Annotated in this window: 53 protein-coding genes (1 of these 53 running past the window's edge); 16 read left to right on the plus strand and 37 right to left on the minus strand. The window is 69.3% G+C overall.

Annotation, left to right across the window (positions count from 1 at the left end):
- The 4 genes from FFS72_RS15970 to FFS72_RS15985 form a co-directional block, all read right to left on the minus strand.
- The coding region (locus tag FFS72_RS15970) for a YifB family Mg chelatase-like AAA ATPase (protein WP_137874870.1) at positions 1-868 on the minus strand (868 nt) is incomplete at its 3' end.
- Positions 868-1,224, minus strand: coding sequence for a YraN family protein (locus FFS72_RS15975; protein WP_137874871.1), 357 nt, complete (start codon positions 1,222-1,224; stop codon positions 868-870). The genes FFS72_RS15970 and FFS72_RS15975, both read right to left, overlap by 1 nt.
- 112 nt (positions 1,225-1,336) lie before the next feature.
- Entirely contained in the window at positions 1,337-3,805 is a 2,469-nt protein-coding gene (locus FFS72_RS15980) for an ABC transporter permease (RefSeq protein ID WP_137874872.1), read from the minus strand.
- Positions 3,806-3,807: 2 nt separating this feature from the next.
- Entirely contained in the window at positions 3,808-4,572 is a 765-nt protein-coding gene (locus FFS72_RS15985) for an ABC transporter ATP-binding protein (RefSeq protein ID WP_137874873.1), read from the minus strand.
- Between the two features lie 111 nt (positions 4,573-4,683).
- On the opposite strand from FFS72_RS15985, the gene FFS72_RS15990 reads away from it, so the two are divergent.
- Genes FFS72_RS15990 through FFS72_RS16005 form a run of 4 tightly spaced genes read left to right on the plus strand, consistent with a single transcriptional unit; the run spans position 4,684 to position 7,867 of the window.
- A complete protein-coding gene (locus FFS72_RS15990) occupies positions 4,684-5,931 on the plus strand; it encodes a sensor histidine kinase (protein ID WP_137874874.1) in 1,248 nt (415 codons plus the stop codon).
- Positions 5,922-6,560 (plus strand): response regulator transcription factor, encoded by a 639-nt coding sequence (locus FFS72_RS15995; protein WP_137874875.1) that lies wholly within the window; start codon positions 5,922-5,924, stop codon positions 6,558-6,560. The genes FFS72_RS15990 and FFS72_RS15995 overlap by 10 nt, the downstream gene beginning before the upstream one ends.
- Before the next feature lie 48 nt (positions 6,561-6,608).
- Positions 6,609-7,358: a DUF2786 domain-containing protein gene (locus FFS72_RS16000; RefSeq protein WP_137874876.1), complete on the plus strand. Its 750-nt coding sequence runs from the start codon at positions 6,609-6,611 to the stop codon at positions 7,356-7,358.
- Positions 7,355-7,867 carry a TIGR04338 family metallohydrolase gene (locus FFS72_RS16005; RefSeq protein WP_137874877.1) on the plus strand — a complete coding sequence of 171 codons (513 nt, stop codon included), beginning with the start codon at positions 7,355-7,357 and terminating at the stop codon, positions 7,865-7,867. Before FFS72_RS16000 ends, FFS72_RS16005 begins: the two co-directional genes overlap by 4 nt.
- A gap of 197 nt (positions 7,868-8,064) precedes the next feature.
- On the opposite strand, the gene FFS72_RS16010 is transcribed toward FFS72_RS16005, so the two are convergent.
- From FFS72_RS16010 to FFS72_RS16040, 7 genes are all read right to left on the minus strand, one after another.
- Positions 8,065-8,388, minus strand: a complete 324-nt coding sequence (locus FFS72_RS16010) for a DUF2469 domain-containing protein (protein WP_007536792.1) — start codon at positions 8,386-8,388, stop codon at positions 8,065-8,067.
- Positions 8,389-8,452: 64 nt separating this feature from the next.
- Positions 8,453-9,145 carry a ribonuclease HII gene (locus FFS72_RS16015; protein ID WP_137874878.1) on the minus strand — a complete coding sequence of 231 codons (693 nt, stop codon included), beginning with the start codon at positions 9,143-9,145 and terminating at the stop codon, positions 8,453-8,455.
- 48 nt (positions 9,146-9,193) lie between these two features.
- Positions 9,194-9,979, minus strand: coding sequence for a signal peptidase I (gene lepB, locus FFS72_RS16020; protein WP_137874879.1), 786 nt, complete (start codon positions 9,977-9,979; stop codon positions 9,194-9,196).
- A gap of 107 nt (positions 9,980-10,086) precedes the next feature.
- Positions 10,087-10,428, minus strand: coding sequence for a 50S ribosomal protein L19 (gene rplS, locus FFS72_RS16025; RefSeq protein ID WP_050067125.1), 342 nt, complete (start codon positions 10,426-10,428; stop codon positions 10,087-10,089).
- A gap of 153 nt (positions 10,429-10,581) precedes the next feature.
- Positions 10,582-11,415 (minus strand): hypothetical protein, encoded by an 834-nt coding sequence (locus FFS72_RS16030; RefSeq protein ID WP_137874880.1) that lies wholly within the window; start codon positions 11,413-11,415, stop codon positions 10,582-10,584.
- Positions 11,415-12,338, minus strand: coding sequence for a formylglycine-generating enzyme family protein (locus FFS72_RS16035; protein WP_137874949.1), 924 nt, complete (start codon positions 12,336-12,338; stop codon positions 11,415-11,417). Before FFS72_RS16035 ends, FFS72_RS16030 begins: the two co-directional genes overlap by 1 nt.
- An 86-nt stretch (positions 12,339-12,424) precedes the next feature.
- Positions 12,425-14,794, minus strand: a complete 2,370-nt coding sequence (locus tag FFS72_RS16040) for a Tex family protein (protein WP_137874881.1) — start codon at positions 14,792-14,794, stop codon at positions 12,425-12,427.
- A 35-nt stretch (positions 14,795-14,829) separates the two neighbouring features.
- On the opposite strand from FFS72_RS16040, the gene FFS72_RS16045 reads away from it, so the two are divergent.
- Positions 14,830-15,915 carry a serine hydrolase gene (locus tag FFS72_RS16045; protein ID WP_249353359.1) on the plus strand — a complete coding sequence of 362 codons (1,086 nt, stop codon included), beginning with the start codon at positions 14,830-14,832 and terminating at the stop codon, positions 15,913-15,915.
- Positions 15,916-15,922: 7 nt separating this feature from the next.
- Here the strand turns inward: FFS72_RS16045 and trmD are convergent, their stop codons facing one another.
- Genes trmD through rpsP form a run of 4 tightly spaced genes read right to left on the minus strand, consistent with a single transcriptional unit; the run spans position 15,923 to position 17,853 of the window.
- Entirely contained in the window at positions 15,923-16,612 is a 690-nt protein-coding gene (gene trmD / locus FFS72_RS16050) for a tRNA (guanosine(37)-N1)-methyltransferase TrmD (RefSeq protein ID WP_137874882.1), read from the minus strand.
- Between the two features lie 2 nt (positions 16,613-16,614).
- Positions 16,615-17,142, minus strand: a complete 528-nt coding sequence (gene rimM, locus FFS72_RS16055; RefSeq protein WP_137874883.1) for a ribosome maturation factor RimM — start codon at positions 17,140-17,142, stop codon at positions 16,615-16,617.
- A gap of 4 nt (positions 17,143-17,146) precedes the next feature.
- Positions 17,147-17,389, minus strand: a complete 243-nt coding sequence (locus FFS72_RS16060; protein ID WP_050067119.1) for an RNA-binding protein — start codon at positions 17,387-17,389, stop codon at positions 17,147-17,149.
- A complete protein-coding gene (gene rpsP, locus FFS72_RS16065) occupies positions 17,386-17,853 on the minus strand; it encodes a 30S ribosomal protein S16 (protein ID WP_137874884.1) in 468 nt (155 codons plus the stop codon). The genes FFS72_RS16060 and rpsP overlap by 4 nt, the downstream gene beginning before the upstream one ends.
- Before the next feature lie 374 nt (positions 17,854-18,227).
- On the opposite strand from rpsP, the gene FFS72_RS16070 reads away from it, so the two are divergent.
- The 3 genes from FFS72_RS16070 to FFS72_RS16080 all read left to right on the plus strand — a co-directional run bounded on the left by FFS72_RS16070 (position 18,228) and on the right by FFS72_RS16080 (position 20,427).
- The gene (locus tag FFS72_RS16070) at positions 18,228-18,821 is read left to right on the plus strand and encodes a DUF5336 domain-containing protein (RefSeq protein ID WP_137874885.1); all 594 of its coding nucleotides are present in this window, start codon (positions 18,228-18,230) and stop codon (positions 18,819-18,821) included.
- Complete coding sequence (locus FFS72_RS16075; protein ID WP_137874886.1) at positions 18,818-19,603, plus strand: NADase-type glycan-binding domain-containing protein; 786 nt, start codon at positions 18,818-18,820, stop codon at positions 19,601-19,603. The genes FFS72_RS16070 and FFS72_RS16075 overlap by 4 nt, the downstream gene beginning before the upstream one ends.
- 68 nt (positions 19,604-19,671) lie before the next feature.
- Complete coding sequence (locus tag FFS72_RS16080) at positions 19,672-20,427, plus strand: DUF5995 family protein (protein WP_137874887.1); 756 nt, start codon at positions 19,672-19,674, stop codon at positions 20,425-20,427.
- Positions 20,428-20,443: 16 nt separating this feature from the next.
- Here FFS72_RS16080 and FFS72_RS16085 read toward each other — a convergent pair whose 3' ends face one another.
- The 7 genes from FFS72_RS16085 to FFS72_RS16115 form a co-directional block, all read right to left on the minus strand.
- On the minus strand, positions 20,444-21,538 hold the full coding sequence (locus tag FFS72_RS16085) for an amidohydrolase family protein (RefSeq protein WP_137874888.1): 1,095 nt from the start codon (positions 21,536-21,538) through the stop codon (positions 20,444-20,446).
- A gap of 3 nt (positions 21,539-21,541) precedes the next feature.
- The gene (gene ffh / locus FFS72_RS16090) at positions 21,542-23,128 is read right to left on the minus strand and encodes a signal recognition particle protein (RefSeq protein ID WP_137874889.1); all 1,587 of its coding nucleotides are present in this window, start codon (positions 23,126-23,128) and stop codon (positions 21,542-21,544) included.
- A 138-nt stretch (positions 23,129-23,266) separates the two neighbouring features.
- A complete protein-coding gene (locus FFS72_RS16095; protein WP_137874890.1) occupies positions 23,267-25,801 on the minus strand; it encodes a [protein-PII] uridylyltransferase in 2,535 nt (844 codons plus the stop codon).
- Positions 25,791-26,129, minus strand: coding sequence for a P-II family nitrogen regulator (locus FFS72_RS16100; RefSeq protein ID WP_137874951.1), 339 nt, complete (start codon positions 26,127-26,129; stop codon positions 25,791-25,793). The genes FFS72_RS16095 and FFS72_RS16100 overlap by 11 nt, the downstream gene beginning before the upstream one ends.
- A gap of 5 nt (positions 26,130-26,134) precedes the next feature.
- Positions 26,135-27,508 (minus strand): ammonium transporter, encoded by a 1,374-nt coding sequence (locus FFS72_RS16105; RefSeq protein WP_171018712.1) that lies wholly within the window; start codon positions 27,506-27,508, stop codon positions 26,135-26,137.
- A gap of 209 nt (positions 27,509-27,717) precedes the next feature.
- A complete protein-coding gene (gene ftsY, locus FFS72_RS16110; protein ID WP_137874891.1) occupies positions 27,718-29,172 on the minus strand; it encodes a signal recognition particle-docking protein FtsY in 1,455 nt (484 codons plus the stop codon).
- A gap of 52 nt (positions 29,173-29,224) precedes the next feature.
- Positions 29,225-29,860, minus strand: a complete 636-nt coding sequence (locus FFS72_RS16115; RefSeq protein WP_137874892.1) for a TetR/AcrR family transcriptional regulator — start codon at positions 29,858-29,860, stop codon at positions 29,225-29,227.
- A gap of 189 nt (positions 29,861-30,049) precedes the next feature.
- On the opposite strand from FFS72_RS16115, the gene FFS72_RS16120 reads away from it, so the two are divergent.
- Genes FFS72_RS16120 through FFS72_RS16145 form a run of 6 tightly spaced genes read left to right on the plus strand, consistent with a single transcriptional unit; the run spans position 30,050 to position 37,919 of the window.
- Complete coding sequence (locus FFS72_RS16120) at positions 30,050-31,417, plus strand: flavin-containing monooxygenase (RefSeq protein ID WP_137874893.1); 1,368 nt, start codon at positions 30,050-30,052, stop codon at positions 31,415-31,417.
- 12 nt (positions 31,418-31,429) lie between these two features.
- A complete protein-coding gene (locus FFS72_RS16125; RefSeq protein ID WP_137874894.1) occupies positions 31,430-32,569 on the plus strand; it encodes a serine hydrolase domain-containing protein in 1,140 nt (379 codons plus the stop codon).
- Positions 32,569-33,609, plus strand: coding sequence for an NAD(P)-dependent alcohol dehydrogenase (locus FFS72_RS16130; RefSeq protein ID WP_137874895.1), 1,041 nt, complete (start codon positions 32,569-32,571; stop codon positions 33,607-33,609). The genes FFS72_RS16125 and FFS72_RS16130 overlap by 1 nt, the downstream gene beginning before the upstream one ends.
- A 27-nt stretch (positions 33,610-33,636) precedes the next feature.
- Entirely contained in the window at positions 33,637-35,295 is a 1,659-nt protein-coding gene (gene casG / locus FFS72_RS16135) for a steroid-24-oyl-CoA synthetase (RefSeq protein WP_137874896.1), read from the plus strand.
- A gap of 47 nt (positions 35,296-35,342) precedes the next feature.
- Positions 35,343-37,091: an N-acyl-D-amino-acid deacylase family protein gene (locus FFS72_RS16140; RefSeq protein ID WP_137874897.1), complete on the plus strand. Its 1,749-nt coding sequence runs from the start codon at positions 35,343-35,345 to the stop codon at positions 37,089-37,091.
- 51 nt (positions 37,092-37,142) lie between these two features.
- Complete coding sequence (locus FFS72_RS16145) at positions 37,143-37,919, plus strand: SDR family NAD(P)-dependent oxidoreductase (RefSeq protein ID WP_137874898.1); 777 nt, start codon at positions 37,143-37,145, stop codon at positions 37,917-37,919.
- Between the two features lie 92 nt (positions 37,920-38,011).
- Here the strand turns inward: FFS72_RS16145 and smc are convergent, their stop codons facing one another.
- Both smc and FFS72_RS16155 read right to left on the minus strand, forming a co-directional pair.
- Complete coding sequence (gene smc / locus FFS72_RS16150) at positions 38,012-41,626, minus strand: chromosome segregation protein SMC (protein ID WP_137874899.1); 3,615 nt, start codon at positions 41,624-41,626, stop codon at positions 38,012-38,014.
- 53 nt (positions 41,627-41,679) lie between these two features.
- Positions 41,680-42,459 (minus strand): VOC family protein, encoded by a 780-nt coding sequence (locus FFS72_RS16155; protein ID WP_137874900.1) that lies wholly within the window; start codon positions 42,457-42,459, stop codon positions 41,680-41,682.
- A 131-nt stretch (positions 42,460-42,590) separates the two neighbouring features.
- Here FFS72_RS16155 and FFS72_RS16160 point away from each other — a divergent pair, with 131 nt between their 5' ends.
- Positions 42,591-44,174 (plus strand): APC family permease, encoded by a 1,584-nt coding sequence (locus FFS72_RS16160; RefSeq protein WP_137874901.1) that lies wholly within the window; start codon positions 42,591-42,593, stop codon positions 44,172-44,174.
- A gap of 10 nt (positions 44,175-44,184) precedes the next feature.
- On the opposite strand, the gene FFS72_RS16165 is transcribed toward FFS72_RS16160, so the two are convergent.
- The 13 genes from FFS72_RS16165 to FFS72_RS16225 form a co-directional block, all read right to left on the minus strand.
- Complete coding sequence (locus FFS72_RS16165; RefSeq protein ID WP_137874902.1) at positions 44,185-44,640, minus strand: DUF350 domain-containing protein; 456 nt, start codon at positions 44,638-44,640, stop codon at positions 44,185-44,187.
- 39 nt (positions 44,641-44,679) lie between these two features.
- The gene (locus FFS72_RS16170; RefSeq protein WP_137874903.1) at positions 44,680-45,846 is read right to left on the minus strand and encodes a glutathionylspermidine synthase family protein; all 1,167 of its coding nucleotides are present in this window, start codon (positions 45,844-45,846) and stop codon (positions 44,680-44,682) included.
- Position 45,847: 1 nt separating this feature from the next.
- Positions 45,848-46,348 (minus strand): hypothetical protein, encoded by a 501-nt coding sequence (locus FFS72_RS16175; RefSeq protein ID WP_171018715.1) that lies wholly within the window; start codon positions 46,346-46,348, stop codon positions 45,848-45,850.
- A 199-nt stretch (positions 46,349-46,547) separates the two neighbouring features.
- Positions 46,548-46,826 (minus strand): acylphosphatase, encoded by a 279-nt coding sequence (locus FFS72_RS16180; RefSeq protein ID WP_137874904.1) that lies wholly within the window; start codon positions 46,824-46,826, stop codon positions 46,548-46,550.
- A gap of 8 nt (positions 46,827-46,834) precedes the next feature.
- On the minus strand, positions 46,835-48,049 hold the full coding sequence (locus FFS72_RS16185) for an SMP-30/gluconolactonase/LRE family protein (RefSeq protein ID WP_249353360.1): 1,215 nt from the start codon (positions 48,047-48,049) through the stop codon (positions 46,835-46,837).
- A 13-nt stretch (positions 48,050-48,062) separates the two neighbouring features.
- Positions 48,063-48,506 (minus strand): OsmC family protein, encoded by a 444-nt coding sequence (locus FFS72_RS16190; protein ID WP_137874906.1) that lies wholly within the window; start codon positions 48,504-48,506, stop codon positions 48,063-48,065.
- 48 nt (positions 48,507-48,554) lie between these two features.
- Positions 48,555-49,235, minus strand: a complete 681-nt coding sequence (locus FFS72_RS16195; RefSeq protein ID WP_137874907.1) for a response regulator — start codon at positions 49,233-49,235, stop codon at positions 48,555-48,557.
- A complete protein-coding gene (locus FFS72_RS16200) occupies positions 49,232-51,784 on the minus strand; it encodes a sensor histidine kinase (RefSeq protein ID WP_137874954.1) in 2,553 nt (850 codons plus the stop codon). The genes FFS72_RS16195 and FFS72_RS16200 overlap by 4 nt, the downstream gene beginning before the upstream one ends.
- Before the next feature lie 97 nt (positions 51,785-51,881).
- Positions 51,882-52,526 carry a potassium-transporting ATPase subunit C gene (locus FFS72_RS16205; protein WP_137874908.1) on the minus strand — a complete coding sequence of 215 codons (645 nt, stop codon included), beginning with the start codon at positions 52,524-52,526 and terminating at the stop codon, positions 51,882-51,884.
- 7 nt (positions 52,527-52,533) lie between these two features.
- Positions 52,534-54,645 carry a potassium-transporting ATPase subunit KdpB gene (kdpB, locus tag FFS72_RS16210; protein ID WP_137874909.1) on the minus strand — a complete coding sequence of 704 codons (2,112 nt, stop codon included), beginning with the start codon at positions 54,643-54,645 and terminating at the stop codon, positions 52,534-52,536.
- Positions 54,642-56,336, minus strand: coding sequence for a potassium-transporting ATPase subunit KdpA (gene kdpA / locus FFS72_RS16215; protein ID WP_137874910.1), 1,695 nt, complete (start codon positions 56,334-56,336; stop codon positions 54,642-54,644). Before kdpA ends, kdpB begins: the two co-directional genes overlap by 4 nt.
- 3 nt (positions 56,337-56,339) lie before the next feature.
- Positions 56,340-56,438 (minus strand): K(+)-transporting ATPase subunit F, encoded by a 99-nt coding sequence (kdpF, locus tag FFS72_RS16220; protein ID WP_137874911.1) that lies wholly within the window; start codon positions 56,436-56,438, stop codon positions 56,340-56,342.
- Between the two features lie 197 nt (positions 56,439-56,635).
- Positions 56,636-57,325, minus strand: a complete 690-nt coding sequence (locus tag FFS72_RS16225; RefSeq protein ID WP_137874912.1) for a pyridoxamine 5'-phosphate oxidase family protein — start codon at positions 57,323-57,325, stop codon at positions 56,636-56,638.
- A gap of 77 nt (positions 57,326-57,402) precedes the next feature.
- Here FFS72_RS16225 and pdxR point away from each other — a divergent pair, with 77 nt between their 5' ends.
- Positions 57,403-57,671: the 5' end (the start) of a MocR-like pyridoxine biosynthesis transcription factor PdxR gene (gene pdxR, locus FFS72_RS16230; protein WP_137874913.1), read on the plus strand. The gene runs 1,204 nt beyond the window's last position; only the first 269 of its 1,473 coding nucleotides appear in the window; it begins with the start codon at positions 57,403-57,405; the stop codon falls past the right edge of the window.

Here is a 57,671-nt window from a genome sequence, read left to right on the forward strand (position 1 = left end):
GACGCGCCATCCCCGACCCACCCCCGACGAGCGCGCTGATCGAACAGGTGTGGTGTGGCGCGACGAACGGCGGCTCAGTGATCAGCGGCTGATCGGCGGTCAGCAACCCGGCGACCGAATGGATCGCCGTCACCTCCAGGGACTCCTCTTCACCGAGCGCAGGCAGGATCCCCGGAAGCCGTTGCGCCAGCATCGTCTTCCCGATCCCCGGCGGCCCCGTCAACATCAGGTGATGGGCCCCGGCCGCCGCGACCTCCAACGCCAGCCGCGCCTCGTCCTGGCCGGCGACTTCACTCAGGTCCGGCACCGCGCGCACGCCGTCCCGATCCACCACGGCCGGACGGGACAGCACGAGTTCCCCACGCAGCCACTCGACCACCTCACGCAGGTCCCGCGCACCGAGCACGTCCATGCCCTCGACGAGGCCCGCCTCCGCGAGAGCGACGTGCGGCACCACCACCGTCGTCCACCCCGCATGCTTCGCGGCGAGCACGGCAGGCAGGATGCCCCGCACGGTCCGCAACCGGCCGTCGAGCGCCAACTCCCCCAGCAGCACGCTCTTGTCCAGGTCGCCGACCGGAACGACACCCGCCGCCGCCAACACCGCACACGACAACGCCAAGTCGTAGGCACTGCCACCCTTCGGCAGCGTCGCAGGTGACAACGCCAGCGTGATCCGCGAATCCGGCCACTTCTCACCGGTGTTCGTCACCGCCGCCCGCACCCGGTCCCGCGACTCCTTGAGCGCACTGTCCGGCAACCCGACCAGATGCACCCCCGGCAACCCGCGACCCAGATCGGCCTCGATCTCGACGAGTTCCCCCTCGACACCCCGCACCGCGACCGAGTACGCACGCCCCAGCGCCATCAGAACACCGCCTCGAGATGCGTCAACTCCGGCTCGCAACCCGGCGCCAGCACCACCGACACCACGTCGAACCGCACCCGCGGCCACCGACGCTCCTGCTCGCGCAGCCACAATGCCGCCAACCGGCGGATCCGGACCTGCTTCGCGTGCGTCACCGCCTCGGCCGGGGTGCCGTAACCGCGACCGCTGCGGGTCTTCACCTCCACGAACACCACCGCATCGCCCACCTGGGCGATCACGTCCACCTCCCCGTACCGGCACCGCCAATTGCGCGCCAGCACCACCAGACCCCGTGCCACCAGATGCTCGACGGCCAAGTCCTCGCCGAGCGCCCCCAACTCCAGATTTCGCGCCATGCCCCGACCCTGCACCCCGCCGGCACCCGAAGCAGCGGAGTCACCAGGGTTTTCGCCGGCCCTGTGGATGGAATCCGGGGCTGTGGACAACCCGAGCTGCCTGCGCCCCTCGTCAGGTCCGCCGGACGGCGATCCGCGTGGGGATCGCGATGGCCAACGCGCCCAGCACGACCGTCGCGCCAATGATTCCGCCGTACACGGCCGGGGAGATCGTCGGGATCGGCTGCCCCGAGATCCCGATGCTCACACCCACCAGCGGTGGCAGCGCGACGAGGGTGCCGACCACCGCGGCGATCACGACGACGATCACCGATTCGGCGCGCATCATCGCCCGCACCTGCCGCCGACTCGACCCGACGAGCCGCAGCAAGGTGAACTCGCGGCCACGCTCGACGGTCGACATCACGAGGGTGTTCACCACGGCCACGGCGAGGTAACCGAGGAGGACGGCGAGTGCGATCAGGCTGGTCCACGACTGCGCATTCCGTTCCTGCTCGCCGGCAGCGCCGAGTGCGGCGCGGTCGACCGCCTCGAACCCGGCCGCGGTCAGCGCCTGCCCGACCTCGCCCTGCCTGCCGGGTTCGGTGCGGACCAGGATCGAGTCGTCGAGCCCGCTGGAGGTGTGCTCCGAGACGACTGCGTTCGCCATGGTGACGTCGCCGAAACCGAGCCCGCGACCGTAGGTGGCGACGACCGCCGCGGCGACGGGGGTGCCGTCGCCGAGATGCAGGTCGACGGTGTCGCCGACGCGAGCCCCGATCGTCTGCGCGGCATCGGTGCTCAGTGCCACGGTGTCCGGCGCGGCGAGCCCGTCGAGGCTGCCGTCGACCACCTTCAGGTCCAGGGTGTCCGCGGTCGCGCCGGGGTCGACTCCCTGCAGTGCGTACCGCTCGATGACCGACTCCTCCCCCACTCCGTGCGGGATCAACGCCTGGCTCCGGGCCACCGGGTTCGCGGCCGACACTCCGGGCATCGCGGCGACGGCGGCGCCGACGTCGGATGAGAGTCCGGAACCGCGTGCGGTGACGACGAAGTCGGCGGTGACGCCTTCCCTCGTCTGATGGTTCGCCTCCGCCGCGACTGTCGTCTGGGCGAACACCTGCACGCACCCGAGCCCGATCGCGAGCGCCAGTGGGATGATCGCGGACGCGAGCCGACGCGCATTGCAGCCGGCGTTGGCGGCGGCGAGGACCAGCGCGGGCCGGCCCGACCGGCGCAGCGGTCCCCCGACGAGCGACACCGCGGCCGCGACCAGCCGCGGCCCCAGCAGCCCGACCGCGATCATCAGCAGCACCGCCGAACTCGCCGCGCCCGCAACAGCCGCCGCGCCGTGCACGACGACGGGCGTCATCGACGTACCCAGCCCGAGCGCGCCGAGGACCAGTCCGGTGATCAGCCGACCACGACCGATGGTGGCCGGGGTGGCCGACGCCTCTCGCAGTGCGTCGACCGGGTCGATCCGTGCGGGTCGACGGGCGGCGACCGCCGCGGCGACCCGCGCGGTCAGCACGCTCAGTACGACGGCCACGACGGCGGGAAGCGGGCTGTACGCCAGGGCGAAGTCGGTGGGCAGCATCCCGACGGCGGCGAACCGGGACCGCAGCAGCCCGGCCAGCAGGTAGCCGGGCACCGTACCCACCACGGCGGCGACCGTGCCGACCAGCAGTACCTCGTGACCCACGAGCCTGTGGATCTGCCCGGAAGTGGCGCCGATTCCGCGCAGCAGAGCGAATTCGCGCCGACGTCCGGCGATCGTCAGTGACAGGGTGGTGGCCACGACGAACATCGCGATCAGCACCGCGGTGCCCGCGAAGGAGGATCCGATCATGACGAGTTCGCCTCGCGCGGCTCCGGAGTCGAGGAACTCGACGTCACCTCGGGCGGCACCGGTGTGGACCTCGAGTTCGGGCGCGGCCCGGCGGATCTCGTCCACCAGGACCCGAACGGACGTGCCGTCGGCCGCATCGATCGCGATTGCGTCCACCCTGTCCGGGCGCGGTGACAACTCCGCGGCACGCGAGTCGGTGACGAAGACGTGCGCCGCGCGGTCCGGGGTGTCGCCGTCCCGCGCGGAGGCGACGCCGACGACCGTGTACTCAGCGCCGATGCCGCCGTGCGCCAGCGGGATCCGGTCACCGAGCCGGGCCGGCTGTCGGTCGTCGACGACCACCTCGTCGGCGCTCGCGGGCGCCCGGCCCTGCCGGATCTCGTACGGGGTGATCGCTCCAGCGGACCAGCCGTGCGCCTGCACCGGCCGCCCCGCCCACGACAGCGGAACGGTCGTGTCGGCCACCGCCCGGCCGACCCCCGGCAGCGCCGCGAGTTCCCCGACCACGTCGGCGGGCAGCGTGGCCCGCTCGGGCAGCGCCGGGTCGACGTCCTCCGGGACGGCCAGGCGCTGCTGCGCGCCGACGACGACGTCCGCACCGGCGTAGCGCTGCGGCGCCAGCCCGCCACGGATGCCCGACTCGATCAGCACCCCGAGTCCGGTGACGAGCATCGCGGCGCACAGGACCGCGACGAACATGCCGACGAAGCCGCCGCGGTGCTCGCGGACACCGGCCCGGGCGAGTGCCCTCATCGTCACCACTCCCCGAGGTGGGTCATGTGGTCGGCGACCTGCTGCGGCGTCGGCCGGTCCACGTGACCGACGAAGACTCCGTCCGCGAGGAACACCACCCGGTCGGCGTGCGCTGCGGCGACGGGATCGTGGGTGACCATGACCACGGTCTGGTCGAGATCCGTGGCGGTCCGCCGCAGCAGGTCGAGTACCTGGCGCCCGGTCCGCGAATCGAGGGCTCCGGTCGGCTCGTCGGCGAACACCGCGTCGGGACGTGTGACGACGGCGCGGGCGATGGCCACCCGCTGCTGCTGACCACCGGACATCTCCGCGGGCCTGCGCCCACGGAGGTCGGTGAGGCCGACCGCGTCCACCACGAAATCCAGCCAGGCGGGATCGACGGACTCGCCCGCCAGCAGCAACGGCAGGGTGATGTTCTGCAGGGCCGTCAGCGCGGGCAGCAGGTTGTAGGCCTGGAACACGAAGCCGACGTGGTCGCGGCGGAACCTGGTGAGCGCCTTCGGCTTCAACCGCGAGATGTCGGTACCGCCGAGCCACACCGATCCGCTCGTCGGGCGATCGAGGCCGGCCGCGCAGTGCAGGAAGGTGCTCTTCCCGGAGCCGGACGGCCCCATCACCGCGGTGAACGAGCCCCGCGTCAGGTGCAGGTCCACTCCACGTAAGGCGGTGACGGCCGCCGCGCCGGAGCCGTACGTCTTGGTCACCGAGTCGAGCCGGAGTGCGGTACCGGACGGGACCCGAACTTCGGTCACTGTTGATGTCTGCATGGTTCCCAACGCTATTGACGCCGATGCGTGATTCCGATCCACCGAGGTACCCGATCGATGGTGTAGCTGGCTGTACCGACCGACCCGGTCCGATACGGCATGCTGGGATCCATGTCGACGACCGGGATCCTGCGCAGGTGGTGGCGGGCGACCCGTTTCCTGGCCGTCGAAGGGGCGGCCGGATTCGTCTCTCTGGCGCTGCTGCCCGTCGGCGTGCTGCTCGTCGTGTTCGTCGTGATCGGTCCGGGATGGCTGATCGCACCCCGTGCGGTGCGGATGCTGCGATGGTGGGCGGGTCTGGCGAGGACCCGCACCGGCCGGTTCCTCGGCGAGTCGGTGTCCCAGAGCTATCCGGTGATCCCGGCGGACCCGACGTTCACCGCCACGCGGCGGCTGCTGACCGCGCCGTCGACTCGGCGGGACGCCTGGTGGGTGCTGCTGCACGCGCTCCTCGCACCCATCGCGGGTGTCCTTGCGGTGGGTCTGCCACTCGCGGTGGTGAATTCCCTACTGGTCCCGGCCTATTGGTCCGCGATGCCGGCCGGCGAACCGGTGAGCAACCCGTTCCCGGTGACGTCCTGGTGGACCGCCGCGGCGATGCCGGTGGTCGCCGCGCTCTACGCGGGGCTGGCACTGTGGCTGGTCCCGGTGATGGCTCGCGGCGTGGCCGGGCTCACCCGCAGGCTCCTGGCGCCGGCACGGGAAGCGGAGTTGGCGGCGCGGGTGAGCGCGCTGACCGAGAGCCGCGCCGCCGCGCTCGACGCCCACGCCGCCGAACTGCGGCGCATCGAGCGGGATCTGCACGACGGCGCCCAGAACCGGCTCGTCGGCGTGGTGATGATGCTCGGGCTCGCCGAACGTTCCCTGACCACGAACCCCGATCAGGCGCTGCCGCAGCTGGCGCGGGCGCAGGAGGCCGCCGCCGACGCCCTCGCGAACCTGCGGACCGTGGTGCACGACATCTATCCGCCGATCCTCGACGAGCTGGGCCTGGACGGCTCCCTGTCGGCGCTGGCCGGACGGTGCGCGGTGCCGTGCGTGCTCGACGCCGACGGGCTCGCACGGGTCCCGGCCGCGGTGGAGTCCGCGGCGTACTTCGTGGTCGCAGAGGCACTGACCAACGTGGTCAAACACAGCGGCGCGGCACGAGTCGCAGTCACGGTACGCACCGCGGCTGCGGGCGCCGGACAGGTCCTCACGATCGAGGTCGTCGACGACGGCGGCGGCGGCGCGCGGGAACGGGACGGCGGCGGACTCGCCGGCATCCGGCGCCGGGCCCGGGCCTTCGAAGGAACAGTGAACCTGAACAGCCCGGTCGGTGGACCGACGACGTTGAGAGTGGAGTTGCCGTGCGGATAGCGATCGCCGAGGACGATGCACTGCTGCGCGAGGGACTGGCCCTGCTGCTGCGCAGCGAAGGGTTCGACGTCGTTGCCGCGGTGGACAATCCCGACTCCTTCCTCGAGACCCTCGACTCGGTGGACGCGGCGGTGCTCGACGTCCGGATGCCGCCGACGTTCACCAACGAGGGACTGCAGGCGGCGGCCGAGGCGCGGCGGCGCCGACCGGGATTCCCGGTACTGGTGCTCTCCGCGTACGTGGAGGACCGGTACGCCAGCGGACTGCTCGCCGACGGCGCGAACGGCCTCGGCTACCTCCTCAAGGAACGTGTCGGCCGGGTGGCCGAGTTCACCGACGCGCTGCGACGGGTCGCCGCGGGCGGGACGGTGATGGACCCCGAGGTGATCTCGCAGCTGATGAGTCGGCGCCGCGCCGACGACCCGATCCGGTCCCTCACGCCGCGCGAGTCCGAGGTCCTGGGTCTGATGGCCGAGGGCTTGGACAACGCGTCGATCGCCGCGCGGCTGGTGGTCAGTGACACCGCGGTGAGCAAGCACATCGGCAACATCTTCGCCAAGCTGGGGCTGTCGGCGTCGGACGCGGGTCACCGGCGGGTGCTCGCGGTGCTCGCCTACCTCCGCGCCTGACGACAAGCGAGCCGGGGCCCGTCGGTGGGAGCCGCTACCCTGGGCCGGGTGAGTTCGGAGAAGATGCTGGTCCGGATCGGTGGGCTGCTCCGTCAGGCCGAGTCGACGGACAACCCGCACGAGGCCGAGGCGTTCATGGAGGCCGCGCAGCGCCTCGCCACCGTCACCGCGATCGATCTCGCGGTGGCCCGCGCCCACACCGCGACGCGGGAACGCCGTCAGACACCGGTGCAGCGGGCCATCGCGATCGGCGAACCCGGCCGCAAGGGGCTGCGCACGTACGTGCAGTTGTTCGTCGCGATCGCCGCCGCCAACGACGTGAAATGCGATGTCGCGAGCAATTCGACCCGCGTGTTCGCGTACGGGTTCGACTCGGACCTCGACACCTGCGAGGCCCTGTACTCGTCGCTGCTGATGCAGATGGTGCGGGCCTCGGACGCCTATCTACGCTCCGGCGCGCATCGTCCGGTCGCTGGGGTCACCGCTCGACTGAACTTCCAGCTGGCGTTCGCTGCGCGGATCGGGCAGCGGCTCGCGGAGACGAAACGCGACGTCGAGGCCACCGCGGTCGGCGCCGATCCGGATGAGGCAACCGGCACGGCACTCGTGTTGCGCGACAAGCAGATCGAGCTCCGCGACTTCTACTCGCAGACGTCGCAGGCGCGGGGTACGTGGCGGGGCCCGCAGTCGGGTGTCGCACGGTCCGACAAGGCCCGGCGGGCAGGCGACCGAGCGGGACGCGACGCCCGGATCGGGCAGTCCCCCGAGTTGCCCGGGGCCAGGAAGCGGCTCGCGTGACGGTCCGCGACACCCAGCGGTCCCTGGTGTACGACGCGGAAGCACTGGTGCGACGCATCTTCGACCGCGCCGACGCCGGAACCGGCCGCCAGGTCGAACTGTTCGGCTCGCGGCTCACGCTGCCGGTCGAACGCCGATTCGCCTCGGTCCACTCGGTGCAGAACTACTGCGACCGCGTCCTCGCCCTGAACTGGGTGCGGGCCCGCTGGCCTCGCTCCGCGACACCGATCACCGTCCGCGACCGTGCCGGAACCACCGCGGCGCACTACGAACCCGACACCGCCACCCTCGCCGTCCCGACGTCGGGCGCAGGTACCCGCTGGGCGCTGCGCGAACTGGTGATCCTGCACGAACTCGCGCACCACCTCGAACCGGACGGATCCGACGTGGCCCCACACGGACCGGAGTTCGTGGACCGCTACCTCGCACTCGTCGAGGGAGTCGTCGGCGACGAGGCGGCGTTCCTGCTGCGCACGACCTTCGTCGACGGCGGCGTCCGGCTCGCCTAGGGCGTGTCTCCCAGTCCCACTCGGATGCACCTGGCGAAATGATCGTCGTCCTGCAAGGCCCAGGAGTCGCGCAGCGGGCTCCGCCCTGTGCGGAGGAGAAGCCGATACCGCTGTTGTATCGGTGCCGACGACAACGCAGCAGGGCGGCGATCAGGCGGTAGGGGCGCCGAAACGGGGATTGGGAGACATGCCCTGGATCAGCCCCCGAACGGGCCGTTCTCGGGCAGACGCAGATCGGACTTCTCGAGTTCCTCGATGTTCACGTCCTTGAACGTGATCACCCGGACGTGCTTGACGAACCGCGCGGGCCGGTACATGTCCCACACCCACGCGTCGGCCATGCGCACCTCGAAGTAGATCTCCCCGTCCGCGTTGTGCGGGACCAGTTCGACGGAGTTCGCGAGGTAGAAGCGGCGCTCGGTTTCCACGACGTACGCGAACTGGCCGACGATGTCCTTGTACTCACGGTAGAGCGAGAGCTCCATCTCCGTTTCGTACTTCTCGAGATCTTCGGCACTCATCGGTTGGGTCGTCCTCCTGCGTATCGCCTGCCCGGGAAACCCGGTGTCGGGTGTCGACGTCCCATCATCCCGCACCGACCGCCGCGGTGTACATCGCACCCGCCGCACCACCCATCGCGGACCGTACGTTCGCGTACGACATGCGGTGTTCGTGGCTCGGACCGAGCAGCCCGAGGGCCTCGGTGTGCGCTGCGGTGCTGTAGCCCTTGTGGCCGGCGAACCCGTATCCGGGGATGGCATCGTCCATCGCGACCATCGTCCGGTCGCGGGAGACCTTCGCCAGCACACTCGCCGCGGCGATACACGCCGCGGACGCGTCTCCGCCGATCACCGGCAGCGACGGCGCGGCGAGACCCGGCACCCGGAACCCGTCCGTCAGAACGTAACCCGGCGACAGGTGCAGCCCCGCCACCGCCCGTCGCATGCCCTCGATGTTCGCGACGTGCACGCCGAGCGAGTCGACCTCGGCTGCGGGGATCTCGATGATGCACCAGGCTGCCGCAAGCCGCTGAATCACCGGGAACAGTTCCTCGCGCGTCCGCTCGGTCAGCTTCTTCGAGTCGTCCAGACCTTCGAGCGCTCGATGCGGCTTCGGCCCGAGCACGCACGCGGCGACGACCAGTGGGCCCGCGCACGCACCGCGACCCGCCTCGTCGACTCCGGCGACGGGACCGAGTCCCGTGCGGATGAGGGCGGATTCCATCGTCCGCAGACCGGAGGATCTGCGGATCACGGTGCGGGGCGGCCACCTGGTCACGTCGGTCGATTCACTTCGCTTGCGTCACTTCTCCAGTATTGCGGCCGGTCAGTTGGACTGCGGATTGGGCGAGTCGATCATCCCCCACCGCGACGGCGGCAACACGATGGCGACGGCCTTGCCGATCACATTGTCGATCGGCACCGTTCCACCCAACTCGTCGGCGACGTGATACCGCGAATCGGCCGAATTGCTCCGATTGTCACCCATCACCCACAGATTGCCTTCGGGAACGGTGTACGGGCCGAAGCAGCGGCCCGACCGGACGGGGGTGTCGCACGTCTGGCGCCCGGGGACGAACGGGAAGTCGGTCACCACGTACGGCTCGTCGAGAGGCTTGCCGTCCACCAGAACCCGCCCCTGGTCGTCACAGCACTCGACGGTCTGGCCGCCCGTCGCGATGACCCGCTTGACGAGATCGTTCTCGTCCGGCGGCACCAGGCCGACCAGAGAACCGACCTCCTGGATCCCGCGGACCACGACATTCGACGACCGGGTCGAGGTCCACTGGGCGTTCCACGAATCCGGGCCCTTGAACACGACCACGTCACCCGGTTCCGGATCACCGAAGTGGTAGCCGATCTTCTCCACCAGGATCCGGTCGCCCGTGCAACCCGCGCATCCGTGCAGTGTCGGCTCCATCGACTCCGACGGGATCAGATACACCCGAGCGATGAACGTCTGCAGCACGAAGCTCAACAGCAGCGCCACACCGATCAGAATGGGGAGCTCCCGCCAGAAGGAGCGGGACTTCTTCTTCGGCCTCTCCGACGTACTGTCGGGGCCGTTCGCGCCATAGTTGGGCGCCGTCGATTCCTGCGGGGTATCTGCCACCGAAACAGGTTAGCCCGGCCCAGAAATTCTGGGCCGGGCTAATCCGACTTACGCGAAAGCTCAGTGCGACACGAGCTGAAAGCTCAGCGCACGGGTGAGCCGAAAGCTCAGCGCTTTTCCTTGATCTTCGCGGCCTTGCCACGGAGGTCGCGCAGGTAGTACAGCTTGGCGCGACGCACGTCACCGCGGGTCAGCACCTCGAGCTGGGCGATGTTGGGGCTGTGCACCGGGAAGGTGCGCTCGACGCCGACGCCGAAGGACACCTTGCGGACCGTGAAGGTCTCGCGGATGCCGCCGCCCTGACGCCGGATCACGACGCCCTTGAAGACCTGCACGCGCTCCTTGGAGCCCTCGATGACCTTGACGTGCACGTTGACGGTGTCGCCGGGGCGGAAGTCCGGGATGTCGTTACGGAGAGACTGGGCGTCCAGGAAGTCCAGTGTGTTCATTGATTCATCCTTGCGTTTCTTCGCATGAGCAGAGGACCCGAGCGGCACCGTTCTCACGGCACTCGGCTGGTTCGTACTCCGATTAAGGGGTGCGCCTGTGCAGGCAACCCCACAATTGTGCCAGACAGCAGGTACGACGGGAAATCGGACGGGTCACCCGTGGTGGGTCGGCGCGGGCGCGGGCCGCACGGTGCGTTCCAGTTCGGCCTCGGTCGCCGTCACCGCGTGCTCGACGCTGGGCTTGCCCGCGACGAGGTCCTGGACGTAGATCTTCGCCCTGATCAGCGGCCTTCGATAGCGCTTCTCCCGTTCCACCGCACGGGCCATCCTCTTCGGCTTGTCCTGGTAGCGCCAGCGCGCCCAGGGTGCCCCGGGCCTGCTCAACCGGATGGCCCCGACGAGGAGCATCGGCGAGATGAACAGGCCGAACAGAGCAGTCCAGACCTTCCCCTTCGCGATCACCACGCCGGCGATCGCGAGACTGATCAGAGCCGACACGACCAGCGCCAGCCGCACCCACGGGTTCGGGTTGTCCCGGAAGTCGGAGGGATTGACGATCGAATCCGGCCGTGCGCCGAGCAACAGCAACCCCGTGACGGCGACCGCGGCGAAAACCGCATCGACGGACGCGCGGCCCTGCTCGGACCAGTACACGTCCTTGAGGTAGAAGATCAGGGCGAACTCGTCGAGCACGAGCGCGGCACCGATCCCGAACAGCGCCGCCAACACGGCTCCCGACACCTGGGTGCCGTCCTCGTAGGTTGCGATCAGCGCGACGCCGGACACGAGCATCGCGACGACGCCGAAGACCACGTGATGCACGTGCTGTCCGCCGGGCGTGATGTTGCCGGGCCACCATTTCACCTGCGCACGGATCATCCGCACGCTCAGCCGGATGAAGACGAATCCGCCGATGAATCCGAGCAGGAAGAACAGCAGCGGCAGCCGGCCGGTCTCCACGATCTGGTGCTCGAACCAGTGCCGCATCAGCGTGGTCCCGACGCCCTGGTGATGCAGCGGAACCCGATGTGGCAGGTCGCGGTCTCCTCGGTGTCGCCCTGCCGCGCCGACGGCCGGTACCGCAGGCAGTAGTTCGGTGCGCACAGGTGCGAGCCGCCCTTGATCACCCGCCGCGGGTACGTCTCCCCGTCGCGCCGGACCGCCGCCTCGACCCTGGGATTGCGGGGAATGCAGCACGGACTCGCGGGAGCCACGTTCCGCCCCGAGGCGCTGTGGTCGGCGCTGTGGAAGTCGGTGGTCCACTGCCACACGTTGCCTGCCATGTCGAGCAGTCCGTAGCCGTTGGGTCGGAACGACCCGACCGGCGACGTCCCGGGAAACCCGTCCTCGGTGAGGTTCTGCCACGGGAACTCGCCCTGCCAGGTGTTGGCCTGGTGCCGACCGCCCGGCGCGAACTCGTCACCCCACACGTACGTGGCGCGGTCGAGACCCCCACGGGCCGCGAACTCCCACTCGGCCTCGGTGGGCAACTCCTTGCCCGCCCACTGCGCGTACGCGAGGGCGTCCCCGTACGCGACGTGCGTGACCGGATGCCGTTCGCGCCCACCGACATTGCTGCCCAGCCCCTCCGGGTGCCGCCAGTTCGCACCCGGTACCCACGACCACCAGCGCCGGAAGTCGTCCAGCGGAACCGGTCCCGGAGGCGGCATGAACACCAGCGAACCTGGGACCAGGTCGGCCGGATCGGCGTCGGGATAGTCGGCCGGGTCGGGTGCGGTCTCGGCGACGGTGACGTGTCCGGTGTCCTTCACGAACCGTCGGAACTCCGCCACCGTCACCGGATGGGTGTCCATCCAGAAGCCGTCGACGTGCACCTGGTGCACCGGACGTTCCTCGGGGTAGAAGTCGTCCGAGCCCATCCAGAAGGTGCCACCGGGGATCCACGACATGTTCTTCGGATCGACCGCGTTTGCCACCGGCCCAGCATCCCACGCAGGGCGCCGCGTTTCTCCCGGCGGCGCCCTGCGCGTGTTGGTCAGCTGCCGAAGCCGGCCTTGCGGAGTGCGTCGGCCATCGAGCCCGACGCGGGTCGCTCGGCGCGGCCGCCCTGCTGCCTACCGCCGGACTGACGTTCACCGCCGCCGCGCTGACCGCCGCCGCCACGGTTACCGCCGCCCTGACGGTCACCGCCCTGGCGCTCACCGCCGCGCGGCCCCGACTGCTTCGGTGCACCGGGCTCGTCGTCGAGTCGCAGGCTCAGTCCGATGCGCTGCCTCGCTGTGTCGACCTCCATGACCTTGACCTTCACGACGTCACCGGACTTGACGACCTCGCGGGGATCACGGACGAAGCTGTGCGACATCGCGGAGACGTGGACGAGACCGTCCTGGTGCACGCCGACGTCGACGAAGGCACCGAATGCGGCGACGTTGGTGACGACGCCCTCGAGAACCATGCCCGGGTGGAGGTCGGCGACCTTCTCCACGCCCGCCGCGAACGTGGCGGTCTTGAACTCCGGACGCGGGTCGCGGCCCGGCTTCTCGAGCTCGGCGATGATGTCGGTGACGGTCGGGACACCGAACCGGTCGTCGGCGAACTGCTGGGGGCGCAGAGACCGCAGCATCGTGGTGTTGCCGATGATCTCCTTCACCGTCGAACCCTGCGCGTCGACGATTCGCCGGACCACCGGGTACGCCTCGGGGTGCACCGCCGACGAGTCGAGCGGATCGTCGCCGTCGGTGATCTTGAGGAAGCCGGCACACTGCTCGAACGCCTTCGGACCGAGCCGTGCCACGTCCTTGAGTGCGGCGCGGGTGCGGAACGGGCCGTTGGCGTCGCGGTGCGCGACGATCGACTCGGCGAGCGAGCCCGCGATGCCCGACACCCGCGACAGCAGCGGCACCGACGCCGTGTTGACGTCGACACCGACGGCGTTCACCGCGTCCTCGACGACCGCGTCGAGGGACCGCGCGAGCAGGGACTCGGAGACGTCGTGCTGGTACTGGCCGACGCCGATGGACTTCGGGTCGATCTTCACCAGCTCGGCAAGCGGATCCTGCAGGCGGCGAGCGATGGAGACGGCGCCTCGGATCGAGACGTCGAGGTCGGGCAGCTCCTGCGACGCGTAAGCCGATGCCGAGTACACCGATGCACCGGCCTCGGACACCATGACCTTCGTCAGCTTCGCGTCCGGGAACTTCGCGATCAGGTCGGCGGCGAGCGCGTCGGTTTCGCGGGACGCGGTGCCGTTGCCGATGGCGATCAGGTCGACACGATGCTTCGCGGCGAGCCCGGCGAGGGTGGCGAGGGACTGATCCCACTTGTTCGCCGGCTGGTGCGGGTAGATGGTGGCGTGGTCGAGGACCTTGCCGGTCGCATCGACGACGGCGACCTTGGTGCCGGTGCGGAATCCGGGGTCGAGGCCCATCGTGGCGCGGGTACCGGCGGGCGCCGCGAGGAGGAGGTCCTTGAGGTTCATGGCGAACACGTCGACGGCGTCCCGCTCCGCGGACTGACGCAACCGCATCCGGGTGTCGATCCCGAGACTGATGGACAGCTTCGTCTTCCACGCCCAGCGGACCGTGTCGAGCAGCCACCGGTCCGCGGGGCGACCGCGGTCGGCGACACCGAAGCGGGCGGCGATGCGCCCCTCGTACACGGTGGGCACCCCCGGCTCCTGCGGCTCGGTGTCCGCGTCGAGGCTCAGCGAGAGCACCTCCTCCTTCTCGCCGCGCATCAGCGCGAGGATCCGGTGCGACGGCAGCTTCTCGAACGGCTCGGAGAACTCGAAGTAGTCGGCGAACTTCGCACCCTCGGTCTCCTTGCCCTTGCGGACCGAGGAGCTGACCTGTCCACGCCGCCACATGGTGTCGCGCAGTTCCCCGACGAGGTCGGCGTCCTCCGCGAACTGCTCGACCAGGATCGCTCGGGCACCGTCGAGCTGTTCGGCGGTGTACTGAGCGGGATCGACGGACGGATCGGTGAGAAGGGTGTCGGCGACGGGCTGGTGGCCGTCCTCGCGCGCGATCTGGGCCTTGGTGCGTCGCTTCGGCTTGAAGGGCAGGTAGATGTCCTCGAGGCGGGCCTTGGTCTCGGCGAGGATCAACTGGTCCTCGAGCTCGTCGGTCAGCTTGTCCTGCGAGCGGATCGACTCGATGATCGCGGCACGCCGCTCGTCGAGTTCACGCAGGTAGCGCAGGCGCTCATCCAGCTGCCGCAACTGCACGTCGTCGAGGCCGCCGGTCACCTCCTTGCGGTACCGGGCGATGAACGGGACCGTCGCACCGCCGTCGAGGAGGTCGACCGCGGCGCGGACCTGCTCCTCCCGGACGTCGAGTTCCTCGGCGATGCGCTGGTTCACGGATTTCAGGGCAGAGGTCACGGCGATCGACCCTACAGCTAGCATTTGGGGTGGAAGAGAACGGACACGAGGGCGGCAGGGTGAACAGGCGTCGGTGCGTTGCGGCGTTCGCCGTCGCGATCGGGACGACGATCGCAGCGCTCGGCTGCGCTCTCCCGTCGAGTTCTGTCGATCCGGTTTCTGTCGACGACGCCTCCGTCGAGGACACCCACAGCCAGCGGTCCGAGCAATGGTCCGATTTGCCGACCAGGCATGCGGTACCACCGGTCCCGGCATCCGTGGTCCCGTCCGCCGGACAGCTGCCGCCGATCCCCGGAGGCTGGACACGCGCAGCCCCCACATCAGGCCCGCTGCCCTCCGACATGACCGACCGGGTCGCCGCCGCACGCGCAGCGGCGGCGGCGCGTGGAGCCGACGTCGCCGTGTCGCTGCTCGACCGCTCCACCGGCGACCACATCGTCGCCGACGGCAGCACCGCCGTCGAAACGGCATCCGTGGCAAAGCTCTTCATCGCGGATGCGGTCCTCCACGAGAATCCGACACCGTCCGCGGACGACCTCGAGCTGGTCGCCCGGATGCTCGAACGCTCCGACGACGCCGCCGCGAACGCGCTGTGGTTCGCGTACGGCGGGGACGCGATCGTCGACGCCGTCGTCGCCCGCTACGGGCTGCAGGCCACCACCGCGCCGTGGGACGGAAACTGGTGGAACACGATGACCACCCCCGACGACCTGGTCGAGTACTACGCGGGACTCCTGGGCGGCACCGGCGGCCTGAGCAACGAGGCGTCCGAGACGATCCTCTCGCATCTGCGCGCCGCCACCCCCACCGCCGCCGACGGCTACGACCAGCGCTTCGGCATCCCCGACGCCCTCGTCTACGAGTCGGGGGACGTCGCGGTCAAACAGGGGTGGATGTGCTGCACCGCGGGCCGGTGGGTACACCTGTCCACGGCCGTGATCGGTCCGCAGTCACGGTACGTCCTGGTCGTGGTGTCCCACGAGGACGTCGACTACGGCACCGGCAGCGACAGCCTGAACCAAGTTGTTGCTGCGCTTCCCGACACCTCGCTCGACGCGGCCGTCGAGGACGCCAGCGCCGCGCACGCACGGGAGACGATCACCGAGGTCGTGCGAATCCTGTTCCCGGAGGGACGAATCGGCTGACGCGCAGTCAGGACTGGTCGTCGGGCAGCAGGTCGGGTCGACGCTGCGCGGTCCGCTCCAGCGACTGCTCACGCCGCCACTGCTCGATTCTCGCGTGGTTACCCGACAGCAGAACCTCGGGGACGTCGAGTCCGCGCCAGGTGACGGGCCGGGTGTAGCTCGGGCCTTCGAGCAGCCCGTCCGAGAACGAATCCTCCTCGTGGGACTGCTGATTGCCGAGGACTCCCGGCATCAGACGCACCACGGCCTCAGCCATGACCAGCACCGCCGCCTCGCCCCCGATGAGGACGTAGTCGCCGATGCTCACCTCCTCGACCCGCACGCGGCGGGCGGCGTCGTCGAACACCCGCTGGTCGATGCCCTCGTAGCGGCCGCACGCGAAGACCAGGTGCTTCTCCCGCGACCACCGCTGAGCGGTCGCCTGCGTGAAGGGAACTCCGGCGGGGGTGGGAACGACGAGAAGCGCGTCGTCGGGGCACACCGCATCGAGTGCGTCACCCCAGATGGTCGGCTTCATGACCATGCCGGGACCACCGCCGTACGGGGAGTCGTCGACGGCCTTGTGCACGTCGTGCGTCCAGTCCCGCAGGTTGTGCACGCCGACGGACACGAGACCCTTGTCGATTGCCTTGCCCAGCAACGCAGTTCGCAACGGTTCGAGGTACTCGGGGAAGATGGTGATGACGTCGAGGCGCACGGCTACTCCGGGTCCAGCAATCCTTCGGGCGGATCGATCTCGACATACCCGTCGGCAACGGCGACGACCGGGACGATCGCCGTCACGAACGGAATGAGGATCTCGCCGCTCTCCGCGCCTGCGGGGCGCACCGAGAGTAGTTCCCCGGCCGCGGAGTGCAGCACCTCGTTCACGGTCCCGAAGACGGTGCCGTCCGTGAGCCGCACCTGCAGGCCCTCGAGTTCGTGGTCGTAGAAGGCGTCCGGATCGTCGGACGGCGGCAGGTCCGCGCTGTCGACCACGAAGAGCGTGCCGCGCATCGCGTCGGCCGCAGTGCGGTCGTCGACGCCTTTCAGACGCAGCAGAAGCCGCCCGGAGTGCTCCCGGGCGGCTTCCACCGTGTAATCGGTCAGTTTCCGATCACGAGGCTTACGGCCGCGCAGAACCGCACCGACGGCGAAGCGGAGCTCCGGGGTGTCGGTGCGGATCTCGACGGCGAGTTCGCCCCTGATGCCGTGCGACTTGGCCACACGGCCGACAACGAGTTCCACCGAATTACTGATCGGTGTCGATCACGTCGACGCGGATGCCCTTGCCGCCGATGCCGGCGACGAGGGTCCGCAGAGCAGTTGCGGTGCGGCCACCACGGCCGATCACCTTGCCGAGGTCGTCAGGATTGACGTGCACCTCGACGGTGCGCCCGCGACGGCCGGTGATCAGTTCGACCCGGACGTCGTCGGGATTGGCGACGATGCCGCGAACGAGGTGTTCGACGGCGTCGGCGACAACGGCACTCACTTGTCAGCAGCCTCGGAATCCGCAGCGGCCTCGGCCTCGGCGGCAGGCGCCTCGGAAGCCTCGTCGGCGTCCTTCTTGGCGGCCTTCTTCTTCGGGGTGATGGCCTCGGCGACCGGCTCGTTCTCGGCGGCGGCGAGCGCAGCCTGGAACAGCTCCAGCTTCGACGGCTTCGCTTCCTTGGTCTTGAGGGTGCCCTCGGCGCCCGGCAGGCCCTTGAACTTCTGCCAGTCACCCGTGATCTTCAGCAGAGCCTCGACCGGCTCGGTGGGCTTCGCGCCGACACCCAGCCAGTACTGCGCGCGCTCCGAGTCGATCTCGATGAACGACGGCTCTTCCTTCGGGTGGTACTTGCCGATGGTCTCGATCGCACGGCCGTCACGACGGGTGCGAGAGTCCGCGACGATGATGCGGTACTGGGGGTTGCGGATCTTGCCGAGTCGGGTGAGCTTGATCTTGACAGCCATGGTGGAGCCTTTCGTATGGTCACGGCGCAATTCAGCGATGCGCAAGGCGTGCGCACCCGGTTTTGCGTTGAAGGGGATGTCGTGACCGCCGCGCGGTACGGAACCGGAGACGGGCGAACAGCGGTCCATTCTGCCAGACGCGGACCGTCCGGAGCCAATCGCCCCGGCCGGCCCGCCCCACGACTCGCCCGCACCCCGATAGCGCACCGGTACGCCCACGGACTGCCTAGAATCCGGTCGACCGCGGCCCGACGACTCAGGCTCGACGACACAGGCTCGACGACTCAAAGGGGGGTTCGACGTTGTCGTCCTCGACACCGCCATCGCAACCAGTACCGACATCGACACCGCCCCCGCCACCGGCGACAACACCCGTGCCGTTCCCCAGCTTCGCCGACGGTCCCCCCGCACCCGAGCGGGGCCGAGGAATCGCGCTGGCCGTCGTGGTCCTGCTGCTCGGGCTGGCCGCGCTGTTCGTCGGGCTCGGCCCCTACCTGACGGCACACACCTCCGCAGGCGTCGTCAGCGTCAGCGGCTACGCCCTGCCTCAGGGAATGACCGTCGTCGCGGCGCTGCTGTTCGCCGGACTGGTCGCCGGACTGTCGACCCTCCCCCGCCTCTCCCACCTCCGCGGAGCCACGCCCGTCCTGCACACGATCGCGACCTCCGCCGCGACCGTGGGCGTGCTGCTCGCCGTCTTCCTGCTGATCGTCGTCAGCAGCGTCGACACGCCTGCGGACCTGATCGGCAGTGCAGCGGACGCGTCCGAATCCGTGGTCGTCGGCCTCGGGTGGGCAGGCATCACGCTCCTGGCGCTGGCCGCGGTGCAGGCCGTAGTCGCGTTCGCGGCCCTCGCCTACGACATCGGACTCGTGCAGGCACGCCGCACCCCGGAACCCGTTCACGAGCCGTTTCTCCCGCCGGAGCCGGCGCCGACCGACCAGCCGACGAAGGCGGAGACCGCATGACCGACAACACCCCGCCCTCGCCCACCGATCCGGCCGAGCCTCCCCAGGCTCCCCTGTCGGGACGTGGCTGGCTCGTGGTGCTCACCTCGATCGCGGCCGTCCTCGTCGTGCTCGCGGGCGGCGGCTACCTCCTCAACCGGGCGCTCAGCGACGACAGCTCGGTCGCGGGGAGCGCGGCACCCGCGACCGAGGAAGACGGCGGGGAGTTCGGGGGTGGCGCCGGAAGCGGCGACCTCGGAGGTGACATGGGTGCCGCCGGCGAGACCGTCGCCGTCACCCCCACCGCCGTGCTGCCGACCTGCACACCGGTCCCGCCCGCGATCGACTCCACCGGACGCAGCCACACCTACGAGGCACCCAACGCGATCGACGGCGACGTCAGTTCCGCGTGGCGCTGCACCGGGACCCGCGGCCAGACCCTCGCCGTCAGCTTCCCGTGCACGGTCGCCCTCGCGACCGTCGGCATCGACCCCGGCCACGACAAGACCGACCCCGACGGCTCCGACCGCTTCGCCCAGAACCGCAAGGTCACCAGGGTCAAGTGGACTTTCGACGACGGCACCACCGTCGAACAGCAACTCGAACCGCGCCGCGGAATCCAGACCACGCCCGTCGACCACCGCGCCCGTACCGCGACCCTGACCGTTGTCGACACCGTCGACGGCCAACCCGTCACCAACCGAGCGGGCCAGACCTCGGCGCCGTTCAACGACGTGACCTCGATCAGCGAGGTCCGGTTCACCGCACTGGCCGGCGACGGCGGCGACGGCTGCGTTCGCTGAGTTGCCCCGCCTGGCCCCGCCTGCGGGCGTAGGCTGCACGGAACGGTGAGGGCACCCCGGGAGGCAGCGTGAAGGCCACCACCATCGACGACGTGCTGTCGATCCTGACCGGAATCATCGCCGACACCACCTCGCGGCGGGATCCGCTCGGGTACTTCGCGGCCCTGTACCGCCAGGTCACGCTGGAGGTGAAGAACGGAATCGTCGCCGGGTCCTTCGACGACGGACCGCGGATGTCGGGTTTCGACGCGTCCTTCGCGAACCGCTACTTCGCCGCCTACGAGACCTACACCTCGGGTGGCACGCCAACCCGCAGCTGGCAGTTCGCGTTCGACCGGGTCCGCACCGGGAAGCTGATCATCCTGCAGAACCTGCTGCTCGGCATCAACGCCCATGTGAACCTCGACCTCGGCGTCGTCACCGGCACGAAGTTCCGCGGTTCCGCACTGAGCGGGTTCCATGCCGACTTCGATCACCTGAACGAGATCCTGGCATCGCTGATTCCACGGGTCCGTGCCGTGATCGAACAGTTCTCGCCGCGCATCGGTGAGCTGACCGAACTGGCGGACGACGCCCCCGAACTGGCGCTGCGTTTCAGCGTCGAGGCCGCCCGCGACGACGCGTGGCGGACCGCCATGCTGCTCTCGGTGACACCGTCGACGTTCGTGGCTCCGGCCGTGGAGCTGATCGATGGCAAGGCGAAGCTCATCGGCCGGGTGGTCGCCGACCAGCCGGAGCCTGTCGCGAGCATCGTCCGTCACATTCGTGCCGCCGAGAGCACCGATGTCGCCGCGATCATCACCGCACTCGACTCCGTCGTGTAGCGGGAACCGGCGATCCCTACGCGAACCGGCCGCGCCTCGTCACGATCTGCCCCCGCAACACCACCAGGTCAGGAGTCGCGAGCACCTCAGGACCCGTGCGCGGATCCTGCTCGTAGACAACGAGATCTGCGGGCGCACCGGCTTCGAGTCCGGGATGACCGAGCCAGGGACGGGCATCCCAGCAGGCGGCGCCGAGGGCCGCCGTCGGGCCGAGACCGGCCGCGGACAGCGCCGCGACCTCGTCGGCGAGCCGTCCGTGCCGGATCGATCCGCCGGCATCGGTGCCCGCGTAGATCGGGATGCCTGCGTCGTGGGCGGCGCCGATGGTGTCCCCGACCCGCGCGTGCAGGTCGCGCATGTGCGCCGCATACACCGGGAACCGATCCGCGGAATCGGCGATCTCGGGGAAGGTCGCGATGTTGATCAGCGTCGGCACGAGCGCCGTGCCGTGTTCGACCATCATCTCGATCGTCGAGTCGGTCAGTCCGGTGCCGTGCTCGATGCAGTCGATGCCGGAACCGATCAGACCCGGCAGCGCGTCCTCGCCGAAGACGTGGGCGGTGACCCGGGCACCGACCTCGTGCGCAGCGGCCATCGCCTCCTTCAGCACGGCGTCACTCCACAGCGGACGGAGGTCACCGGCGTCCCGGTCGATCCAGTCGCCGATGATCTTCACCCAGCCGTCGCCTGCGAGCGCCTGCTCGCGGACGGCGGCAGGCAGCTGCGACTCGTCCTCCAGGTCCACCGGCAGGCCGCGGATGTACCGCTTGGGTAGCGCGATGTGCCTGCCCGCACGGATGATCTTCGGCAGGTCGGCGCGGTCGTCGAGGTGCCGGGTGTCCACCGGCGAACCGGCGTCACGCAGCAGCAGGACACCGCAGTCGCGTTCCGTTTCGGCCTGCGCGATCAACCCGGCCTCATCCTCGTGACCACCGCCGAACCGGATCCCGACATGGCAGTGCGCGTCGACCAGTCCGGGCAGGACCCACGCGGTCTCGGTCAGCGTCTGCGCGCCGGGCACCGGCTCCGTCGAGATCAGCCCGTCGTCACCGACCCACAGTTCGAGATCCTGCTCGTCGGGCAGACCCCGCCCGGCCAGCCGAAACGCCACCGTCTACTTCTTCGGGAGCTTGAGCTGGGACAGGTCGAGGCCCTCGAGGCCGGGCGGCAGCTCGTCGAGGCCCTTCGGCATCTTCGACAGGTCCATGCCCGCGGGCAGGCCCGGGAATCCACCGGGCATCCCGCCCGGCATGCCGGGGAAACCGCCCCTGATCTTCGGCTGCGTCGGACCCTTGCCGCCCTTCTTCCCCTTCTTGCCCTTCTTGCCGCGTTGCGATCGCTGGGACCCCCGCGCGCCGGGCATACCCATCCGACCGGCCATCGCCGTCATCATCTTGCGGGCCTCGAAGAACCGGTCGACGAGCTGGTTGACGTCGGAGACCTTCACACCCGAGCCGTTCGCGATGCGCAGACGACGCGACGCGTTGATGATCTTCGGGTTGGCACGCTCCGCAGGCGTCATGCCGCGGATGATCGCCTGAATCCGGTCGAGTTGCTTGTCGTCGACCTGAGCGAGCGCGTCCTTCATCTGGCCCGCGCCGGGCAGCATCCCGAGCAGATTGCCGATCGGGCCCATCTTGCGCACGGCCATCATCTGCTCGAGGAAGTCCTCGAGCGTCAGTTCGCCGGAGCCGATCTTCATCGCGGCGGCCTCGGCCTGCTCGGCGTCGAAGACCTGCTCCGCCTGCTCGATGAGGGTGAGCACGTCGCCCATGCCGAGGATCCGGCTCGACATCCGGTCCGGGTGGAAGACGTCGAAGTCCTCGAGCTTCTCACCCGTGGACGCGAACATGATCGGCTTGCCCGTGATCTCGCGGACGCTGAGTGCGGCACCGCCGCGGGCGTCGCCGTCCAGCTTGGTCAGGACCACACCGGTGAACCCGACACCCGACTGGAACGACTCGGCGGTGTGCACGGCGTCCTGACCGGTCATCGCGTCGAGGACGAACAGCACCTCGTCGGGCTGAACGGCGTCGCGGATGCCCGCGGCCTGCGCCATGAGCTCCTCGTCGATACCGAGGCGACCGGCGGTGTCGACGATCACGACGTCGTGGTGCTTGGCGCGCGCCTCCTCGACACCGCGCCGCGCGACGTCGACCGGGTCGGCGGCGGACACGCCGAGCGCGTTGTCCCCGCCGCCGATCGACGTGCCGGGATGCGGGGCGAACACGGCGGCGCCCGCCCGCTCACCGACGATCTGGAGCTGGCTCACCGCGCCCGGACGCTGCAGGTCGCAGGCGACCAGGAGCGGGGTGTGCCCCTGAGCGGTCAGCCACTTCGCGAGCTTGCCCGCGAGGGTGGTCTTACCCGAGCCCTGCAGACCCGCCAGCATGATGACGGTCGGCGGCGTCTTCGCGAACTGCAGCCGCCGGGTCTCCCCACCGAGGATGCCGACGAGTTCCTCGTTGACGATCTTGACGACCTGCTGTGCCGGGTTCAGCGCACCCGAAACCTCGGCCCCCTTCGCCCGCTCCTTGATCTTCGCGATGAAGGAGCGGACGACGGGCAGGGCCACATCCGCTTCGAGCAGAGCCAGCCGGATCTCGCGGCAGGTGGCGTCGATGTCGGCGCCGGACAACCGGCCCTTGCCTCGCAGGTCCTTGAGGGCACCTGTCAACCTGTCGGAAAGGGATTCGAACACCGATCGGGCTCCTGGCTGTCGGGACCGCGCTACACCTCACGTGGCGGTCGGAACCACGCGAAAGCCTGAGCGCGGCCGTCTGGACCACGCGAAGACTGAGCGTGGCAGTCTTACGGACACTGCGTCCCAGCGTAGCCGCTAACCGGCTGCGTTCCCCTCCTCCCCGTCCTTCTTGGGCGGCGGAGGCGCAGGCACCACGGACAGGATCGCCGACTCCAGGTCCTCACGCGTCACCCGCGAGTCCCCGGCACCGAGATTCAGGCAGAACGAATCCACCACCGAGTTGCCGAGGGTCGCGACCTTCGCCCACTGCACATCGGCACCGTGTCGTTCGAGTTCGGCCGCCAGCCGGCACAGCAGACCCACTCGGTCCTCGGTGCGCAATTCGACGATGACCTGACCGTCGACGGCCGTCTCGAACCAGATGAGCCGCGGCGGCGCCTGCGCGTATTGCACGGGAACCGCTGTCACGCCGAGTTCGAGCGCCTGTTCCTCCGTGGCGATCCGTTCCTTGTCCCCGAGCATGGCGACCAGATCGAGTTCGCCCGCTGTCGCCCTGATCAGTTCCTGGCGCAGCAGCCCCGCCTGCGGCGGCGAACCGAAACGCGGCGAGACGGTGAACGAGTTGACCGCGGAACCCTCGTGGTTGCCCACCGACGCCGCGAGCACCCGCAGCGAATGCAGTGCCAGCACCCCGGCCGCGTCGGACAGCAGCCCCGGCACGTCCGGCGCGATCACCGTCACCGTGTAGGTGTGCGGCCCTTCCGCGGGCGCCAACATCACGTGGACGCCGCCGCCCTCGGCGAGGGTCGCATGTTCGGGATCGATCGGATCCGGTTCAGGCAGGGGCTCCCCCGCCATCACCAGGCGGCAGCGCCGGACCAACTCCCCGATGAGCGACGCCTTCCAGTCACCCCACACCCCTGGTCCCGTTGCCAGCGAATCGGCCTCGGCGAGCGCGTACAGCAGTTCCAACAGCATCGCGTCGTGCCCGAGCGCATCCGCGACCATCTGCACGGTCGCCGGATCGTCTAGGTCCCGGCGCGTGGCGGTGTCCGGCAGGAGCAGGTGGTACCGCACCATCGCGCTGAGCATCGCCACGTCCGACGGCCACAGCCCGAGTCGGTTTCCGATCTGGGTTGCGAGTTCGGCACCCACGACGCTGTGGTCACCGCCGCGCCCCTTGCCGATGTCGTGCAGCAACGCACCGAGCACCAGCAGATCCGGACGCGTCACCCGCGTGGTGAACGCGCTCGCCTGGACCGCCGTCTCGACGAGGTGCCGATCGACCGTCCAGGTATGCACCGCGTCCCTCGGCGGCAGGTCTCGCACCGCACCCCACTCGGGCAGCAGACGACCCCAGAGCCCGGTGCGGTCGAGTGCCTCGACGACCGCCGCCATCCGCGGTCCCGATCCGAGCAGGACCAGCAGATCACCGAGTGCCTCTCGCGGCCACGGCTCCCGCAGTTCGGGTGCACTGTCGGACAACCTGCCGAGCGTCGACGCCCCGATCGGCATCCCCGTCTGCGCCGCGGCAGCGGCCACCCGCACGATCAGCCCGGGATCCTTGCTCGGCTTCGCATCCCTCGCGAGGACGACCTCGCCCGCGTGCTGCACGACGCCCTCGTCCAGCGGACGCCGGACGGGCACCCTCCGCAGTCGCGACAACCCTCGACGCGGCAGACCGTTGGCCGCCGTCCGCAATCCGACGTCCACCGAGTAGCCGATGGTGCGCGCCGAATCGCTCAGCATCCGGGCCAGATCGAACCGGTCCCCGATCCGCAGTGCCGCACCGATCTCGTCGGCGTCCTGGGCCCGCACCTGATCCCGTGCCCGTCCCGCGACCCGATGCAGTTCGGTGCGCACGTCGAGCAGTCGGGAATGCGCGGACGCCAGCCCGCCGCCCGGAGTGTCCGGGCCGAGGCTCGTCGCGGCGTCGGTCAGCTGCGCGATCGCCAGAGCGTCGAGCAGTTGCACGTCACGCAGGCCCCCACGTCCGTTCTTCACGTCCGGCTCCGCACGGTGTGCGATCTCGCCACTACGCGACCAGCGCGCCTGCGTCATCTCCACCAGTTCGTCGAACCGCAAGCGGATTCCGGACCGCCACTGCCGACGAACGCCACCGATCAGCAGGTTCGTCAGCTCGACGTCACCCGCGATGTGACGGGCCTCCAGCAGGCCCATCGCCGCCGTCAGGTCCGACGCCGCCACCTGCAGCGCCTGCGGCACCGTCCGCACACTGTGGTCGAGCTTGATGTGAGCGTCCCAGAGCGGATACCAGAGCCGGTCCGCAACCTGCGACACCACGGCGGGGTCCATGTCGTCGTGGAGCAGCACCAGGTCGAGATCCGAGTACGGCAGCAGTTCCCGGCGTCCGAGGCCACCGACCGCGACGATCGCGAATCCGCTGTCGGACGTGATCCCTAGTTCCGTGCCCTTCGTCGTCAGCCAGAACTCGTGGAGGTCCACCAGTGCCTGCCGCAGGGCGGACGTGTCGAGTCGCCGCGAGCGGGAACGACCTTCCAGCAACTGTTTCCGAGCCCGGACCAGGTCGTCGGCCGCCACCATCTGTCCGTGCGCGTTCAGGCCCGGAGACGAGGGCGGCCCCGACCCCGCCGACGTTGCGACGGGATCGGGGCCACCGGATCCGGACCCTGTCGGGTCAGAGCGCATCCCCGCCCCGTTCGCCGGTGCGGACCCGGACGACGGACTCCACCGGGCTGACCCAAACCTTGCCGTCACCGATCTTGCCGGTGCGGGCGGCCTCGACGATCACCTCGACGACCTTGTCGACCGCGCTGTCGTCGACGACGACCTCGACTCGAACCTTCGGCACGAAGTCGACGGAGTACTCGGCGCCCCGGTACACCTCGGTGTGACCCTTCTGCCTGCCGTAGCCCTGGACTTCGCTGACGGTCATGCCCAGCACGCCTGCCTGCTCGAGCCCGGTCTTGACGTCTTCGAGAGTGAACGGCTTGACGATTGCGGTGATGAGCTTCATTACTTTCATGCCTCCCTGACGGACGAGCGGACCGGTGCCGAGTGTGCCGAACCTGCCGAGACTCCACCGAGCGCGACGAAGTCGTATGCGTTCTCAGCGTGCTCAGTATCGTCCAGGCCACGGGCCTCGGCCTCATTGCTGGCCCGGAGTCCGATCGTGTATTTCACGATCAGCGCAATGATCGTGGTCGCGACCAGCGAGTACAGCAGGACCGCACCGGCTCCGACCGCCTGACGCCACAGCTGGTCGACGCCGCCGCCGTAGAACAGACCGTCGACGGCCGCGGGGGCCTCCGAGGTGGCGACGAGTCCGACCATCAGGGTGCCGACGATGCCGCCGACGAGGTGAACACCGACGACGTCGAGCGAATCGTCGAATCCGAAGCGGTACTTCAGCCCGACCGCGAGGGCGCACAGCACACCGGCTGAAACACCGATGGCGAGGGCTCCGAGGACGTTCACCGAGGAGCAGGCCGGGGTGATCGCGACCAGACCTGCGACGATGCCCGAAGCACCACCGAGCGTCGTGGCGTGGCCGTCACGGATGCGCTCGACGAGGAGCCAGGCCAGCATCGCGGCGGCGGTGGCGACGAGGGTCGTGATGAAGGTGACGCCCGCGATTCCGTTGGAGCCCACTGCGGAACCTGCGTTGAAGCCGAACCAACCGAACCACAGCAGCGCAGCGCCGAGCATGACGAACGGCAGGTTGTGAGGGCGGAAGGGCGTCGTCGGCCATCCGCGGCGCTTGCCGAGGACCAGCGCGAGAACCAGGCCGGCGATACCGGCGTTGATGTGAACGGCGGTGCCGCCGGCGAAGTCGATCGCCTTGAGCTGGTTGGCGATCCAGCCGCCATTCTCTGCGGTCACACCGTCGAAGGAGAACACCCAGTGCGCGACAGGGAAGTACACGATCGTCGCCCAGAGGCCTGCGAACAGGAGCCACGGACCGAAACGCAGGCGGTCGGCGACGGCGCCGGAGATCAGCGCGACGGTGATGATCGCGAACATCGCCTGGAACGCCACGAACACGGTGGCCGGGATGGTCCCGACGAGCGGGATCGCCGCTGCGGCGCCGGTGTCGGCGTCCGCGAGGTAGGTGCCGCCGATCAGACCCTTGAGACCGAAGAACTGGAACGGGTCACCGATCACCCCGCCCTTGTCTTCACCGAAGGCCATCGAGTAGCCGTACAGGGCCCAGATGACCCCGACGACACCCATTGCGCCGATGCTCATCATGATCATGTTCAGGACGTTCTTCGCGCGAACCATGCCGCCGTAGAAGAACGCGAGGCCCGGCGTCATCAGCAACACGAGCGCGGCGCTGGTCAGCATCCACGCGGTGTCGCCGGCGTCGGGCGCTCCGATAGTCGGGAAATCCACCTTGCTCCTCCTCCTTCGGTCGCCCCGCGTGCTCGCGGCTTTACGACTCGAGAAGAAGAGTGCTGATCCGGTGTTTCACTTGTGACACTCGGGTGTTTCGCCCGAGTGAACGAATCCTGGAAGTCTGTTGCTTTCAGGTTTCGGAAATGGAACCGGCAGGGTGCGGTACCCGTGATGTCCACGGGCACCACGCCCTGCCGAAGGCCCGATCAACCGAGCAGCGCGTCGACGAAAGCGTCCGGCTCGAACGGCGCCAGGTCGTCGGCGCCCTCCCCGAGACCCACCAATTTCACCGGCACACCGAGCTCGTGCTGCACCTGGAAGACGATGCCGCCCTTCGCGGTGCCGTCGAGCTTCGTGAGCACCACTCCGGTGATGTCGACGACCTCCGCGAACACCCGCGCCTGCACGAGTCCGTTCTGGCCGATCGTCGAGTCGAGCACCAGCAGAACCTCGTCGACCTTGGCACGCTTCTCGACGACCCGCTTCACCTTGCCGAGCTCGTCCATCAGACCGGTCTTGGTGTGCAGACGTCCTGCCGTGTCGACGATGACGACGTCGACGCCCGTCTCGATGCCCTTGGACACCGAATCGAACGCGATCGCCGCCGGATCGGCGCCCTCGGCGCCCCGCACGACCTCGGCCCCGACGCGCTCCGCCCACGTCTGCAACTGGTCGGCCGCCGCCGCGCGGAACGTGTCCGCGGCCCCGAGCAGCACGCGGCGACCGTCCGCGACGAGAACGCGTGCGAGCTTGCCCGTGCTGGTGGTCTTGCCGGTGCCGTTGACACCGACGACCAGCAGGACGCCCGGCGTCGAGCCGTGCGGCAACGCCCGGATCGACCGATCCATCTCCGGGTGCAGCGCCTCGATCAGCACGCGGCGCAGCATCTCCCGCGCCTGCGCCTCCGTCTTGACGCCGCCCGCCGCCACCTCGGCGCGCATCTTGCCGACCACTTCCTCGGTGACCGCACTTCCCAGGTCCGCGATGATCAGCGTGTCCTCGATCTCCTCCCAGGAGTCGTCGTCGAGGTCACCGCCGCCGAGCAGACCGAGCAGCGACTTGCCGACCGCGTTCTGCGAGCGCGACAGCCGGCCACGGAGGCGGTCCAGGCGGCCCGCGGTGGGGGCGATCTCCTCGATGGCAGGAGCTTCGACAACCGGCTCGGGCTCGGGAGCTGCTTCCGGTTCCGGCTCGGCGACGACCGGCTCGGGCTTCTCCGGTTCGACGACCTCGGGCGCTACGACCTCAGGCGCTACGACCTCGGGCTCGGCAACCTCGGGCTCAACAACCTCGGGTTCGACTACCTCGGGTTCGACTACCGGCGGCGCCGTGACCTCGGGAGCCGCTGCCGCCGACTCTTCGACGACCGGCGGTTCCTCGACCGGCAGCTTCTCTGCGATCGGCTTCTCGACGACCTTCGGCGTCACCGGTTCCGGTCGCGGCTTCGGTGGCGCGGTGTCCGTCGCACCCTGACTGAAGCTGAATCCGCCCGCCGACTTGTAGCCACCCGATCGGTCCGTCGCCTCGCCGATCGCCTCGGGCTGCTCGGATTTCGGCGTCAGGCTGACCTGCCGCTTCCGGTACAGCACCGTGCCCGCGACGAGCGCGACGATGAGGACGGCCAGTACGGCGGCGATTGCGATCCAAGCTCCGGTAGTCACCGGCCCATCCTCTCAGGCGACGGGCGCGCGGTGCGACACGGTGCGCAGGCGATCAGTCCGCGCCGGGGGCGGCGAGCGCCGGAAACCAGATGTCGGTGAGTACTTCGGCCGCCAGTTCGGCGGACGCGTCGATGGTGCCCTGCATCGCCCAGCGGGTGAAGAACCGTTCGAGCTGGGTGCTCAGCAGTTCGATGCGCAGACGGGCCTCGTCGCGACGGCCTTCGGGCCAGCGTTCGAGGTAGTTCGTCATCACGTTGGGGAGCGCGAGCATGCCCTCGCGGGCGATGGCCTGCATGTCCGGCTCGAGGACGGTCGCCTGGTCCCAGGCCGAAAGCATCTCGCGGTGCTGCTGGAACCAGTCGATGGCCCGGGTGACCCAGTCGGTGAACTCGGCGCGCGAGCCGGTCTCGAGAACCCGATCCAGGTCCTGGTACACCGCCAGCGTGCTCAGCGCCATGTCCTCGTCGCTGAGAGCCTTCAGCACGTCCACCTTCGACGGAAAGTGCAGATAGAACGTCGCCCTGCTGCAACCGACGTCGGTGGCGATGTCGTCGACGGTGACGGCGGCGTATCCCCGTTCGCTGAACAGAGTGCGCGCGGACTCGACGAGCCGCGCCCGCGTGGCCCGCTTCTGCTCGTCCCGCAGGGTGCCCCGTCGCTGTCGGGGCTTGTCTGCCGTGTCCACCATGCGGCCAAGGCTACCCCGTGCCAATTCACTGGGCGCAGCGACTTTCACAAGACGGTTCGCAGTTTCACTTGACAGTGCGTCAGCGAACGCTAAGGTATGGCCCAGGTCACATCTTGCGGTCGCTCGTTCGACTCGCCCATCGCCGCCGACCGGAGCACGGCCACCACCACGCGCAGAAGGACGAACGCCATGGACACCACAACACTGCCGAAGGTCTGCATCATCGGCGCAGGCCCATCCGGGATCACCACCGCCAAACGGTTGCAGGACCACGGCGTCCCGTTCGACTGCTTCGAGGCATCCGACGAGGTCGGCGGCAACTGGTACTACAAGAACCCGAACGGCATGTCGGCCTGCTACCAGAGCCTGCACATCGACACCTCGAAGTGGCGGCTGGCGTTCGAGGACTTCCCGGTTCCCGCCGAGTGGCCCGATTTCCCGCACCACTCGCTGCTGTTCCAGTACTTCAAGGACTACGTCGCGCATTTCGGCCTGCGCGACAAGATCACCTTCAACACCTCCGTGGACCATGCCGAACGCGGCTCGGACGGACTGTGGACGATCACCCTGTCCACGGGCGAGACGCGCACCTACGACGCTCTGATCGTGTGCAACGGGCACCACTGGGACCCGAACACCCCGGACTACCCCGGGCATTTCGACGGCACCCTGATCCACAGCCACGAGTACAACGACCCGTTCGACCCGATCGACATGCGCGGCAAGAACGTCGTGGTGGTCGGAATGGGCAACTCCGGCCTCGACATCGCGTCCGAACTCTCCCAGCGGTTCCTCGCCAAGAAGCTGACGGTCTCGGCGCGCCGCGGCGTCTGGGTGCTGCCCAAGTACCTGAAGGGCGTGGCGGGCGACAAGATGACGATGCCTGCGTGGATTCCCCGCCCGATCGGACTCGCTCTCAAACGACGCTTCCTGAACAAGAACCTCGGCCCCATGGAGGGCTACGGCCTGCCCAAGCCCGACCACCAGCCCTTCGAGGCTCACCCGTCCGCGAGCGGCGAGTTCCTCGGCAAGGCCGGTTCCGGTGACATCGCGTTCAAGCCGGCCATCACCGCGCTGGAAGGCAAGCAGGTGCGCTTCGCCGACGGGAGCACCGAGGACGTCGACGTCATCGTCTGCGCCACCGGCTACCACATCAGCTTCCCGTTCTTCACGGACCCGAACCTCCTGCCCGACGCCAAGAACCGCTTCCCGCTGTTCAAGCGGATGATGAAGCCGGGCATCGACAACCTCTTCTTCATGGGCCTCGCGCAGCCGATGCCGACACTGGTGAACTTCGCCGAGCAGCAGAGCAAGCTCGTCGCCGCGTACCTGGCGGGCAAGTACATCCCGCCCTCACCGACCGAGATGCAGTCCGTACTCGCCGCCGACGAGAAGTACTACCTCGGCCCCTACTACGACTCCCCCCGGCACACGATCCAGTGCGAGTTCGACCCGTACGTGCGGAACCTGAAGAAGGAAATCGTCGACGGCGGCAAGCGCGCCGCGGCCGCGGGATACACGCTGCCCGTCCCGGCCCGCGCCCTGCAGAAGGTGTGAGGAGAAGATCCGATGACAACAACTCTGGGATTCTGCGCGGACGGCTTCGAACCGGTCCGCGACGCACTGGAGAAGCAGCTCGAGTCCGGTGAGGAACTCGGCGCGTCCATCTGCGTGACCGTCGACGGCGAGCCCGTCGTCGACATCTGGGGCGGGCACACCGATCAGGACCGGACCACGCCGTGGACCGAGGACACCATCGTCAACGTCTTCTCCATCACCAAGACGATGACTGCACTCAGCGCGCTACTCCTGGTGGACCGCGGGCTGCTGGACCTGGACGAGAAGGTGGCCCACTACTGGCCGGAGTTCGCCGCGAACGGCAAGGCGGACATCGAGATCCGGCACCTGCTCTCACACACGTCGGGAGTCTCGGGCTGGGAACGTCCGATCGAGCTCGCGGACATCTACGACCACGAGGGCGCGGCCGCACGGCTGGCCTCGCAGGCACCGTGGTGGGAGCCCGGTACCGCGTCGGGCTACCACGCCCTCAACTACGGCCACCTCGTCGGTGAGGTGATCCGGCGGGTCGACGGACGCAGCCTGGGCCGCTTCTTCGCCGAGGAACTGGCAGAACCTCTCGGAGCGGACTTCCACATCGGAACCGGCCCCGAGCATTTCGGCCGGATCTCCCCGCTCGTACCGCCGCCTGCGATCGAGTTCGACATGGCCACGCTCGACCAGGACAGCATCCTGGTCAAGACGCTGACCTGTCCGTTGCTCGACTACGAGCGCACCTCCGACCCGGAGTGGCGGCAGGCCGAGATCGGCGCCGCGAACGGGCACGGCAACGCGCGTTCCATCGCGCGGCTGCAGTCCATCGTCTCCGGCGGCGGGGTGCTCGACGGCAAGACCTGGCTGTCACCGGACACCGTCGACGCGATCTTCCGGGAGCACGCCGACGGCGTGGACCTGGGAATCCTGACGCCGCTGCGGTTCGGCATCGGATACGGGCTGCCGCAGGCGCAGACTGCGCCCGCGGTCCCCGACGGCCGGGTCTGCTGGTGGGCCGGCCTCGGTGGGTCGTTCGTCGTCAACGACCTCGACCGCGGCATCACCTTCGCCTACGCGATGAACAAGATGGCTCCGGGGTTGATCGGATCCGATCGCGCGGACGCCTACCTCGGCGCGGCCTTCGGGGCGGTGGCGTGATGCGGGCACTGCAACTGACCGACCCGGGCGTCCTCGAAGTCCGGGAGGTCCCGGTGCCGGAGATCGGCCCGTCCGACCTGCTGATCCGGGTCGGCGCTGCCGGCATCTGCCACTCGGATCTGCACCTGCTGCACTTCCCGTACAAGATGCGCGAGGAACCGCTCACCCTCGGCCACGAGATCGCAGGCACCATCGAAGCGGTCGGCGACGAGGTCGACGGGCACCGGATCGGCGAGCGCGGAATCGTCTATCTGTGCTGGTCGTGCGGAGTCTGCCGGGAATGCGTCAGCGGCAACGAGAACGTCTGCCTGGCCGCGGGTCGAACCGCCATGCCGCCGTGCCCCGGGCTCGGCCCGGACGGCGGCATGGCCGAGTACGTCCGGGTCCCGGCACGCTCGTTCGTTCCCATCGGCGACCTGGACTTCCTACAGGCGGCACCGATGGCCGATGCCGCCCTCACCAGCTACCACGCCATCCGGGGAGCCAGGGAGCATCTGAATCCGGGCTCGACCGCCGTCGTGATCGGTGTCGGCGGACTCGGCCACGTCGCCGTGCAGATCCTCGGCGCGCTCAGCGCCACCCGGATCGTCGCGGTCGACGTCGGCGAGACGCAACTGGACCTCGCGAAGCGATGCGGCGCCGAGATCACGATCGAATCCGGTTCCGACACCGCCAAGCAGATCCTCGACCTCACCGACGGACGCGGCGCCGACGCGGTGTTCGACTTCGTCGGGATCGACGCGACCGCGCAGATGTCGGTGGCGTCCGTGGCGCCGAACGGCGCCTACCGAATGATCGGCCTCGGTGGCGGAGTCCCCGGCGTGACGGCCGAACCGGCCGGCGGCCCGGGCTGGCCGTGGGGCGCGTCCGTCCGGAAGTCCTACGGCGGCACCAGGAGCGACCTCGTCGACTCGATCGCACTGGCGAACTCGGGGCGGCTCACCGTCGAGGTGGAACGGTTCGACCTCGCCGACGCCCGGACCGCTCTGGACCGCCTCGAGTCCGGGCAGATCCGCGGTCGCGCGGTACTCGTCCCCTGACCACCACCACGATCGAGAGGAACGACCGTGACAGATTCCTTTGACCTCCAGGCCTACATCGCGACCGTGACGGCCGGACTCACCGGGCCCGGCAAGCGATTCGAGCTCGTACCCGAGACGGTGCTCGGCGCCGAGATCCCGGTGATGAAGACCCGGGACCGCTCACTCGGCGGCGTCCTCGAGGCCTCCCTCGCCTACGGCGACCGCGACTACCTGGTCACCGAGGACCGTCGGCTGAGCTATGCCGAACACGGCGCGGCCGCGTACGCCCTGGCGAATGCACTGCGTGACCGGTACGGGGTGGAGCCGGGCGACCGGGTCGCCGTCCTGGCCGCCAACGCCCCCGAGTGGGTGGTCTCGTTCTGGGCCGCACAGGCCATCGGCGCGATCGCGGTCGGCTTCAACGCCTGGTGGGTGCCGCGTGAGATCGAGTACGGACTCACGCACACGCAGCCCTCGGTCCTGATCGTCGACGCCAAGCGCGCCGCGTTGCTGGACGGACTCGACGTCGACGTCCCGGTGCTGACGATGGAGAACGACGTCCCCCGTCTCATCGCGGAGTTCGCCGGCGCCGAGCGCCCGAAGGTGTCTGTGGCCGAGGACGATCCCGCGGTGATCCTGTACACGAGCGGCACCAGCGGCCGACCGAAGGGCGCCGTGCACTCGCACCGCAACCTGCTCGCGGTCATCGACTACCACCGGTACAGCGACGCACTGCTCGCCGCGTTCACCGGTGGCGACCCGAACTCGACCGCGCCGAGCAACCTGCGGTACCTGCTGACCTCGCCGCTGTTCCACATCGCCAGCCTGCACAACCTCGTGGTTCCACGGCTGGCCACCGGCGGTGCGGTGGTGATCTACCAGGGCTCGTTCGATGCCGACCGGGCGCTGCGCCTGATCGAGCGTGAGCGCGTGACCAACTGGGGCGCGGTGCCCACGTTGGCGAACCGATTGCTCGAACACGAGGACCTCTCGCGCTACGACCTGTCGTCGATGACGTCCTTCGCCCTCGCGTCCGCGCCGTCCTCGCCCGCCTTCCAGCAGCGCCTCCGGGACACGCTCCCGTTCGCCGCCGCACTGGTGGACAGCTACGGCCTCACCGAGTGCAGCACCGCGGTGTCGGTGGCGAGTCCGCTGGACCTGCAGGCGAATCCAGGAACCCTGGGCAAGCCGATCATCGGCGTCACGGCGGAAGTCCGTGACCCGCTCGGACATCCGGTTGCCGACGGGGTCGAGGGCGAGATCTGTGTCCGCAGCCCGTACGTGATGCTCGGCTACTGGAACGACGAGGCCGCCACCGCCGCCGCCATCACCGCCGACCGGTGGCTGCGGACCGGCGACTTCGGTGTGATCGAGAACGGCATGGTCCGCCTGACCGGCCGCCGCTCCGACCTGATCCTGCGTGGCGGGGAGAACGTCTACCCGGTCGAGATCGAACAGTGTCTCGACGAACATCCGGCGGTGGCCGAGTGCGCCGTCGTCGGCGCCGAGCACCCCGACCTCGGACAGGAGGTCACCGCACTGGTCGTGACCCGGCCGGGGCACTCCGTGACCGAGGCCGATCTGCAGGCGTTCACCGCGGACCGCCTCGCCTACTTCAAGGTCCCGACCCGCTGGCGGCTCACCGACGAACCGCTACCCCGCAACGCCACCGGCAAGGCGATCCGTACCCTGATCGTCGTCTGACCGCCACGAGCCCGAACACACTGCGCTGAAAGGGAAGTGATCTTCCAATGACGTACGACGCGATCGTCGAGAACGGACTCTGGTTCGACGGAACCGGAGCTCGACCCGAGGTTCGTAACCTCGGCATCCGAGGCGGCCGGGTGGTGTCGGTCTCGGCTGCGCCCCTCGACGCGACCGACTGCCCCCGGGTGGTGGACGCGGCCGGAAAGTGGGTGATGCCGGGCTTCCTCGACATCCACACCCACTACGACGTCGAGGTTCTGCTCCGCCCGGAGCTGACCGAGTCGGTGCGACATGGTGTGACGACGGTGTTCGTCGGATCGTGTTCGCTCTCCACCGTGCACGTCGGTCCGTCCGACGCGGGCGACCTGTTCGGCCGGGTCGAGGCCATCCCCCGCAGGCACGTCGTCGACGCGCTCGAGAGCGCCAAGACCTGGACGTCGGCTCGCGAATACGTCACGGCGCTCGAAGACCGGCCACTCGGCCCGAACGTCGCGGCGTTCATCGGGCACTCCGACATCCGGTCGGCGCTCATGGGTCTGGACCGGGCCACCCGCAAGGAGGTCCGTCCGACCGAGTCCGAACTCGCGACGATGGAGGCCCAGCTCACCGAGGCACTCGACGCCGGCTTCGTCGGAATGTCGTCGCAGCAGTTGCTGTTCGACAAACTCGACGGCGAGGTCTGCCGCTCTCGCACGCTCCCGTCGACCTACGCGGGCCGTAAGGAACGCCGCAGGCTCAACGCGATCCTGCGTCGCCGCGGCCGGGCACTGCAGGGCGGACCGGACGTGGCGCGTCCGCAGAGCATGTTCTCGATGGCGCTGAGCAGCCTGGGGATCGGGCGGCCTCGACTGAAGGTCAGCCTGCTCTCCGCGGCCGACGTCAAGGCCATTCCCGCGGTGGTGCACATCTTCCCGGTGATGGCGAAGGTGATCAACCGGCTCGGCGGCGACTTCCGATGGCAGCACCTGCCGGTGCCGTTCGAGGTGTACTCGGACGGCATCGACCTGCCCGTGTTCGAGGAGTTCGGGTCCGGCGCGGCGGCGCTGCACCTGTCCAATCAGATCGACGAGCAGCGCGCACTGCTCGCCGACGAGGGGTACCGCAGGCGGTTCCGCAAGGACTACGACAAGAAGTACGGTCCGCGCGTGTGGCATCGTGACTTCTTCGACGCCGAGATCGTCGAGTGCCCCGACGAGTCGGTGATCGGCAAGACGTTCGGTCAGGTCGGGGTCGAGCGCGGCGGCGTCCATCCCGTCGACGCGTTCCTCGACCTCGTCGTCGAGTACGGCTCCAAGGTGCGCTGGCGTACCACTATCTCGAACCACCGGCCCGAGGTGTTGAACACGCTCGCCGCGGATCCCGGTGTGCAACTCGGCTTCTCCGATGCGGGCGCCCACCTGCGGAACATGGCGTTCTACAACTACGGACTGCGGTTCCTGCGCCGTGTTCGCGACGCGCAACGCGCCGGTCAACCGTTCGTCACCATGGAACACGCGGTGCACCGCCTCACCGGGGAACTCGCCGACTGGTACGGCCTCGACGCCGGGCACCTGCGCGAGGGTGACCGCGCCGACCTGGTCGTGATCGACCCCGACCGACTCGACGAATCGCTCGAGACGTACTCGGAGAACCCGATCGCCGAATTCGACAACCTGTCCCGCATGGTCAACCGCAACGACGCGACGGTGACGGCGGTGTTCGTGGGTGGCGAGTACGTGTTCGGTGACGGCGAGGCCGCGCCCGTGCTCGGCCGGCGTCGGACCGGAGAGTTCCTCCGCTCCAGCACCACGTAGCTAACACCCCTGCACCACAACGACAACCGAACCGGGAACGGAGATTCACACATGAGCGATCGTTTTGCGGGCAAGACCGCAGTGGTCACCGGCGCCGCGTCGGGCATCGGTGAGGCGATCACCGCTCGACTGCTCGCCGAGGGCGCGACCGTCGCGGGACTCGACGTCGCGAAGGACGCCCTCGACCGCATGGCGGGCGAGTACGGCGACGTCTTCCTGCCCACCCCGGCCGATGTGACCGTGGAGGCGGAAGTCGAGGCGGCCGTCGCCGCTGCGGCGGACCGGTTCGGTCGAATCGACCTGGCGTTCAACGTCGCGGGTGCGTCACGGGTCGGGGCCATCGTCGACCTCGACGAGGCCGACTGGGACTTCACGATCGACCTGGTGCAGAAGGGCGTGTTCCTGTGCACCAAGCACGAGGCCCGGCACATCCGCGCGTCCGGCCGCGGCGGCGCCATCGTGAACGTGTCGTCCCTCAACGCCGTCGTCCCGATGCCCGCGGGCAGCCCCTACTCCACGGGCAAGGCAGGCGTGGTGATGTTCAGCAAGACCGCCGCGGTCGAGTTGGCGCCCGACGGCATACGCGTCAACGCGGTCCTGCCGGGCCTCGTCGACACCCCGCTCGTCGCCCCGGTCATGGCCTACGAACCGGCGAAGGAGATGTTCCTCGAGCGCATCCCGGCGGCGCGGCCGGCAACACCCGAAGAGATCGCCGGGCCGTGCCTCTACCTCGCGAGCGACGACGCCAGCTACATCACCGGCGCGAGCCTGGTCGTCGACGGAGGCTGGGAGCTGACCAACTACCCCGACCTGCGCAAGCTCGGATAACCCGGTCACCCCCTTTCGACCGAATGTGGCGTTCAGTCATTCACATGACTGAACGCCACATTTGGTCGAGCTCGGGGAGGGTTCGCCCCGGGTCAGGGCTGAGCAGGGGCGGGCTCGGGCGCGAGAGTGTGGCCGCGCAGCCGCTGCGAGATCACCTGCGTGATGCCGTCACCGCGCATGCTCACGCCGTACAGCGCGTCGGCGATCTCCATCGTCGGCTTCTGGTGCGTGATGACGATCAGCTGGGACTTCTCGCGCAGCTGCTCGAACAGTCCGATGAGCCGGCGCAGGTTGGTGTCGTCGAGCGCCGCCTCGACCTCGTCCATGACGTAGAACGGGGACGGCCTGGCCCGGAAGATCGCGACCAGCATCGCGACGGCGGTCAGTGACTTCTCGCCGCCCGACAGCAACGAGAGCCGCTTGACCTTCTTGCCCGGCGGCCGGGCCTCCACCTCGATGCCGGTGGTGAGCATGTCGGACGGGTCGGTGAGCACGAGTCGTCCCTCGCCGCCGGGGAACAGCTTCGAGAACACCCCGACGAACTCGCGCTCGACGTCCAGCCACGCCTCGGTGAACACCTGCAGGATGCGGGCGTCGACGTCGGCGACGACGCCGAGGAGGTCCTTGCGGGCGTTCTTGACGTCCTCGAGCTGGGTGGAGAGGAAGTTGTACCGCTCTTCGAGCGCCGCGAACTCCTCGAGGGCGAGGGGGTTGACCTTGCCGAGCGTCGCGAGATCCTTCTCTGCGCGCTTGGCTCGCCGCTCTTGCGTGGCGCGGTCGTAGGGCATGGCCGTCGGCGCGACGACGGTGTCGCCGCGCTCGCGGGCCTGCTCGTACTCGGCGAGCTCGAGTTCGGACGGCGGCAGCGGGACATCCGGCCCGTATTCGGCGATCAAGTCGTCGAGGGCCATGCCGTGCTGCTCCGAGATCACGGCCTCGAGCTGCTCGATGCGGGTCGCGGCCTGGGCGCGGGCGACCTCGTCGCGGTGCACGGCGTCGGTCAGCGACGCGAGCTGCCCGGTGTACTGACGGACCCGTTCCTTGACCGCCTCGACCTGCTGGGTGCGTTCGGTGCGCTGGCGGGTGAGCTCGTCGCGGTGCGCGAGTGCCGCGGCGACGACGGTGTCGAGGTGCGCGGCGACCTTCGTTCCCGATTCCGCGACGGCGGCGGCGACCGCGGCGGCGTTCTTGCGGGCGGCGAGTGCGCGTTCGGCGCGGGCGCGGGCCTCCCGCTCGGCGTGGGCGGCGCGGCGCAGCGAGTCGGCCTTGCCGCGCACCGAGTCGGCGCGTTCCTCCGCGGTGCGCAGGGTAAGCCGCGACTCCACCTCGACGGCGCGCGCTTCGGCGAGGGCCGCCGTGGCGGCTTCGCGTTCGGCGCTGTCGGTTCCGGAGTCGGTCGCGCCACCGGATTGCTCGTTCTGTGCGAGGGAAAGGCGCTCCTCGAGTTCGCGCAGCGCGGTGATCGAATCCTCACGACCGGTTTCCGCGGCGGTGCGTTGCGCAGCGAGCCGGTCGGATTCGGCGTGCGCCGCCCGCGCGACCTGCCCGAGGCGACCGAGCTGTTCGTAGATCGCGGACATCGCCGCGTCCGATTCGTGCAGGGCGGCGAGGGCATGCTCGGCCGTCTCCGCGCGGTCCTCGCGTTCGGCGAGCGCACCGGACAGCGCTGCCGTGAGGTCCTCGGATCGTCGTTCCGCGTCGGCGAGCGCGACCGTGGACTGCTCGATCGCGGACTGCACCTCGAGTGTCGACGGTTTGCGGTCGGCCCCGCCGATCACCCAGCCGTTTCCTGCGAGGTCGCCGGTTCGTGTCACGGCACGCCACTGAGGTTGCGCCGCCACGACTTCCGCCGCGACATCGAGGTCGTCGACGACGGCGATCGCGCCGAGCAGCGCGACGAGTGCGCCCCGCATGGAGTCGGGGAAGGTGATGACGTCGAGCGCGGGGCGTGCACCCGGCGGCAGGGTGTGCCCGCTCGACGGTCCCGCGACCGGTGCACCCGACACGACGACCGCGGCCCGGCCGGCATCGGCCTGCCCCAACGCGGACACCGCGGCCCGGGCGGCGGCGAGGGACTCGGCCGCGACAGCCTCGGCGGCCGGGCCGAGCGCTGCGGCGATCGCCGCCTCGTATCCCGCGGTGACGCTCAGCCGGGCGGCGAGCGACCCGACGAGTCCGTCCCCGGAACGATGCTCGAGCAGCCAGGCCGCCCCGTCCTTCTGCTGCAGACCGATGGCGAGTGCGTCGATGCGCGCCCCGAGGGACGCGACCTCCTTGCCCGCGGCCCGCTCCGCGTCCTGCAACTCGGTGACCCGGGCGTTGGCGGCATCGAGTGCGACGACCGACCGTTCGTGGTGGGAGTCGAGACCGAGTTCGCCCGCGTCGAGTTCGTCGATCCGCTCCTGCACCGACTCGAACTCGGCCTGCGCGGCATCGCCCCGCGCGCGGGCGTCGTCGATCGCGAGGGTCAGCCGGGCCACCTCGGCATCGACGGAGTCGGCACGGGTGCGCAGCGTGTCGACCTGTCCGGACAGGCGCGCGAGCCCCTCGCGGCGGTCGGCGACCGCCCGGACCGCGGCCATGTGGGCCCGCTCTGCGGCGGACGCGGCCTCCTCGTAGTCGGCGAGCGTTTCCTTGGCCGCGTCGAGGGTCGCGCGCGCGATCTCCACGGCCTCCTGCAGTTCCAGTTCCTCGGCGGCGACGCGATCGGCCTGGGCCTCCAGCTGGTCGGGGTCCTGTCCCCGCTGACCGACCGGATCGCTGTCGAGGTGCCGCGCGCGTTCGGTGGCGATCCGCACCGTCGCGCCGACCCGCTCGGCCAGCGCGGAGAGCCGGAACCACGTCTGCCCCGCCGCTTCCGCTCCCGGTGTCAGCCGGGCGAGGGCCTGCTCGTGGGCGCCCAGTTCCGCGGAGGCGGCCTCGAGTTCGGCCTGCACGTGTTCCTGTTGGGCCCGGATGACGGCTTCGTTCTCGGTCTGGGTCGCGAGCTCGGTCCGCTTCGTCACCAGATCGTCCGCGGCGAGCCGCAGCCTGGCGTCACGCAGGTCGGCCTGCACGGTCGCGGCGCGCCGCGCCACCTCGGCCTGCCGGCCCAACGGCTTGAGCTGGCGGCGCAGTTCCGTCGTCAGGTCCGTCAGCCGCGCCAGGTTCGCCTGCATCGAGTCGAGCTTGCGGACCGCTTTTTCCTTGCGTTTGCGGTGCTTGAGGACGCCCGCGGCCTCCTCGATGAACGCCCGGCGGTCCTCCGGCCGGGACTCGAGAATGGCGGACAGCCTGCCCTGCCCCACGATGACGTGCATCTCGCGGCCGATGCCGGAATCGGACAGCAGCTCCTGCACGTCCATCAGCCGGCACGACGTCCCGTTGATCTCGTACTCGCCCGCGCCGTCGCGGAACATGCGCCGCGTGATCGACACCTCGGAGTACTCGATCGGCAGGGCGCCGTCGGTGTTGTCGATCGTCAGGGTGACCTCGGCGCGGCCCAGCGCGGCACGGCCCGTGGTGCCGGCGAAGATGACGTCCTCCATCTTGCCGCCGCGCAGCGCCTTCGCACCCTGCTCACCCATCACCCAGGTCAGGGCGTCGAGGATGTTCGACTTCCCGGACCCGTTGGGCCCGACGACGCAGGTGATGCCGGGTTCGAAGCGCAGAGTCGTCGCGGAGGCAAAGGACTTGAATCCCTTCAGCGTCAGACTCTTGAGGTGCACAGCGGCTTAGATTACGGCACCGCACCGACGGATCCCGCGATTGCGGTCGCGCGCTACGCCTCCTGCACCCCCGGCAGCGGCGCGCCGACCGTGAACGTCGCGCCGAACGGGTCGGTGATCTCCGCGGTCCGCCCGTACTTCATGTTCGTGGCATCCTCCGCGGTGCCACCGGCTCCGCGAGCCGCGGCGACGGCGCGGTCGGCGTCCTCGACCTGGAACAGGGTTCCCCACGAGGACGCGACGGCCTGCGGGTCACCGATGATGCCCCCCACCTCGTGGCCGTCCGGCCTGCGCAGGAAGGTGAAGTCGACACCGGGCAACTCGTCGTTGCCGTCGAGAGTGAACCCGAAGACGGTCGAGTAGAAGCTGCGGGCGGCAACGGGATCGGTTGTGACGAGGTCGTTGCGCAGCAGGGCGCCGGATTCGTTGACGAGTTCGCAGCCGACGTGGGCGGCGCCCTGCCACAGCCCGAACTGGGCACCGGAGGGATCGCGCAGGATCGACATCGACCCCTGGTCGGCGATCTGCATCGGCTCGGCAAGCGGTTCGGCGCCGAGGGCGCGGCACTTGGCGGTGGTGTCGTCGACGTCGTCGGTGGCGAGGTAGACGTTCCACCAGTAGGCGGTCGACGTCTCCGCGTCGACGGGCATCAGCGCCGCCACCTTCTTTCCACGGAGCAGGCACATCGTGTAACGGCCGAACTCTTCGGGTCCGACGTCGAACTCCCAACCGAACACCGATCCGTAGAACGACATCGCCAGCTCCAGGTCGGGGATGCCCAGGTCGATCCAGGTGGGGGTGCCGAGCGGTTGGTTCGTGGTGACGATGGTCATAGCCTGCTCCTCGATCGCGACTCGAAGGATTGCGACGTGGCTGCTCCGGGCCGTGACGGCAGCCGGTGGACGGTCTCAGCCTCCTCCAACCGTGACGAGACCGCCAGTCGCGACCGACTATCATCCCGCCGGTGATCGATGAGGCGGCGACGACCGCAGAACGTACGGCGACCGGCGTCCCCGAGAAGGGTCTGAGGTCGGGAGCGCTGACCCTGACCTCGAGTGTCGTGATCGGTGTCGCGTCGGCGGGCCCGGCGTACAGCATCGCCGCGACCCTCGGCCTGGTGGTGGCAGCGGTCGGCCTGCAGGCACCGGTGATCGCACTGCTGGCATTCATCCCGATCCTGTTCGCCGCCTTCGGCTATCAGCAACTCAATCGGGTCGACCCGGACTGCGGAACGACCTTCGTCTGGGCGGCCCGGGCGTTCGGACCTGCGTGGGGCTGGATGAGCGGCTGGGCGATCGTGGTCGCGGACGTCCTGGTGATGGCAAGCATGGCGCAGGTCGCGGGCCAGTACACGTTCCTGCTGTTCGGTGCCGACGGAATCGGCCACGATCCGACGCACATCGCGGTCCTGACACTCGGCGTCGCGTTCATGGTGATGATGACGTGGCTCTGCTTCCGCGGTATCGAACTGTCCGCGCGGATCCAGTCGGTGCTGCTCACCGTCGAATTCGTGGCGCTGGTGGCGTTCGCGGTGGTCGCGTTGGTGCGGGTGTGGTTGGGCCGGGCGGGTGAAGCGGCGCTGACGCCGGAGTGGAGTTGGTTCAACCCGTTCGAGATCGGTTCGTTCTCGACCTTCGTCAACGCGATCCTGCTGATGGTCTTCATCTACTGGGGCTGGGACTCCGTGGTCTCCGTCAACGAGGAAACCGTGGATTCGCGCCGTACCCCGGGCAAGTCCGCCGTGATCTCCACTGTCGTCCTGGTGTCGCTGTACGTCCTGGTGACCGTGGCGGCGCAGTCGTTCGCCGGTGTCAGCGAAGAGGGCTCCGGTCTGGCGAATCCCGAACACTTCGACGACTTCTTCGCCGCGCTCGGCACCGCCGTGTTCGGGGAGGGCCCGATCGGCGTGCTGCTCGTGCACGTCCTGCTGCTGATGATCCTCACGTCGGCGGTCGCGTCGACGCAGACCACCATCCTGCCGACCGCCCGGACGACCCTGTCGATGGGCGTGTTCAAGGCGCTGCCCGCATCGTTCGCGACGGTGCACCCCCGATACCTCACCCCGACGGTGTCGACGCTCGCGATGGGCGGGGTGTCGGCGGCGCTGTACATCGCGTTCAACTTCATCGCCGCGGGCGACCTGATCTACGACTCGGTCGCCGCGATCGGAATCGCCGTCGGGTTCTACTACGGCATGACCGGTGTCGCGTGCGCCTGGCTGTTCCGTGACTCGGTGCGTCAGGGTGCGCGGGCGTTGTGGCTGCGCGTGATCCTGCCCGCGGTCGGCGGCGCGATGCTGCTGTTCGCGGCCGGGTGGACCGCGGTGACGTCGTTCGCCGCGGACTACGGCGAGACGTACTGGACGCTGCCGTTCGCACCGCACTGGCAGGTGGGCGGCGTGTTCCTGCTCGGCGTCGGATCGATGCTCGCCGGCCTGCCGCTGATGTGGTGGTGGCAGCGCCGGGAGCCCGCCTTCTTCGACGGCGACACCGTCCCGCGCGGACTCCCCGACGCCGACACGACCCAGGAGGTCGTGGGGTCGCGGTAGCGATCCCGGATTACAGGATCGCGACCGCGACGACCAGTCCGAGTGCGAGGTGCGCGGCAGCGACGACGAGAACATCGGGAGTGAACTTGTCCCGCGTCAGGACGTCGCCGATGTCGATGGCGGTGACCAGCTCGATCAGGCGCACCGAGATCACCTGTGCGGCGATGCCGATCAGTCCGTAGACGGCGCTGTAGATCAGTCCCTCGACGAGCCGACCGGAAGACGCGTAGATCGCCAGCACGACGATCAGCGCCATGCTGACCATGCCGGACGCCGTGACGACCGCGGCATTCGGCTTCCCGTCACGCACGAGGGCCCGCAGCTTTCCGGGCGTGGTCCAGTCGATCGCGAAGAATCCGAGGACCATCAGAGCGAGGCCGAGGATCGCGTACAGAACGATCGCGGACACTCCCCGACCGAGGGTGGACCAGTAGTCGCTGGCGAGGGCTACGACCTCAGTCGTCATGGGTGTTGCTCCGTTCGTTCGAAACGATGGGGACTGCGGTCAGGACTGGGGAATGCGATGCGGGACGAAGGCGGCACCGTTGTCGGTGACGAGCCCTGCGGTTTCCCGAATGCCGAGGCCCGCGGCCTCGTCACCGACGATCCACGCTCCGAGCGCGGGTCGCATGCCGTCGAATTCGGGGAGCGGGTCGAGGAGTTGGTACACGAACCCCTCCTCGCCGTAGATGCCACCGGTCGCGGTGTCCATGCCTGCGCCGACGATCGAGACGTTCGCCCCCTCGCGTCCGAGCTTCGGTTTGCGCACGTACTCGGTCAGCTCGTGCGGGTCGTCGATGTATGCGGGGAGCAGGTTCGGGTGGCCGGGATACATCTCCCACAGCACCGCGAGAATCGCCTTGTTGCTCAGGATCGCCTTCCACAGGGGTTCGATCCAGAGCGTCTCGGGGAGCAGTTCCAGTGCGCGCCTACCGAAGTCGTCGTCGAGGATCCACTCCCACGGGTACAGCTTGAACAGCGACGAGATGGGAGCTTCCTCGAGATCCACGAACCGGTTCAGATCGGCGTCGAATCCGATCTCCTCGATCGCCAGGGCAACGGTGTCGAATCCCGCCTCGGCGGCGCATTCCTGCATGTAGGCGACGGTGACGTTGTCTTCGCCGCTGAGGTCGGCGCTCGACCACGACAGGTGCAGCTCGCTGCCGGGCAGCTGCGAGCGGATGTGCGCCCAGCGTTCGACGAGCTTCTCGTGCAGCGAGTTCCACTGGTCGTCACCGGGATGGGTGTCGGTCAACCAGTGCCACTGCAGGATCGACGCCTCGAGCAGGGTGGTGGGTGTGTCGGCGTTGTACTCGAGCAGCTTCGCGGGCCTGCGCGCGTCGTATCGCAGGTCGAAACGGCCGTAGACGTGCGGATCGCCCCGCTGCCACGACCGCGCGATCGGCTCCCACGTCCACTCCGGCAACCCGAAGTCGCGGTAGCGCTCGGTGAGGACGACGTGCTCCACCGCGTTCAGGCACATCGAGTGCAGCAACTCGACATCGGCTTCGAGCGCGAGGATCTCGTCCATGTCGAACTCGTAGTGAACGGACTCGTCCCAGTAGGGCCGGTCGCTGCCGTCCGCCATGCGGGCCGGCGACCCGAAGACCATGCCCTGGCTCGCCACCGTCTGCTGCCAGCCCGGACGGGGCTGCTGTCGAATTCGCCGCATGTCAGGAACCCGTGCTTCCGGAGAACTTGCTGCCGAAGCCGCCGCGCTGAATCGTGGTGCCCGACTTCGTGGTGATGGTGGCGCCCTTGGGGGTGACGATGGTGCCGCCCGAGACCTTGGTGCCGACCCCTCCGGCGTTGCCGCCGTAGTAGTAGCGGTACGACGAGCCGGCGTAGATGAACATGCCGCCGCCGCTGGGAGATCCACTGGAGCAGTACGAGTCGTCGACCACGACCTCGGTTTCCGGGTCGATGCAGGTCGCGCGCACCTCGTCCGAGGACAGCACGGTGTAGCCGAGTGCGACGAGCCCGACCACGCCGACGACGGCGACAGTGCCGATCATCGCCCTGCGGCGCGTCTTGCGCTTCGCCTCTTCCTTGGCTGCCTGTTCGGCCTCGAGGAGGGCCTGCTCCGCGCGGGCCTTGCGGGCCTTGTCACGGGCGCGGGCCTCGCCGACGGTGGGCGGGCGCGGTGTGGTCACGCCGGGCTCCTGGCGGCGGATCCGACCGGGCTGCGGTGCACCCGAACCGGAGTCGTCGTCGCCCGCGTCGTTCCCACCTGCGGCACCTGGGTGCTGTTCCTCGGGCCCCATCGAACCCACCCCCTCCTGTGTCGACATCGGACCAGACCCTAGGTCACCGCGCGCCGCGCGGCACCATCCACCCCCACTCGCCCGGAGTGACGGTTCGAGGAAGAGGGTGTCAGCGCTCGTCGAACCCGACCAGCCCGCCCACCGCGCCCGACCAGCTCTCGACCACGAGGTCGACGACGCCCGGCGTCGTACCGGACCTCAGGAGCTCGAGCAGCCGATCACACTCGGGGCGCGGGCCTTCGGCGATCACGAGCACGCGTCCGTCGGGCCGGTTGGTGGCATGACCGACCAGACCGAGTTCCAGTGCGCGCGAACGAGTCCACCAGCGAAAACCCACCCCCTGCACGCTGCCGTGCACCCAGGCGGTGAGACGGACCCGGTCGGTCACGCGGAACCTCAGTTCGTCGGCGGCGTCAGCCGGTGCACGGTGCCGTCGAAGCTCGTCGTGTACAGCGACGTCGCGTCCCAGCCGGTGCCGGAACCGAATCGAACCGACGACGTCAGCGGAAGATCGGTTGCGAGCTCGCAGCTGTCGCCGGTGGCGGGGTCGACGCGGACGACCTTGCCTGCTCCGTTCAGTGCCATGTACACACGCCCGTCGGAGTCGACGACCAAGTCGTCGCCCGCGTTCGTGGCGCCGCTTCCGGGCAGGGTGAGGGTGGTGCCCTCAGCGGTCAGGTCGGCGGCGTCGAGGACGTGCACCTCGGTGGACCGCTCCACGGTGTTGCCGACATAGACCTGGGTGGCCGTGCTGAAAAGTCCGTTGGCGGAACCGATGTCGGTGCGCACCTTCGTCGGTGCCGCCGGATGCAGCGCCGGGATGCGGGTCAGTCCGGGCTCGTCGCCGAACGCGTGCGTGACCAGGAGGTCGCCGTTGTCGAGCTTCGCGAGACCGTTGGGCATGGTGAGACCCTCGGTGATCGTCGTCCGGTTCTCACCGTCACGGTCGACCGACTCGACGGTGCCGTTGGTGCTCCCCCACAGGCCGGCCATCACGTTGTTGCCGGTGGTGAACAGCACCCGGTCGCCGTCGACGACGATGCCGCCGGGCGACGCGACGTCGGACACGAGCGTGCCCTTCTCGCCCGCCGGGGTCAGCGTCCGGATCGCGCCGTCGCCGAAGGGGACGGTCTCCGAGAGCAACAGCGTGCCGTCGCCGTCGAACGCGAGGTTCTCCAGGACGCCGAAACCGCTCGCGACGGTACTGACGGTCCAGGGCGCGCAGGCCTGCGGAGCCGCAGCGGGTGCGGCAGGCGTGGTCGAAGCCGGTGCGGCAGTGGAAGTCGATGCCGGTGCGGCAGTCGAAGTCGAGGCCGGCGCCGGTGCGGCAGTCGTGGTCGACGCCGGTGTGGTCGTCGCGGCAGCCGTCGACGTCGGGCCGCTCGCCGGCACGGGCTCGGCGACGGGTGTGGCCTGCACGAGTCCGGGCAGGTCGGCGGAGGGGGTAGCCGTGGGCTGCGGATCAAGGGTCGGCAGCGGCGTCGGCTGAACCGGTGTCTTCGGCGGGCTGTTCAGGGGCGTGACCGAAACAGGCTGTGCAGCCGCAAGTGGCGCACCGGCGATCACGCCGAGCACCACCGCGCCGGCGATCGCAACGCGGGACAGAGTCATGGCGCCTATCAGATCACGAATCGGTCTCGATCGAAAGTCGAATGACAGTGCCGTTTTTGAGGGTGCGTCCGACCGTGCACACCTTGTCGATGGACTTCTCGACGACGGTGATCAGTCGCTGCTGAGCATCGGCATCCAGTTCGCTCAGATCCACCTCGAGCACTTCCTCGAGGAGGGGGTAGACCTCGTTCTCACGATCGGCGGCTCCCGAGACGCGGATCGTGGCGTCGTAGTTGTCGCCGAGGCGCCGCGAGAGCGGCACGTCGGAACTCATGCCACTGCACGCCGCGAGCGCGATCTTCAGCAGCTCACCGGGCGTGAACACACCCTCGACCGACTCCGATCCGATCAGCACCTCGGCGCCGCGCGAACTGCGGCCGGTGTAGCGACGGGTGCCGGTGCGCTCGACCCACAGCTCGGTCGCGGCCGGGGTGGTGTCGGGAGTCTGATCAGCCATGCGGTCCATCCTGCCACCCACTCCCGCCGCGGCCTCCCCGACCCGTCCTCACACCTGGAACCGGTACCCCATCCCCGCCTCGGTGATCAGGTGACGCGGATGCGACGGATCGTCCTCGAGCTTGCGGCGCAACTGCGCGAGATACACCCGCAGGTAGTGCGTTTCGGTGGAGTACGCGGGCCCCCACACCTCGCGCAGCATTTCCTTCTGCCCGACGAGCTTGCCCTTGTTGCGAACGAGCATCTCGAGCATCCCCCACTCGGTCGGCGTCAGGTGCACCTCGGCCTCGCCCCTCGTCACCGTCTTCGCGGAGAGGTCGACGGTGAACGAGTCGGTGACGACCACCGGGTCCGCCGTGACGGCGTCGGACTCGCCGCGGCGCACCGCGGCCCGGAGCCGGGCCAGGAACTCGTCCATGCCGAACGGCTTGGTGACGTAGTCGTCCGCGCCGGCGTCGAGCGCGGCGACCTTGTCTGCGGAGTCGGTCCTGGCAGAGAGCACGATGACCGGCGCCGCGCACCAACCCCGGAGTCCGGCAAGGACTTCGATGCCGTCCATGTCGGGCAGTCCGAGGTCGAGGACGATCACCTCGGGTGGCCGTTCGGCCGCCGCCCGCAGCGCGGACGCCCCGTCCGCGGCGGTGACGACCTCGTAGCCGCGCACGCTGAGATTGATCCGCAGCGCGCGCAGGATCTGCGGTTCGTCGTCGACCACCAGCACCCGTGTCACGCACCCACCTCGTCGCTCTCGTCCTCGCCCCCGGGGCCTGCGCCCGCGAGGTCCACCACCATTGTCAGGCCACCGCCGGGCGTGTCCGTAGCGGTGACGGTCCCGCCCATCGCCTCCACGAAGCCGCGCGCCACCGACAGACCAAGTCCGACACCGGTGGTGGTGTCACGGTCGCCGAGCCGCTGGAAGGAGTCGAAGATCTGCTCCTGGGCGCCGCGGGCGATGCCGGGTCCGGTGTCGGCGACGGTGAGCAGGACCCGGTCACCCGCGGCACCGGCCGCGACCCGTACCACGTCGTCGGGTGCGTACCGCAGAGCGTTGTCGACGAGGTTCGCGACGACCCGCTCGAGCAGGCCGCTGTCCGCACGGACGACGCACTCGCCGACGTCGACGTGCACCCGTTCCCGCACCGTCCGCGCCGATCCCGTGGCGGTGCCGATCCCGACGCCGAGGAGCGCGCGATGCACCACCTCGTCCAGGTACACCGGCCGCAGTTCGGGTCGGACCACCCCCGCCGCCAGACGCGAGGAGTCGAGGAGGTTCCCGACCAGCCCGGTCAGCTGGTCTGTCGACTCGTCCACGGTGGCAAGCAGTTCCGCGGTGTCCTCCGGTGAGAACTCGATGTCGTCGCTGCGCAGACTCGACACCGCCGCCTTGACCGCGGCCAGCGGTGTGCGCAGGTCGTGACTGACCGCGGACAGCAGTGCGCGGCGTAGCCGGTCCGCTTCGGCGAGGGCCCGCGCCTCGCCCGCCTCGGCGGCGAGTTGTTCCTGCCGGATGAGGCCGACGGCCTGGTTGGCGACGGCTGTCAGCACCCGACGATCCCGTGCCGCGACGTCGGGTCCGCGCAGCGCGAGAGTGTATTCGCCGTCACCCGCGTCGCACACCGTGTCGGCATCGTCGCGGTCACGGGGCGGATCGTCCCCGACCGCGTCGACGACTCCCCCGTCCCTGTGCAGGACGCTGACCGCCCGCTGACCGTAGGTCTCCCGAACCTTGTTCAGCAGGGCGGGCAGATCCGCGCCTCGCAGCACCGACCCCGCGAACAGTGCGAGCAGTTCCGCCTCCTGGGACGCGCGCCGCGCCTCCCGCGTTCGTTTCGCCGCTTCGTCCACGAGCACCGCGACCGCGACCGCGATCACCAGCAGAACCACCGTGGTGATGAAGTTGTCGGGTTGGGCGATCGTGAAACTGCGCAGCGGTGGCGTGAAGTAGTAGTTGAGCAGCAGTCCGGAGATCAGCGCCGACAGCGCCGCGGGCGCGACACCGCCGAGCAACGCGACCAGCAGCACGACGATGAAGAACAGTGCGTTCTCCCCGCCGACGTCGTACCGCGTGTTCACGGCGCCCATCAGCAGTGCGGCGAGGGTGGGCACGACCAGCGCGGCCACCCACGACAGCGCACGGCGGGGTCGCGAGCCGGACGGCAGCCATCGCCGGGACACGGCGGTCGCCTCGTGGGTGACCATGTGCACGTCGATGCCGCCGGAGCGCTGCACCACGGTGGCACCGATGCCCTCGTCGAGGATCCGCGCCCACCGCGAACGCCGTGAGGTGCCGAGGACCAACTGCGTGGCGTTCGCGGAACGAGCGAAGTCGAGCAGGGTGGCGGGGACGTCGTCGCCCACAACGCTGTGCAGGGTGGCGCCGATGGCTGCCGCGAGGGTGCGCACCTTGCCCATCTCCGACGCCGACACCCCGGCCAGCCCGTCGCCCCGAACGACGTGCACCACCATCAGTTCCGCGCTCGCCTTCGATGCGATCCGGCTCGCTCGGCGGATCAACGTCGCGGACTCCGGCCCACCGGTGACAGCGACGACGACCCGCTCGCGGGCCTCCCACGTGTCGGTGATGGCGTTCTCCGCGCGGTACTTCGCCAACGCGGCGTCCACCTGGTCGGCGACCCAGAGCAGAGCGAGTTCCCGCAGCGCGGTGAGATTTCCACGCCGAAAGTAGTTGCTCAGTGCCGCGTCCACCTTGTCCGCCGCGTACACGTTGCCGTGGGAGAGCCTGCGCCGCAGTGCCTCCGGGGTGATGTCCACCAGTTCGACCTGAGTGGCGCCGCGCACCACCTCGTCGGGCACGGTCTCCTGCTGCACCACCCCGGTTATCCGCTGCACCACGTCGCCCAACGATTCGAGATGCTGGACGTTGAGCGTGGTCAGGACGTCGATGCCCGCGTCCAGCACCTCCGCGACGTCCTGCCAGCGCTTCGCGTTGCGGCTGCCCGGCGTGTTGGTGTGGGCGAGTTCGTCGACCAGGACGAGGGCCGGACGCCGACGCAGAACCGCGTCGACGTCCAGCTCCGGCATCCGGGTACCGCGATACTCGATCACCTTCGGGCCGATCACCTCGAGATCGCCGATCTGCTCGGCGGTACGGGCGCGGCCGTGGGTCTCCACCACGGCCGCGACCACATCCGTGCCGCGCTCACGGCGCCGGTGCGCCTCGCCGAGCATCGCGTACGTCTTGCCGACGCCCGGCGCGGCACCGAGATAGATGCGCAGCTCGCCGCGACCTCCCATGCGCGGCTCGCCACCGCTCCCCATGCGCGGCTCGCCACCGCTCCCCATGCGCGGCTCGCCACCTCTCCCCATGCGCGGCTCGCCGCGGACACCGGTCGTGTCGTCGCCACTCACACCGTCATCATCCACCAACGGTGCTGCACTCCGGTGCCGTCAGCCCGAGTGCCACGTTCAGCTTCAGCACGTTGACGCGCTCCTCGCCGAGGAATCCCAGCTGGCGGCCGTCCGTGTGGTCGGCGACGAGCTCCCGGACCCGTGACTCACTCAGCCCGTTCACCTCGGCCACCCGTCGCACCTGCAGGTCCGCGTACGCGGGGCTGATGTGCGGATCGACGCCGGAACCGGACCCGGTCAGCGCGTCCACGGGCACCTGGTCGGGTCGCACACCTTCCCGCTCCGCGATCGCAGCGCGCCGCGCCTCCACGAAACTGGCGAGGATCTCGCTGCTCGGGCCCTGATTGGTGGGCAGTGCGGTGGCGGGATCTCCCGGCGCGAACGGGTCCTCGTCCGCCACCGAACCCGTGACCCGGGCGTGGAAGTACGGATCGGGCTCGCCTTCGGGAACCTGGGGGTCGACTCCGATCCAGGCGCTGCCGACCACGCATCCCTGTGTATCGCGGACCGGCGAGCCCTCGGTGGAGTAGGAACCGAGCCGGCCGACACCCCAGACCGCAGCCGGATAGAGCACACCCAGCACCGCGGTCAGCGCCAGGAGCACCAGGAAGCCCGCCCACACCTGCCGCAGCATTCCGATTGTGAAACGCATGTCCAAGTCACCCAATTCCAGGAATGAGACGTACGACGAGATCGATCAGCCAGATCCCGACGAAGGGGGTCACGACGCCGCCGAGACCGTAGATCATCAGGTTCCGACCCAGCAGCTGGGAGGCTGTGGAGGGGCGATACCGAACACCCTTGAGCGCCAGCGGGATCAGAGCGACGATCACCAGGGCGTTGAACACCACCGCCGACACGATCGCCGACTGCGGCGTGGCCAGACGCATGATGTTCAGTGCGTCCAACTGCGGGTAGATGCCGCTGAACAGCGCGGGCAGGATCGCGAAGTACTTCGCGAGGTCGTTCGCCAGAGAGAACGTCGTCAGCGCGCCACGGGTGATCAGCAACTGCTTGCCGATCTCGACGACCTCGATCAGCTTGGTGGGATCGGAGTCCAGGTCCACCATGTTCCCGGCTTCCTTCGCCGCCGAGGTCCCGGTGTTCATCGCCACGCCCACATCGGCCTGCGCGAGCGCGGGCGCGTCGTTCGTACCGTCGCCGGTCATGGCGACCAGCCGGCCGCCCGCCTGTTCCTTGCGAATCAGCGCGAGTTTGTCCTCCGGGGTGGCCTCGGCCATGAAGTCGTCGACGCCGGCCTCGTCCGCGATCGCCTTCGCGGTCAGCGGATTGTCGCCCGTGATCATCACGGTCCGGATACCCATCGCACGCAGCTCCGCGAAACGTTCGGCGATACCGGGCTTGACCACGTCGGCGAGTTGGATGACACCGAGCACCCGGACGGATTCACCCTCGGCTGTCGCCACGACCAGTGGGGTTCCACCGGACTGCGCGATCTCGTTCACCGTGTCGGTCACCGCCGGTGCAGCCGCGCCGCCCTGGGCTCGCACCCAGCCGAGTACCGCATCACTGGCTCCCTTGCGGATCAGCCTGTTCGAACCACCTTGCTCGCCCAGGTCCAGACCGCTCATCCGGGTCTGTGCGGTGAACGGGACGAACTCCGCAGCCTTCTCGCCCTCCGACGGGTCGGCAGCCAGCCCGAACTCCGCGACGCAGAGGTCGACGATGCTGCGGCCCTCCGGGGTTCCGTCGGCGAGGCTCGAGAGTCGCGCGGCGGCAGCGAGTTCCGCCGCGCTGACACCCGGCGCCGGATGCAGAGCGGTGGCTCGACGGTTGCCGTACGTGATCGTGCCGGTCTTGTCCATCAGCAGTGTTCCGATATCGCCTGCGGCCTCGACGGCACGACCGGACATGGCGAGGACGTTCCGCTGGACGAGCCGGTCCATGCCCGCGATGCCGATCGCCGACAGCAGGGCGCCGATGGTGGTGGGGATCAGGCAGACCAGCAGGGCGATCAACTTGATCGGATCCTGCTCGGTTCCCGCATAGAGGCCCATCGGTCCGATCGCGACCACCGCCAGCAGGAACACCACGGTCAGCGAGGCGAGGAGGATGTTGAGCGCGATCTCGTTGGGCGTCTTCTGCCTCGACGCGCCTTCGACGAGCGCAATCATCCGGTCCACGAAGGAATGTCCGGGTGCCGTGGAGATCTGGACGACGATCCGGTCGGACAGCACCACGGTGCCACCGGTGACCGCGCAGCGATCGCCCCCGGACTCGCGTACCACCGGCGCGGACTCGCCGGTGATCGCCGACTCGTCGACGGTCGCGATGCCCTCGACGACGTCGCCGTCCCCTGGGATGACCTCGCCTGCCGTCACCACCACCCGGTCGCCGACCTTCAGTTCGGTGCCGGGCACGGATTCGACCGCACCGCTGGAGGTGATCCGGTGGGCGGTGGTGTCCTGCTTGACCTTCCGAAGGCTCGCCGCCTGGGCCTTACCTCGTCCCTCCGCGACCGCCTCGGCCAGGTTCGCGAACAACACCGTGAACCACAGCCAGGCTGCGACTACCCACGCGAACACCGAGGGGTCGACCAGTGCGAGCACGGTGGTGACCACCGACCCGACGAACACCACGAACATCACCGGGTTGCGGGCGAGGTGGCGAGGATCGAGCTTTCGGAAGGCGCCGGGAAGCGAAGTCCACATCTGGCGCGGGTTGAAGATGCCGGCCTTGACCGGTGTCGGGCCGTGTCCTGCGCTGGGAGCGGTGTCCGCCCCAACGCGCTCTCGGGTGTCCACACTCATTGCATTGCCTCTGCGATCGGGCCCAGTGCGAGGGCCGGGAAGAATGTCAGTGCCGCGACGAGAACGACGGTGCCGGTGAGCAGCCCGGCGAACATCGGCCCGGCGGTGGGGAGGGTGCCTGCGGTGGGTGCCGTCTTGCGCTGCGATGCCAGAGCTCCGGCAAGAGCGAGCACGAAGATGATCGGCAGGAACCGGCCCAGCAGCATGCAGACGCCGAGCGAGGTCTGGAACCAGTCGCTGGTGACGGTGAGGCCGCCGAAGGCGCTGCCGTTGTTGTTCGACGCCGACGCGTAGGCGTACAGCACCTCGGTGAACCCGTGGATCGATCCGGGGGTGCCCGGGTCGCCGCTGTTGCCCTGGAAACCGGTGGTGGACGAGAGGATCACGGTGATCGACGTGCCGATCAGCACCAGCGCGGGCATGACCAGTACCGACAGAGCGGCCATCGTGATTTCGCGGCGACCGAGCTTCTTGCCGAGGTACTCCGGGGTGCGGCCGACGAGGAGGCCACCGACGAACACCGCGATCAGCGCGAAGACCAGGATGCTGTAGAGGCCTGTACCGACGCCGCCGGGCGCGATCTCGCCCAGGAGCATGTTCAGCAGTACCGCTCCGCCGCCGAGCGGCGACATGCTGTCGTGTGCGGAGTTGACCGCGCCGGTGGAGGTTCCGGTGGTGGCAACTGCGAACAGGGCGCTACCGGGAATCCCGAACCGGGTCTCCTTGCCCTCCATCATGGCGCCGGCAGCGGTGGCCGCCACACCGCGCGTCCCGGACTCGGCTGCGAGCGTCACCGCGAGCAGACCGCCGAACAGAATGCCCATCACCGCCAGCAGGGTCAGTCCCTGCTTGCGGTCACCGACCATGGTCCCGAACGTCCGGGTCATGCACACCGGAATCAGCAGGATCGCGAGGATCTCGACGATGTTGGTGATCGGGGTGGGGTTCTCGAACGGGTGTGCCGAGTTGGCGGCGAGGATGCCGCCACCGTTGGTGCCGAGTTCCTTGATCGCCTCCTGGGAGGCGACAGGTGCGAGCGCGTTGGTGACGACGTTGCCGTCCAGTCCGGTCGAGTCGAAACCGGTCCGGAACGACTGGATCACGCCCTGACTCATGAGGACCAGTGCGATGACGAAGGAGAGCGGCAGCAGGATGCGCAGTGCGCCGCGGGTCAGGTCCACCCAGAAGTTGCCGATCTCACCGCCACGGGAGACTCGGACGAAGCCGCGGATCAGCGCGACCGCGACGGCCATGCCGACCGCTGCGGAGACGAAGTTCTGCACCGCGAGCCCGAGCGGCTGGGTGAGGTTGCTCATCGTCGTCTCGGGCGCGTACGACTGCCAGTTGGTGTTCGCCACGAAGGATGCGGCTGTATTGAAAGCGACCGCCGGGCTCACCCCGGACAGCCCGCCGTTCAGGGGAAGAACACCTTGGACACGTTGGAGGACGTAGAGGAACAGCACACTGGCGGCGGAGAAGCCGAGGAGCGAGCCTGCGTAGCCGTACCAGGTCTGCTCGGAGCGGGAATTGATGCGGCAGAGGCGGTACAGGACCGATTCGACGCGCAGGTCCCGGGACCGGTCGCCGTTGTCGTACACCTTTGCCATGTAGTCGCCGACGGGGACGTACGCGATCGCGAGGACGAAGACGACGAACGCGATCTGCAGTCCCGCTGCGAATGCGGGATTCATCGATCAGAACCTCTCGGGGTCGACGAGCGCGACGAGCAGGTAGACCACGAGGGCCGCCGCGAGCGCGATCAACACCACGCTGAGGACGCCTGCCGCCGTCATCGGATCTTCTTCGTCTGCAGGGCGCGCAGCACAACTGCGCAGCAGGCGAACGTCCCGACGATCGCCGCCAGGTAGGCCAGATCAGCCATCACCCATTCCTTTTCACACTGCACGGGTCCCGCCGACCATCGGCGGGACCGGCCCGTTTCCGGGCCACAGTGCAGAGTGCTCCCGAAATTCGCGGGAATGGGCGTCCTTTACGACTCGCTGACGGCGCGAACTGGGCCGTTGACGCGATCTTGACGGTCGCTGCGCAGCCGCGTGACAGACGGCGGTTGCGGCACGTCCGCGTCGACCCAGGGCGCCCGTTCCGGTGTGCTCGCGACGGCACGGATCGGCACCACGCCCGCCCAGACGCGCGGGTTCGCGTCGCCCTCGCTCGGGGGCGCGTCCCGCACCTTGACCGTCCACTGCCCCTCGACGATCGGCAGTGCGATCGTCAGTGTCGCGGCGAGCTCCTTCGGAGTCGACGGCCGGACTTCGGCGCTGCGGCCGGGGATCAGGGCGTCGGACAGTTCGGTGAGCGCGGCATCGGCCTCGGCGCGGTCGATCGTCGTCAGGTGTCCCCGGACGACAGCGGACCGGTAGTTGGCCGACGAGTCGAAGAGGTTGTCGGCGAGGACGATTCCGTCGAGAAGGGTCACACACAGCGTCGCCGGCGCGCCCGCTGCGACGTGCCGTAGCGCCCCTGCCCCGGTCGACCCGTGGAGCAGGATCCGGTCGCCGAGGCGGGCGTACAGCATGGGGACGGCCCACGGCTGTCCGTCGACGACGGTGGCGAGGGTGCCCACCATGGCGGCGTCGAGGACGGCGTCGAGACCGGCGCGGTCGGTGCGGGACCGCTCGGACATGCGGCGGATACGGGCGAGGTCGGTTACGGAACTCATACGTACACCCTGAATCCAAACCGGTCGGCACTCTAGATCCAGTTCTGCCATAAATCGCAGACCAGTATTGTCTCCGTATGGCCCGCATCGCTTCCGCGCAGACCGTGCACCTGACCCTCGCCGACACCGGCGAAGCACTCCGGCACCGTATTGCCGCATCAGTCGTCGATGCACTGCGGACCGGGGCACTCGGCCCCGGCGACCTCCTCCCGTCGAGCCGCGCACTCGCCACCGGCCTCGGGGTGTCACGGACCGCGGTCGTCGACGCGTACGACGAACTGTCCGCCGCGGGATTCGTCGAGTCGCGGCCCGGATCCGGGACACGCATCGTGCCAGGCGCGGGCAG

Origin of the sequence: Rhodococcus sp. Q (assembly GCF_005503035.1) — a bacterium.
Lineage (GTDB): Bacteria > Actinomycetota > Actinomycetes > Mycobacteriales > Mycobacteriaceae > Rhodococcus_G.

What these genes read in the sequence shown, in the direction of transcription:
- FFS72_RS15975 (WP_137874871.1), bottom strand. Translation starts at nt 1,224, where the DNA reads ATGGCGCGAAATCTGGAGTTGGGGGCGCTCGGCGAGGACTTGGCCGTC.
- FFS72_RS15980 (WP_137874872.1), bottom strand. Translation starts at nt 3,805, where the DNA reads ATGAGGGCACTCGCCCGGGCCGGTGTCCGCGAGCACCGCGGCGGCTTC.
- FFS72_RS15985 (WP_137874873.1), bottom strand. Translation starts at nt 4,572, where the DNA reads ATGCAGACATCAACAGTGACCGAAGTTCGGGTCCCGTCCGGTACCGCA.
- FFS72_RS15990 (WP_137874874.1), top strand. Translation starts at nt 4,684, where the DNA reads ATGTCGACGACCGGGATCCTGCGCAGGTGGTGGCGGGCGACCCGTTTC.
- FFS72_RS16010 (WP_007536792.1), bottom strand. Translation starts at nt 8,388, where the DNA reads ATGAGTGCCGAAGATCTCGAGAAGTACGAAACGGAGATGGAGCTCTCG.
- rplS (WP_050067125.1), bottom strand. Translation starts at nt 10,428, where the DNA reads ATGAACACACTGGACTTCCTGGACGCCCAGTCTCTCCGTAACGACATC.
- FFS72_RS16030 (WP_137874880.1), bottom strand. Translation starts at nt 11,415, where the DNA reads ATGCGGCACTGGTTCGAGCACCAGATCGTGGAGACCGGCCGGCTGCCG.
- FFS72_RS16035 (WP_137874949.1), bottom strand. Translation starts at nt 12,338, where the DNA reads ATGTCGTGGATCCCCGGTGGCACCTTCTGGATGGGCTCGGACGACTTC.
- FFS72_RS16040 (WP_137874881.1), bottom strand. Translation starts at nt 14,794, where the DNA reads ATGCTAGCTGTAGGGTCGATCGCCGTGACCTCTGCCCTGAAATCCGTG.
- rpsP (WP_137874884.1), bottom strand. Translation starts at nt 17,853, where the DNA reads ATGGCTGTCAAGATCAAGCTCACCCGACTCGGCAAGATCCGCAACCCC.
- FFS72_RS16075 (WP_137874886.1), top strand. Translation starts at nt 18,818, where the DNA reads ATGACCGACAACACCCCGCCCTCGCCCACCGATCCGGCCGAGCCTCCC.
- FFS72_RS16095 (WP_137874890.1), bottom strand. Translation starts at nt 25,801, where the DNA reads ATGCGCTCTGACCCGACAGGGTCCGGATCCGGTGGCCCCGATCCCGTC.
- FFS72_RS16100 (WP_137874951.1), bottom strand. Translation starts at nt 26,129, where the DNA reads ATGAAGCTCATCACCGCAATCGTCAAGCCGTTCACTCTCGAAGACGTC.
- FFS72_RS16115 (WP_137874892.1), bottom strand. Translation starts at nt 29,860, where the DNA reads ATGGTGGACACGGCAGACAAGCCCCGACAGCGACGGGGCACCCTGCGG.
- FFS72_RS16120 (WP_137874893.1), top strand. Translation starts at nt 30,050, where the DNA reads ATGGACACCACAACACTGCCGAAGGTCTGCATCATCGGCGCAGGCCCA.
- FFS72_RS16125 (WP_137874894.1), top strand. Translation starts at nt 31,430, where the DNA reads ATGACAACAACTCTGGGATTCTGCGCGGACGGCTTCGAACCGGTCCGC.
- FFS72_RS16130 (WP_137874895.1), top strand. Translation starts at nt 32,569, where the DNA reads ATGCGGGCACTGCAACTGACCGACCCGGGCGTCCTCGAAGTCCGGGAG.
- FFS72_RS16140 (WP_137874897.1), top strand. Translation starts at nt 35,343, where the DNA reads ATGACGTACGACGCGATCGTCGAGAACGGACTCTGGTTCGACGGAACC.
- FFS72_RS16145 (WP_137874898.1), top strand. Translation starts at nt 37,143, where the DNA reads ATGAGCGATCGTTTTGCGGGCAAGACCGCAGTGGTCACCGGCGCCGCG.
- FFS72_RS16155 (WP_137874900.1), bottom strand. Translation starts at nt 42,459, where the DNA reads ATGACCATCGTCACCACGAACCAACCGCTCGGCACCCCCACCTGGATC.
- FFS72_RS16165 (WP_137874902.1), bottom strand. Translation starts at nt 44,640, where the DNA reads ATGACGACTGAGGTCGTAGCCCTCGCCAGCGACTACTGGTCCACCCTC.
- FFS72_RS16170 (WP_137874903.1), bottom strand. Translation starts at nt 45,846, where the DNA reads ATGCGGCGAATTCGACAGCAGCCCCGTCCGGGCTGGCAGCAGACGGTG.
- FFS72_RS16185 (WP_249353360.1), bottom strand. Translation starts at nt 48,049, where the DNA reads ATGACTCTGTCCCGCGTTGCGATCGCCGGCGCGGTGGTGCTCGGCGTG.
- FFS72_RS16190 (WP_137874906.1), bottom strand. Translation starts at nt 48,506, where the DNA reads ATGGCTGATCAGACTCCCGACACCACCCCGGCCGCGACCGAGCTGTGG.
- FFS72_RS16200 (WP_137874954.1), bottom strand. Translation starts at nt 51,784, where the DNA reads ATGGGGAGCGGTGGCGAGCCGCGCATGGGAGGTCGCGGCGAGCTGCGC.
- FFS72_RS16205 (WP_137874908.1), bottom strand. Translation starts at nt 52,526, where the DNA reads ATGCGTTTCACAATCGGAATGCTGCGGCAGGTGTGGGCGGGCTTCCTG.
- kdpB (WP_137874909.1), bottom strand. Translation starts at nt 54,645, where the DNA reads ATGAGTGTGGACACCCGAGAGCGCGTTGGGGCGGACACCGCTCCCAGC.
- kdpA (WP_137874910.1), bottom strand. Translation starts at nt 56,336, where the DNA reads ATGAATCCCGCATTCGCAGCGGGACTGCAGATCGCGTTCGTCGTCTTC.
- kdpF (WP_137874911.1), bottom strand. Translation starts at nt 56,438, where the DNA reads ATGACGGCGGCAGGCGTCCTCAGCGTGGTGTTGATCGCGCTCGCGGCG.
- FFS72_RS16225 (WP_137874912.1), bottom strand. Translation starts at nt 57,325, where the DNA reads ATGAGTTCCGTAACCGACCTCGCCCGTATCCGCCGCATGTCCGAGCGG.